The sequence below is a fragment of the Methanimicrococcus stummii genome (genome assembly GCF_032594435.1).
Classification (GTDB): domain Archaea; phylum Halobacteriota; class Methanosarcinia; order Methanosarcinales; family Methanosarcinaceae; genus Methanimicrococcus; species Methanimicrococcus stummii.
This window is the reverse complement of record NZ_CP131062.1, coordinates 403,701-461,371: the sequence shown is the minus strand read 5'-3', so window position 1 is coordinate 461,371 and position 57,671 is coordinate 403,701. Positions and strand designations below refer to the sequence as shown.

47 protein-coding genes (2 of these 47 cut by a window edge) are annotated in these 57,671 nt (G+C 43.7%); 24 read left to right on the top strand and 23 right to left on the bottom strand.

Annotated elements, in window-relative coordinates:
• Positions 1-250, bottom strand: the start of a protein-coding gene (locus MmiEs2_RS02190) for a heavy metal translocating P-type ATPase (protein WP_316559801.1). It extends 1,793 nt beyond the left edge of the window; only the first 250 of its 2,043 coding nucleotides appear in the window; the start codon lies at positions 248-250; its stop codon lies off the left edge, out of view.
• A 542-nt stretch (positions 251-792) separates the two neighbouring features.
• On the opposite strand from MmiEs2_RS02190, the gene argC reads away from it, so the two are divergent.
• Positions 793-1,815, top strand: coding sequence for an N-acetyl-gamma-glutamyl-phosphate reductase (argC, locus tag MmiEs2_RS02185; RefSeq protein WP_316559800.1), 1,023 nt, complete (start codon positions 793-795; stop codon positions 1,813-1,815).
• Between the two features lie 122 nt (positions 1,816-1,937).
• Complete coding sequence (argJ, locus tag MmiEs2_RS02180; RefSeq protein WP_316559799.1) at positions 1,938-3,158, top strand: bifunctional ornithine acetyltransferase/N-acetylglutamate synthase; 1,221 nt, start codon at positions 1,938-1,940, stop codon at positions 3,156-3,158.
• Positions 3,159-3,170: 12 nt separating this feature from the next.
• Here the strand turns inward: argJ and MmiEs2_RS02175 are convergent, their stop codons facing one another.
• The 10 genes from MmiEs2_RS02175 to MmiEs2_RS08345 all read right to left on the bottom strand — a co-directional run bounded on the left by MmiEs2_RS02175 (position 3,171) and on the right by MmiEs2_RS08345 (position 15,398).
• Positions 3,171-3,662, bottom strand: coding sequence for a DUF805 domain-containing protein (locus tag MmiEs2_RS02175; protein ID WP_316559798.1), 492 nt, complete (start codon positions 3,660-3,662; stop codon positions 3,171-3,173).
• Between the two features lie 272 nt (positions 3,663-3,934).
• Complete coding sequence (locus MmiEs2_RS02170; protein WP_316559797.1) at positions 3,935-4,699, bottom strand: sensor histidine kinase; 765 nt, start codon at positions 4,697-4,699, stop codon at positions 3,935-3,937.
• 259 nt (positions 4,700-4,958) lie between these two features.
• Positions 4,959-6,635 (bottom strand): molybdopterin-binding domain-containing protein, encoded by a 1,677-nt coding sequence (locus MmiEs2_RS02165; RefSeq protein WP_316559796.1) that lies wholly within the window; start codon positions 6,633-6,635, stop codon positions 4,959-4,961.
• Positions 6,635-7,912 carry a Coenzyme F420 hydrogenase/dehydrogenase, beta subunit C-terminal domain gene (locus MmiEs2_RS02160; RefSeq protein ID WP_316559795.1) on the bottom strand — a complete coding sequence of 426 codons (1,278 nt, stop codon included), beginning with the start codon at positions 7,910-7,912 and terminating at the stop codon, positions 6,635-6,637. The genes MmiEs2_RS02165 and MmiEs2_RS02160 overlap by 1 nt, the downstream gene beginning before the upstream one ends.
• Positions 7,913-8,377, bottom strand: coding sequence for a hydrogenase iron-sulfur subunit (locus MmiEs2_RS02155; protein ID WP_316559794.1), 465 nt, complete (start codon positions 8,375-8,377; stop codon positions 7,913-7,915).
• Positions 8,377-11,403, bottom strand: a complete 3,027-nt coding sequence (locus tag MmiEs2_RS02150) for an FAD-dependent oxidoreductase (RefSeq protein WP_316559793.1) — start codon at positions 11,401-11,403, stop codon at positions 8,377-8,379. Before MmiEs2_RS02150 ends, MmiEs2_RS02155 begins: the two co-directional genes overlap by 1 nt.
• Before the next feature lie 2 nt (positions 11,404-11,405).
• The gene (gene hdrB, locus MmiEs2_RS02145) at positions 11,406-12,347 is read right to left on the bottom strand and encodes a CoB--CoM heterodisulfide reductase subunit B (RefSeq protein WP_316559792.1); all 942 of its coding nucleotides are present in this window, start codon (positions 12,345-12,347) and stop codon (positions 11,406-11,408) included.
• A gap of 40 nt (positions 12,348-12,387) precedes the next feature.
• Positions 12,388-12,912 carry a CoB--CoM heterodisulfide reductase subunit C gene (hdrC, locus tag MmiEs2_RS02140; protein WP_316559791.1) on the bottom strand — a complete coding sequence of 175 codons (525 nt, stop codon included), beginning with the start codon at positions 12,910-12,912 and terminating at the stop codon, positions 12,388-12,390.
• 631 nt (positions 12,913-13,543) lie between these two features.
• Positions 13,544-15,202 (bottom strand): sodium:solute symporter family protein, encoded by a 1,659-nt coding sequence (locus MmiEs2_RS02135; RefSeq protein WP_316559790.1) that lies wholly within the window; start codon positions 15,200-15,202, stop codon positions 13,544-13,546.
• A gap of 85 nt (positions 15,203-15,287) precedes the next feature.
• Positions 15,288-15,398 (bottom strand): symporter small accessory protein, encoded by a 111-nt coding sequence (locus tag MmiEs2_RS08345; protein WP_338140864.1) that lies wholly within the window; start codon positions 15,396-15,398, stop codon positions 15,288-15,290.
• A gap of 172 nt (positions 15,399-15,570) precedes the next feature.
• Here MmiEs2_RS08345 and MmiEs2_RS02130 point away from each other — a divergent pair, with 172 nt between their 5' ends.
• The 6 genes from MmiEs2_RS02130 (at position 15,571) to MmiEs2_RS02105 (ending at position 20,060) form a co-directional block, all read left to right on the top strand.
• Positions 15,571-15,756: a hypothetical protein gene (locus MmiEs2_RS02130; protein WP_316559789.1), complete on the top strand. Its 186-nt coding sequence runs from the start codon at positions 15,571-15,573 to the stop codon at positions 15,754-15,756.
• A gap of 193 nt (positions 15,757-15,949) precedes the next feature.
• The gene (locus MmiEs2_RS02125) at positions 15,950-16,651 is read left to right on the top strand and encodes a CbiM family transporter (protein ID WP_316559788.1); all 702 of its coding nucleotides are present in this window, start codon (positions 15,950-15,952) and stop codon (positions 16,649-16,651) included.
• A gap of 285 nt (positions 16,652-16,936) precedes the next feature.
• Positions 16,937-17,653, top strand: a complete 717-nt coding sequence (locus MmiEs2_RS02120) for a CbiM family transporter (protein ID WP_316559787.1) — start codon at positions 16,937-16,939, stop codon at positions 17,651-17,653.
• Between the two features lie 29 nt (positions 17,654-17,682).
• Positions 17,683-18,180 carry a hypothetical protein gene (locus tag MmiEs2_RS02115; protein WP_316559786.1) on the top strand — a complete coding sequence of 166 codons (498 nt, stop codon included), beginning with the start codon at positions 17,683-17,685 and terminating at the stop codon, positions 18,178-18,180.
• Between the two features lie 92 nt (positions 18,181-18,272).
• A complete protein-coding gene (cbiQ, locus tag MmiEs2_RS02110) occupies positions 18,273-19,064 on the top strand; it encodes a cobalt ECF transporter T component CbiQ (protein ID WP_316559785.1) in 792 nt (263 codons plus the stop codon).
• Between the two features lie 24 nt (positions 19,065-19,088).
• Positions 19,089-20,060 (top strand): energy-coupling factor ABC transporter ATP-binding protein, encoded by a 972-nt coding sequence (locus tag MmiEs2_RS02105; RefSeq protein WP_316559784.1) that lies wholly within the window; start codon positions 19,089-19,091, stop codon positions 20,058-20,060.
• A 111-nt stretch (positions 20,061-20,171) separates the two neighbouring features.
• On the opposite strand, the gene MmiEs2_RS02100 is transcribed toward MmiEs2_RS02105, so the two are convergent.
• Positions 20,172-21,347 (bottom strand): Fic family protein, encoded by a 1,176-nt coding sequence (locus MmiEs2_RS02100; RefSeq protein WP_316559783.1) that lies wholly within the window; start codon positions 21,345-21,347, stop codon positions 20,172-20,174.
• A 137-nt stretch (positions 21,348-21,484) separates the two neighbouring features.
• Here MmiEs2_RS02100 and MmiEs2_RS02095 point away from each other — a divergent pair, with 137 nt between their 5' ends.
• Complete coding sequence (locus MmiEs2_RS02095) at positions 21,485-21,646, top strand: hypothetical protein (protein ID WP_316559782.1); 162 nt, start codon at positions 21,485-21,487, stop codon at positions 21,644-21,646.
• An 81-nt stretch (positions 21,647-21,727) separates the two neighbouring features.
• Here MmiEs2_RS02095 and gatD read toward each other — a convergent pair whose 3' ends face one another.
• The 3 genes from gatD to MmiEs2_RS02080 all read right to left on the bottom strand — a co-directional run bounded on the left by gatD (position 21,728) and on the right by MmiEs2_RS02080 (position 25,780).
• Positions 21,728-23,008 (bottom strand): Glu-tRNA(Gln) amidotransferase subunit GatD, encoded by a 1,281-nt coding sequence (gene gatD, locus MmiEs2_RS02090; RefSeq protein ID WP_316559781.1) that lies wholly within the window; start codon positions 23,006-23,008, stop codon positions 21,728-21,730.
• Positions 23,009-23,254: 246 nt separating this feature from the next.
• Positions 23,255-24,724, bottom strand: coding sequence for an argininosuccinate lyase (gene argH / locus MmiEs2_RS02085; protein ID WP_316559780.1), 1,470 nt, complete (start codon positions 24,722-24,724; stop codon positions 23,255-23,257).
• 843 nt (positions 24,725-25,567) lie between these two features.
• Entirely contained in the window at positions 25,568-25,780 is a 213-nt protein-coding gene (locus MmiEs2_RS02080; RefSeq protein ID WP_316559779.1) for a hypothetical protein, read from the bottom strand.
• 463 nt (positions 25,781-26,243) lie between these two features.
• Between MmiEs2_RS02080 and MmiEs2_RS02075 the strand changes: the two genes are divergently transcribed.
• Positions 26,244-32,153, top strand: coding sequence for a cobaltochelatase subunit CobN (locus MmiEs2_RS02075; RefSeq protein ID WP_316559778.1), 5,910 nt, complete (start codon positions 26,244-26,246; stop codon positions 32,151-32,153).
• 197 nt (positions 32,154-32,350) lie between these two features.
• On the opposite strand, the gene afpA is transcribed toward MmiEs2_RS02075, so the two are convergent.
• Positions 32,351-32,911, bottom strand: coding sequence for an archaeoflavoprotein AfpA (gene afpA, locus MmiEs2_RS02070; protein WP_316559777.1), 561 nt, complete (start codon positions 32,909-32,911; stop codon positions 32,351-32,353).
• 183 nt (positions 32,912-33,094) lie between these two features.
• Positions 33,095-34,360, bottom strand: a complete 1,266-nt coding sequence (larAH6, locus tag MmiEs2_RS02065) for a nickel-dependent malate racemase, LarAH6 family (RefSeq protein WP_316559776.1) — start codon at positions 34,358-34,360, stop codon at positions 33,095-33,097.
• Positions 34,361-34,627: 267 nt separating this feature from the next.
• Between larAH6 and MmiEs2_RS02060 the strand changes: the two genes are divergently transcribed.
• The 9 genes from MmiEs2_RS02060 (at position 34,628) to MmiEs2_RS02020 (ending at position 44,290) form a co-directional block, all read left to right on the top strand.
• Positions 34,628-35,122, top strand: coding sequence for a YqaA family protein (locus MmiEs2_RS02060; RefSeq protein WP_316559775.1), 495 nt, complete (start codon positions 34,628-34,630; stop codon positions 35,120-35,122).
• A 249-nt stretch (positions 35,123-35,371) separates the two neighbouring features.
• Positions 35,372-36,361, top strand: a complete 990-nt coding sequence (locus MmiEs2_RS02055) for a hypothetical protein (RefSeq protein WP_316559774.1) — start codon at positions 35,372-35,374, stop codon at positions 36,359-36,361.
• A 68-nt stretch (positions 36,362-36,429) separates the two neighbouring features.
• The gene (gene smc / locus MmiEs2_RS02050) at positions 36,430-39,966 is read left to right on the top strand and encodes a chromosome segregation protein SMC (RefSeq protein ID WP_316559773.1); all 3,537 of its coding nucleotides are present in this window, start codon (positions 36,430-36,432) and stop codon (positions 39,964-39,966) included.
• Positions 39,963-40,889, top strand: a complete 927-nt coding sequence (locus tag MmiEs2_RS02045; protein WP_316559772.1) for a segregation/condensation protein A — start codon at positions 39,963-39,965, stop codon at positions 40,887-40,889. The genes smc and MmiEs2_RS02045 overlap by 4 nt, the downstream gene beginning before the upstream one ends.
• Positions 40,890-40,917: 28 nt before the next feature.
• On the top strand, positions 40,918-42,123 hold the full coding sequence (scpB, locus tag MmiEs2_RS02040) for an SMC-Scp complex subunit ScpB (RefSeq protein WP_316559771.1): 1,206 nt from the start codon (positions 40,918-40,920) through the stop codon (positions 42,121-42,123).
• A 362-nt stretch (positions 42,124-42,485) separates the two neighbouring features.
• Positions 42,486-42,848 (top strand): hypothetical protein, encoded by a 363-nt coding sequence (locus MmiEs2_RS02035; RefSeq protein WP_316559770.1) that lies wholly within the window; start codon positions 42,486-42,488, stop codon positions 42,846-42,848.
• 66 nt (positions 42,849-42,914) lie between these two features.
• A complete protein-coding gene (locus MmiEs2_RS02030) occupies positions 42,915-43,151 on the top strand; it encodes a hypothetical protein (RefSeq protein ID WP_316559769.1) in 237 nt (78 codons plus the stop codon).
• Positions 43,152-43,284: 133 nt separating this feature from the next.
• A complete protein-coding gene (cyaB, locus tag MmiEs2_RS02025) occupies positions 43,285-43,830 on the top strand; it encodes a class IV adenylate cyclase (protein ID WP_316559768.1) in 546 nt (181 codons plus the stop codon).
• Positions 43,831-43,861: 31 nt separating this feature from the next.
• Entirely contained in the window at positions 43,862-44,290 is a 429-nt protein-coding gene (locus MmiEs2_RS02020) for a YbaY family lipoprotein (protein WP_316559767.1), read from the top strand.
• Positions 44,291-44,426: 136 nt separating this feature from the next.
• Here the strand turns inward: MmiEs2_RS02020 and MmiEs2_RS02015 are convergent, their stop codons facing one another.
• Positions 44,427-44,780 (bottom strand): hypothetical protein, encoded by a 354-nt coding sequence (locus MmiEs2_RS02015; RefSeq protein ID WP_316559766.1) that lies wholly within the window; start codon positions 44,778-44,780, stop codon positions 44,427-44,429.
• 241 nt (positions 44,781-45,021) lie between these two features.
• Between MmiEs2_RS02015 and MmiEs2_RS02010 the strand changes: the two genes are divergently transcribed.
• The 4 genes from MmiEs2_RS02010 (at position 45,022) to MmiEs2_RS01995 (ending at position 48,783) form a co-directional block, all read left to right on the top strand.
• On the top strand, positions 45,022-45,885 hold the full coding sequence (locus MmiEs2_RS02010; RefSeq protein WP_316559765.1) for a CBS domain-containing protein: 864 nt from the start codon (positions 45,022-45,024) through the stop codon (positions 45,883-45,885).
• Between the two features lie 106 nt (positions 45,886-45,991).
• A complete protein-coding gene (locus tag MmiEs2_RS02005) occupies positions 45,992-46,687 on the top strand; it encodes a 2,5-diamino-6-(ribosylamino)-4(3H)-pyrimidinone 5'-phosphate reductase (protein ID WP_316559764.1) in 696 nt (231 codons plus the stop codon).
• Between the two features lie 43 nt (positions 46,688-46,730).
• Entirely contained in the window at positions 46,731-47,540 is an 810-nt protein-coding gene (locus tag MmiEs2_RS02000; RefSeq protein WP_316559763.1) for a protease inhibitor I42 family protein, read from the top strand.
• A 109-nt stretch (positions 47,541-47,649) separates the two neighbouring features.
• Positions 47,650-48,783 carry a chymotrypsin family serine protease gene (locus MmiEs2_RS01995; RefSeq protein WP_316559762.1) on the top strand — a complete coding sequence of 378 codons (1,134 nt, stop codon included), beginning with the start codon at positions 47,650-47,652 and terminating at the stop codon, positions 48,781-48,783.
• Positions 48,784-49,332: 549 nt separating this feature from the next.
• On the opposite strand, the gene MmiEs2_RS01990 is transcribed toward MmiEs2_RS01995, so the two are convergent.
• From MmiEs2_RS01990 to MmiEs2_RS01980, 3 genes are all read right to left on the bottom strand, one after another.
• On the bottom strand, positions 49,333-50,082 hold the full coding sequence (locus MmiEs2_RS01990) for a precorrin-8X methylmutase (protein ID WP_316559761.1): 750 nt from the start codon (positions 50,080-50,082) through the stop codon (positions 49,333-49,335).
• A 141-nt stretch (positions 50,083-50,223) separates the two neighbouring features.
• Positions 50,224-50,679 carry a universal stress protein gene (locus tag MmiEs2_RS01985; protein WP_316559760.1) on the bottom strand — a complete coding sequence of 152 codons (456 nt, stop codon included), beginning with the start codon at positions 50,677-50,679 and terminating at the stop codon, positions 50,224-50,226.
• Between the two features lie 170 nt (positions 50,680-50,849).
• On the bottom strand, positions 50,850-52,130 hold the full coding sequence (locus tag MmiEs2_RS01980) for an amidohydrolase family protein (protein WP_316559759.1): 1,281 nt from the start codon (positions 52,128-52,130) through the stop codon (positions 50,850-50,852).
• Positions 52,131-52,616: 486 nt separating this feature from the next.
• Between MmiEs2_RS01980 and MmiEs2_RS01975 the strand changes: the two genes are divergently transcribed.
• Positions 52,617-53,399 carry a hypothetical protein gene (locus MmiEs2_RS01975; RefSeq protein WP_316559758.1) on the top strand — a complete coding sequence of 261 codons (783 nt, stop codon included), beginning with the start codon at positions 52,617-52,619 and terminating at the stop codon, positions 53,397-53,399.
• Between the two features lie 68 nt (positions 53,400-53,467).
• Here MmiEs2_RS01975 and MmiEs2_RS01970 read toward each other — a convergent pair whose 3' ends face one another.
• Complete coding sequence (locus MmiEs2_RS01970; RefSeq protein WP_316559757.1) at positions 53,468-56,158, bottom strand: hypothetical protein; 2,691 nt, start codon at positions 56,156-56,158, stop codon at positions 53,468-53,470.
• Positions 56,159-57,671 carry the 3' portion of a BatA domain-containing protein gene (locus MmiEs2_RS01965; protein ID WP_316559756.1) on the bottom strand. 395 nt of this gene lie beyond the right edge of the window, so 1,513 of the gene's 1,908 nt are visible here — the last part of the coding sequence; its start codon lies beyond the right edge, outside the window; the stop codon is at positions 56,159-56,161. It lies immediately after the preceding gene.

The following is a 57,671-nucleotide window of genomic DNA, read 5'->3' as shown; positions in this document are numbered from 1 at the left end:
TCAACAAAGCTGATGAAACCCAGCGCTGGTAAATGAGGCGCGTGAGCGCCAAATAAAGCATCGGATAACCGCAGATAATAACGGTAATCCAGCCGGGGTCGAGTGTGATTGTTTGATCAATCAAAGAGAAATAAAAACTCGGCGCCGACCCTGTTAAAAAGAAATAAAGACTCGGAATCAGGAAAACACCGCCGATTATTGTCATCGCGGTGCCGCTGAAAAAGTCAAACAGTTTTTTTGTAAACGACATGAAATATACTTCCTAAAACACAATAAACGATAGTTTAAAAGATAAAATAAAGTAAAACAGAGTTCATTTCAAAATTATATTAAGCTTACTGATTGCGATTTAATACAGAAATTCAAATTTGTAAGATTCAGTATAACAAAATTTTACAATATTACTAACAAAAACATCAAAAAATGAAAAACCGTAAAATCAAAAAACGATAAAACGAAAACAAGAGATGAAATTGAATGAAAAAACACGTCACACAAAACGAACAAAATCTCATAAAATCAAATGATGAACAAATGAGCAGAATACAATAATATATAATAAAACGAATAATTTTAAAAACAAATGAATTACAAAATTAAATGAATAGAAAATTAAAGGATTATAGAAAAAAACAAAAAAGAACAATCGAAAACAAAATTCAGAAAACAAATGATAAAAACAAACAAGAGTTTAAATCATTATAAAAGATTTATATATTCAAATTTCTTACTTCACATAAAATTGAAAACGGCAAACACGGATTGTTTTGCTGAAAGGAAACGGGAAAAAGAATGATTAAAGTCGGTATTGTCGGTGCTTCCGGTTACACGGGAGAAGAATTGCTGCGCCTCTTATCGGTTCATCCGTCAGCGGAAGTTGTTATCGCAACGGCTCGCGCGGCTGCCGGAAAGAAAGTTTCGTCGGTTCATGAAAATTTGAAAGGAATTTGTGATTTAACTTTTGAAGAGCCGGATTATGAAAAAATCAAAACGGAATGCGACATCGTTTTTATGGCGGTTCCTCACGGAACAGCAATGGATGCGGTTCCCGAGATATTAAAGGACAGCAAATGCAAAGTCATTGATTTGAGCGCGGACTACCGTCTCAAAACCGACGTTTTCGAAGAAGTTTACGCGATGAAACACAAAGCACCGATTGACGCGGTTTACGCGATTCCGGAAGTTCATCCGGAAGTCAATCATGATTTAAAAGACCGTCTCATCGCCAACCCCGGCTGCTTCCCGACAGGCGCAACGCTCGCCGCAGCGCCGCTTGCTGCCGCAGGACTTTTGAAATCCGTCATTTTCGATTCCAAAACGGGCGTGACAGGCGCCGGAAACACGCCGTCTGCGACATCGCATTACCCGAATTTGGCGGAAAATATCATTCCGTACAAATTAACGGCGCACCGCCACTTAGCGGAAATGGTTCAGGAAGTCTCCCGCCTCCAGCCGGGATTTGAAAACGTGTCTTTTACGCCGCACGTTATTCCCGTCGCGCGCGGCATTTTAACGACGGCGCACATTGAAACAACTGAAAAGCTGACAACCGCCGACGTTCGGAAAATTTATGAGGATTATTATGACGGCAAACCGTTCGTTCAATTCGCCGAAACCGTGCCGTCGCTTGCAAACGTTCGCGGTTCAAATTTCTGCCACATCGGAATGGAAGCGGACGCGCGCAATAACCGCGTCGTTGTTCTCTCCGCGATTGACAATTTGGTAAAAGGCGCATCGGGACAGGCGATTCAAAACATGAATTTGATTTGCGGCTTAAAGGAAACCGACGGACTTTGGTTTCCGGGATTGATTTAAACAGAATCCAATAGAAATAAACTGAAAAAAACAGAACAAAAACAACCAAAACAAAAACAAACAAAGCTATAAATGACAATCAAAATTAAAAAACAAAATAAAAAAACAAAGAGGGAAAAGAAATGATTCAGGAAATCAAAGGCGGCGTCTGCGCCGTTGACGGTGTCAAAGCTTTCGGCGTGAAAGAAAGCAAATACGGTCTTGCCGTTATTGTCGCCAAAGGAAATGCGGCCGGCGTTTATACAAAAAATAAAGTTGTCGCAGCGCCCGTTATTGTCACAAAAGAAAAGTTGGAGACAAACGGCGGCTATTTGGAAGCCGTTATTGCAAACAGCGGCAACGCCAATGCTTTTACCGGCGATGACGGTTTGAAAGACGCGAACGACATGGCGAACACGCTTGCCGAATGTTTGGATGTCGATCCGAAATACATCGCCGTTGCTTCAACCGGTGTCATCGGGCGCAAGCTTCACATTGACAAAATTAAAGACCAAATCGGCACCGTTTTTCCGAATTTGGATTCATCCGAGAAAGCAAATGCTGAAGCGATGAAAGCGATTATGACAACGGATTTGGTGCCGAAAGGCTTCGCCGTTGAAGCGCAGACGGCGAAAGGAAATTTCAGAGTCGGCGGCATCGCGAAAGGATCCGGCATGATTGAGCCGAATATGGGAACGATGCTTTCTTTCGTTTACACGGACGCGGAAATCAGCGCAAGTTTGCTTCAATCGGTTTTGGCGGAAGTCACCGACCGCACGTTTAACAGAATTGTCGTTGACGGCGACACCAGCACCAACGATATGTGTTTGGTGACGGCAACCGGAAAATCCGGCGTAAATGTGAATTTAAACGACGAAGCCGTTTATTCCGAATTTTTAAACGCTTTTGAAACCGTCATGAAAGAATTGGCGAAAATGATTGCCAAAGACGGCGAAGGCGCGACCAAGTTGATTGAATGCACTGTCACGGGCGCGTACTCCGAAGATGACGCGGTGTCGGCGGCAAAATCAATTGTCCGTTCACCGCTCGTCAAAACCGCGATTTTCGGAAACGACCCGAATTGGGGCAGAATTGTCGCCGCGGCCGGCTATTCCGGCGCGGATTTTGACCAGTCGGCGATTTCGCTTGACATTTCGGACGGCAGCAATCAAGTTTTCCTTGTGAAAGCCGGAAAAATTACCGAAAACGACAGCGGAACGCTTGAGAAATTAAAAGCGATCATGTCCGCCGAAACGATTTTCATTTCAATGGATCTCGGAACGGGATATTCGGAAACGGCAACGGCTTGGGGCTGCGATTTGACATACGATTACGTTAAGATTAATGCGGATTATACGACTTAAGAGATTGAAAAATTAATCTGTTTCAATCTCAATCTTTTTTTCAAATTCTTCTTCAAGAGAATTATCACCATATTTATTTGGTCCGATTTTCCCCGGTGTTAAAAGTAATATTATTTCAAATACAATCGGATAGATTAAACCGATTAAAGGAATCAAAACAAAAACGTATGATAAAAGCCACCAACCGGACATATTTAAATCATGAAGGCGGCGAATTTTTTGGCAAATATAAAAAACGAAAACGTAGATGAAAAAGACAACATATCCCATTACCAGCAAAACAATAAAAGACCATAAAATAAAAGATAAAATAGAACCGACGTTAATTTCAGCCAAATACTTTTCAAAAAACGGGTCAAAACCATAAACGACAACAAGCGGAAAAATAGACAATAACAATTGTAAAATGACTGCTTGAATGTATATTCCCCGATTTGCACGTCCTTTAGAAGTGTAATTTTCACCGAACCAGGAATAGAATTGAGTCATAATTTTTTCAGACATTAAAATAAATAAACAGAACACATTATAAAATAGTTTTGAGTTCATTTCATTTACATTTCTGCGTTCATTTACTCTTTCTTATCACATCCGTTCGCTTCGCGAACGTGGGGCCGCTACCTTACCGTTTCCGTTCTGCTGCTGCTGCCTTGCCGCTTGCCGCCGCTGCGCCGCGCGCGAGCCGCACCAATTTTTCAAAAAAGTAATCAAAAAACGACACGCGCTTTTCAAAAAAAATAATCGAAAAAACCTTTTTTTCAAAAAAAATAATAAAATTATGAAGACTGGGGCAAATCAATGCAGAAATATGTTCCGTTTTCTTTCGTGCTTTCGAACCGGACGGTGCCGCCTAAAATTTGTTCGCCGAGCAGGCGAACGCTGAACATGCCGATGCCGCGGTTTGCGCCTTTCGTTGAAAATTGCATATCAAAAAGTTGTTTTTGAATATCTTCGGAAATGAAAGCGTTGTTGTGAACCCAAAAACGAATCTTGTCGCCGTTCTTTTCCGCGCCGATTTTGACGGAACCGCCGTCATCGGTCGCTTCAATCGCGTTTTTGGTCATGTTGACTAAAATGCGAGATAAAAGAACTTTATCGGTGATGACGGTTTCATCGAGACCGTCAACGATTTCAATGTTTCGGCCTTTGGACGCGTTATGCATTTTTAATTTCAGCGCGGCGAGATTTAAAATTTCATGCGCCTTCGTCTCCTCCAAAACCGGATTGAACGTTTTGGTTTCCGCTCTTAAAAAGTCGCGGTGATACTCAATTTCTTCAATTAAAGAATGAGACAAAAAAAGCGCGTTTGCCGCGTATTTTTTTAATTTTTCGGGATCGTCGGACTCCGCCATCAATTCCAAAAAACCATGCAAGCCGCCGGCGGAATTTAAAATATCATGAAGAAAAACAAAAGCGTTTTGCTGCGTTTCATTAATGGAGCGAGACAGCTCGCAATAAGATGCAGCCGGCGCATCAAACAAATCATCCTCATTCGGCGTAAACGCGCGAGGAGCCGTACACTTTTTTGTATTCTGAGACATTCAACCCCGTCCGAAACAACAATAAATATTTTTAATTTCAACTAACAAAGGAAATGATATTATAAAAATATATCAAAAACGATTTACAAAAAAACAAATGCAATTGAAAAAAACAACATCGGTCAAAAAAATAAAAAACCGTTTAAAAATGATAAATAAAACTCAAAAAACAGAACTAAAACAAAATTCAATACAAAATTCAAATGAATAATTTCAAAACTTTAAAAATAGAAAAAAATAAAAAATGAATGTCCTCAAATTATTGAGGAACATCGCATTCTTTTGATTCCGAATCCGCCGGTTTTGTCGGCGTTTTGGCAATCTTAACATCCGTAATCGGCGCTCTTGCAAACGGCTGTTTTCTCATTGATAAAACATAACCGTCCGCCATCTGAGAAACTTTAAAGCGCGTCGTTTTTGTGACCTCGCCGCAGGCGCATGTCACGTCTGCCGTAAAGCCTTTCAAAAGCGCGGTTTCTTTAACCTGACAGCGGCTGATTTCAATATAATTATCGTTGTCCAAAACCCCATTCCAAAGGAACGGATTCGTCAGGTAAAGGTGTTTCACAGCGTTTGCGCCTTCCGTATCGGACGCAGAAACAAACGAATCCGGCTCGGAGAAGCTGCTGAATGTCGCCTTTAAATCCGGCAACTTGCCAGAAACTTTTTGAATTTCCGGCGCGGACTTCTTTTCGGGAACAGTAATCTTGTATTCGTCTTCTGTTGCGCCGAGCATTTCAACAACTTCAGCGTGAACGGTGTCGAAATCAAGCGCGGAGCCGCCGAGCGCTTCCAAAACAGAAGAGAGCGCGTTAAAGCCTGTCAGCGGCATGTCTCCGGCTGCGGCCGTAATCGGAATGAGGCGGCCTTCGACATTCATTACGGAACCTTTCTTTTTGTAAATCGGCTCGGTCGCAACAACGATGTCGGCAGCGCCGCAGGCAACCGTATCGCGTGATGAAATAACAATCGCGTGCTCCAAATTCTTGAACGTTTCTTTGATATTGTCATTGAAACAAATGTCAATCAAATCGGAATCCAAACAAACCAGCACTTTCAAGTCGCCGGTTTCCATTTTGGAAACGATGTCGTCAAACGATTGCTGTTTGGTGTGCTTTGACAAATATCCGGCACCGGTCGCGTTCATAAACGGACGCATGAAAAGGAAATCAGATTTGCCGCCCGCGATTTCAACGAGTTCCGCCAAACGCTTCGCATAAGTGTAAGGCGTCAAGTCGGAAATGATAACGGTGTCCGCATCAGGCGCAAATTCCTTTACATCGTAAAGACTCGTGTTCGGCTCGACCGCCACGTTTTGTGTCGCAATCGCCAACTCTTTCAAACCGAAAGAAACGATTTCAGCGCCCTTTTCTTTGGCGTGCACTAAACGTCTGATCAAAAGCGGATAAGAGACGTACGGGTCAACGAAAAGATAAATTTTCTTCGCGGATTCGACATCTTCATACGTTGTGCCGCGGCCCGTGTAAGCATGCAGCTTTCCGATTTCTTTGAAAAGGCCGGTCATTCCGGTGCTGACCGGAACGCCTAATTTTTCGCCGATTTTCATCAGCGCCAAATGCTCTTCGTTCGTCGTTCCGCCGACGGAAAGGAGCGCAATTTCGGAAGGCTTCGCGCCTTTCAGCGCTTCAGCAACCTTTGCAACCGCATCTTCCGTTGAAACCGGACTGCCTCTCACGCTTGAGACGGCGGGACAATAATTGTTCGCCAAATTCACGCCGAAGCGGCAGAGTTTTCCCTGATTGACGGGAGACGCTTTTCTGTAATCAATGTTTAAAATCGACGCGCCGCAAGAAGTTCCGGTTTGAACGGCTTTCGTTTCAAGTTCTCTCATGAAAACACCGCAACCGAAGCCGCAGCCGTAACAGACCGTCGAATAAACATTTTCCTTAAATTTCGGATCAATAATGTCAGTCATTACTGCACCTCCTCTAATTTGATTTCAAAGAAAGGCGGCGTTCTGTCGTCCATTCCGGTCACATAATTCAATTCGTCTTGCATGGGGTTTGCGAACTTTCTGTAAAGTCTTGCCAGCGGAATGTCAGCCGGGCAGACATCGGAACACTGACCGCATCCGACGCACGAATCCATCAAGTGCAAAAAGCGAACCATGTGGAACAATGAAATATCGTAATTGTCGACCGGATCATTGAAAGCCGTACATTTGGCTTCCGTTCCGCAAGCGCACGGCGGACAAACGGTTTGGCACGCGCCGCAGCCGATACAGTTGACAAGTTCTTTCTTGAAATCTTCAAGCGTTTGGCTGTGAAGCGGCACGAAAACTTCTTCTTTGGTTTTCGCGGACATTTTTAACATAATGCCGTTGACTTTTCCGCGCGCCTCAGCCGCGGGCTCACTTGCTTCTTTGACTTCGGCGTAGCCGCCGTCAACCGCGTTTCTTAAAAACTCGGCGCCTTTTTCAGTCATGACTTCAACGAAAGTGCCTTTACCGGCGTAATCGGGCATAACGCCCCAGTTGCCGCAAGCCAAATCGGAGTTGGTCGCAATCTTGACAACACAGTAGCGGCAGTTTTCACGGCGGCCGTTGTCTTCTTCTTCCAATTCGTCAATCGACTGCGCGTGGTGTTCGCCGTCAGTTGTTTCTAAAATCAGTTTACCTTTCTCGATTTCTTCGGCGCGGACATCGTCGGGATTTACGCCGTAGACTTCTTCGGTCACTTTTCGAATCTTGTACGGCATCATTGTGCCGCCGCAGTTGAGACCGATTGTGAAGATTTTATCCAAATCAATCATATTGCGTTTGTTTTGTTCGCGAATGCCGCGCATGTCGCATGGTTTGACGGCGAGCGCAATCGTCGCGTCATTTTGGAACTGGCGCAAGTATTTCGTCGGATTTGAAATCAGCATGTGCATGGAACCGGCCGATGCGTAAACATCTTCAACGTCGGACGTTAAAACCGGAACGGCTTCATACTGACTGGACTTTTTAAGAACAACAACGTGTTCGACCAATCCTTTTTCAAGCGCGCCGGCCAAAACGGATGTGACCAAACCGCCGGATCCGCCTTCCTTTCGAATTTCGTCGCGAACGGACCAGCCGATGTATTTTCCGCCGACAACGATATCGGATCCTTTCAAAAGATCGCCAACTGTTGACGGTGCCGGAGGCTTCTTTTCAGGCGGCTTGCCTGCCGGCGGCGCTCCTGCCGGTGCGGTGTTTTCGGGTGCCGACATTTAAGCCACCCCCTCTTTTCGAAGGGGACTCGGGCCTAAGGCCGCCACCTTCTCCACCATTTCATTCACAAATTCAGCGAACTGCTGACCTTCGGATGCTGAAATCCAGCGAAGGATCAGGCGTTCGTCTTCGAGGCCCATTTCATTGAGCATCTCTTTCACGAATTTGTATTTCACAAGCGTTTTGTCATTGCCGTTGACGTAGTGACAGTCGCCGATGTGGCAGCCTGTAATCAAAACGCCGTCGGCGCCTTCCAAAAAGGCGGTGTAAATGTGAACCGGATCCACACGACTGGAACACATCACACGAACGACACGGACATTTGTCGGCTGCTGGAAACGGGCGACACCCGCACCGTCGGCACCGGCGTAAGAACACCAGTTGCAGCAGAACATTACAATTTTGGGCGTAAATTCGCCGGAAGAGGCACAGCTGCTCTCGGCGGTTGTTTTAACCTCAGACATCAGTTCACCTCCTCTTCGAAATAGAACACACTCTTGACCTGGGAAAGCAATTGAACATTGTCAAAGTGTGACTGGTCAATCGCGCCTGTCGGACAGGACATCGCGCAGCAGCCGCATCCTTTGCAGGCTGCCGGATTAATCACGGAACGGATCGCTTTAAAGGACAATCCTTTTTGCGTCACCACTTTTTCTTCAAGCGTAATCGCGTGATACGGGCAGACATCTTTACAGGCGCCGCAGCCGACACAAACCGCTTCGTCAACGGAAGAGAGTTCGGCCGGAGACAAAAGCGCGTCTCTGGAAAGAATCGTGCAGGCACGAGATGCTGCCGCTTGCGCTTGGGACACAGATTCCTCGAACAATTTCGGGAACTGCGCGAGACCGCAAACGAAAACACCGTCCGTTCCGAAGTCAACCGGTCTGAGTTTCGGGTGAACTTCCATGAAGAAACCGTCTCTTGTGAGTGGAACTTTCATCATCGGACCGACGTCGCGGTTGCCTTCTTCGGCGACGGTTGCCGCGCTGATGACAACGCAATCGGCGTCCAGCTTGAAATGCAGATTGAGGGTGCGGTCGTGAACGGCGACCGTGTTTCCGGAAACTTCCGGCGGTTCGTCCTTGTCGTACATCATGAAATGAACGCCGAGTTCGCGGGCTTTGGTGTATTCTTCCTCGTACATGCCGTAGGTGCGGATGTCGCGGTAAAGAACATAAATTTCCGCGTCCGGATTCTGTTCCTTGTATTGAATCGCGTTTCTGACCGTGTTGGTACAGCAGATTCTGGAACAGTACGGGCGTTCATTGTTTCTGCTGCCGGCGCATTGAATGAAAACGACATTCTTAAAGCCGTTTTCTTTCTTGTCAATGGCTTCCTTGAATTCAAGCTGCGTCTTGACAATCGGATTTTCCTGATAACCGAAAAGTCCGGGCTGCTTCAATTCGTGCGCGCCTGTCGCGATAATGATGATACCGAAATCCAAAACTTTGTCTTCTTTGCCGTCGGTGATGATTTTGCCTTTGAAATTGCCGACAGAACCGCTGACGTCTTCCATCACCGAATTATAGTGAATGTGAATCTTGTCATTGGATTTCGCTTTTTCAACAATGGCTTCAAGCTTTGATTTGTAGCTTTCGAGATTTTTGAGATTGCCGCCGAGGTCGCCGGTTTTCTCAATCAAATCCACTTCATAGCCGTTTTCGGCAAGTTCGTTTGCGGCCGTGAGACCGGAAACGCCGCCGCCGAGGATGACCGCGTTGTGAACAAGCGGCAGGGACTGGCTGTAAAGCGGTGTGTAATACTTGACTTTGCCGATGGCCTGGCGCACCAAGTCTTTGGCTTTGTGCGTTGCTTTTTCCGGCTCGTCATGGTGAATCCAGGAGCAGTGTTCGCGAATGTTCGCAAATTCGAAAAGCCACGGGTTGAGACCGGCTTCCTGACAGGTTTGCTGGAAAAGCGGCTCGTGCGTTCTCGGCGTGCAGGCCGCGACGACGAAACGGTTGAGCTTGTGGTCCTGAATCATGTCAAAAATGCGGCTTTGCGTGTCGTCCGCGCAGGAATACATTTCTTCGACCGCAATGACGACATTGGGCAATGTTTTCGCGTACTCGACGACAGCCGGAACATCGACAACGCCGCCGATGTTTGTTCCGCAGCGGCAGACAATGACACCGATGCGCGGTTCATCGCCGATCGGATTTTCCGGCGGAATTTCAACAATCGTTTCCAGGCTCTTTCGAACTTCGTTCAAAAGCGCGCCGGCTTTAGATGCGGCGCCGCTGGCTTGCGCGACAGATTCCGGAATGTCTTTCGGACCCTGCGCAACGCCGGCCGTAAAGATGCCGGAGCGACTGGTTTCGGTCGGCGATTCGAGATCGGTTTTGACAAAACCGTATTTGTCAAGTTCGATTCCGAGTGTCTTGGCAAGCGCTGCCGAAGATTTCGGCGCTTCCAAACCGACGGAGAGAACGACCAAATCGAATTCTTCGTGAAGAACTTCGCTTTCGGGGCCTTCATATCTGAGAGAAAGCGCGCCGTCGTTTTTGACATCAACGCCGGACGGGCGGGAGTTAATGAAACGAACGCCGTCGTCCTGAGCGCGAAGCGCGAATTCTTCGTAGCCTTTGCCGAACGTTCTGAGATCGATGTTAAAGATGGCCACATCCACTTCGGGGTGGTGATCTTTAATCAAACGGGACTGCTTGACCGCATAGGTACAGCAGACGGAAGAGCAGTACGCTCTGTTAATTTCAGGGTTTCGTGATCCGACGCACTGAATGAAAGCAATCTTTTGCGGAAGCTCGCCTTTGGAAGTCTGAATGTGACCGGCGAACGGACCGGATGCGTTGGTGTATCTTTCAAACTGAAGCGCTGTCACGACATCGGGGTGGTCGAAGCGGTAGGCTTCCAAAATCGTCGGATTGAAAGCTTCAAATCCGGTTGCCATGATGACCGCGCCGACTTCGACGTCCTCGAATTCGTCGGCAAGCTCGTAGTTGATTGCGCCGCGCTGACAAACTTTCGCGCAGTTGCCGCACTTGCCGTTTTTGAGCATGAGACAGTTGTCGGGGTCAATCGTAACGACTTTCGGAATCGCCTGCGGGAATTGGAAATAAATAGCTTTTCTCTTCGCGAGGCCTTCTTCAAATTCGTCGTCAACTTTCTTCGGGCATTTTGCCAAACAATCACCGCAGCCGACGCATTTGTCAACGTCGATGAAGCGAGATTTCTTTTTAACGGTTAATGTAAAATTGCCGACATCACCGGAAAGCCCGGTGACTTCGGAATATGTCATTAATTTGATATCGGGGTGGCGGCTGGCTTCCACGAGTTTCGGAGACAGAATACAAGCGGAACAGTCCAATGTCGGGAATGTTTTGTCAAGCTGCGCCATAACGCCGCCGATAGACGGCTTGGATTCGATTAAATAAACACGGTAACCACTGTTCGCCAAGTCAAGGGCAGACTGAACGCCGGCAATACCGCCGCCGATAACGGCGACTGCGCCGACAGCATTTGTATTTGCCATATTTAAGCCTCCTTTGCTTTCTCTTGAAGCGCGATAATTTTCTCTTCAAAAGCAGGGTTGGTTGTCATGTTCATTTGAATGCCGAGTTCCTGGGGCGTGTAGCCGAAAGCAAGACCGAGCAGCTGTGAGTAGTGCAAAACCGGAATGTGATAATCTTTGCCGTCCTTGTTAAGCTGCACCTGACCGGAATCAAACTGCAAATGGCAGAACGGACAGGCATCGACAATGCAGTCGAATTCGTCTTTCTGAAGGACCGCTAATTTCTTCTCGGTCATTTTAAGCGTTGTATCCAGGAAAGCGGAACGTGCGCCGCCGCCTGCGCCGCAGCACATCATCTTCTCTTCGTAGTCAACGCTTTTTGCGCCGGTCGCGTCCACAAGCGCATCGAAGAAGCGCGGATTTTCGGCGCTGCCGAGTCCTTCTTTTTCCTTGGACGGGCGAATCAAGTGGCAGCCGTAGTGAACGGCAACTTTAATGCCGTCAAGCGGAACAGTGACTTTTTCTTTGATTGTTTCGGGTCCGACATCTTTTTCGAGGAATTCGATGATGTGGCGGACTTTTGCGTTTCCTTTATATTCCAAACCGACTTCGCCGAGTTTTTCATTGACTTTGGCTTTGTAATCGGGATCGTGCATCAGCGTGAGGTTCGCTTCGCCGAGTGAGCCGTAGCAGCCGTTGCAGATGGTTAATAAATCCATTCCCATCTGTTCGGAAAGAACCACATTGCGGCTGGCCATTGTGAGCCAGGTGGTTTTGTCAAATGACTTGAAAACGCCGGGTGCCGGACAGCAGGAAGCGCCTTCAAGTTCGTGAAGGTCAACGCCTAAATCTTTCATGACCTTGCGGCTGGCAAGCTCGATTCCCGGGTAGCGGTTTGGAGCAACGCAGCCGAGGAACAAAGAAAGGCTTTGAGTTTTTCCCTGTTTTTCAGATTCTGTAGACATTTCTTGATAACTCCTGATAAATTTCATGCGGTTTTTCCGCTTACTCCTTTTGCGTCAGCGTGTCAAATTCGCAGGCTTTCAAAAGCTTTCGGACTTGTTCGTACGCTTCGGGATACATGTGAACGGTCGGCGGAACTTCCGAAAGGCCGAGTTCGAGTCTTTTCTTTTTGTTGGAATCGTTAATCGGCACCGCGTGTCCTGTGTCAAGAACGAAATGCGCGACTTCGCGGTGGGGTTCTAACATAATTCCTTCGTGAACGGCCATTGTGCGCATGCGAAGAAGCGTATCGACATTCAAAACGCCTTCGGGGCATCTTTCCTGGCATTTGTAGCAGGTTGTGCAGTACCACAAGTATTCGTCTTTTAAAATGCGGTCTTTCATACCGAGCCCGGCCATGCGGATATATTTCTTAATGTCGAATTGTTTTTCAATATCCTTCATGGGACATCCGGTGGAACATCCGTTGCAGTTAAAGCACAACAGGATTTTGTCCATCCCTTTTTCTTGGGTAAGCTCTGAAAAGAAGCTCTTATCAATTTCAGATGAACTGACTGGATCTGTCATGAAATATTCCCTCTCATATTATTTTAGATAGAATTAATGGTTTAAACAATAAATCAAAAAAATCAAACCGAGGTCGAAAGCGATGCCGAAAAATGAATGATGAATGCGCTGACAGGCAAACATCAAAATACGGGCGCATAAGACGCGGCTTGAAAAAACTCCGCAAGAGACGTGCACGAAAATTGCGCGAGTTATGTAATGATAAATTATGAACATACACAAAAATATGAAATCCTATATAAAGTCTGCCGTTAAGCGTGAAAAGGTTTACAATTATAGCCTTTAATGTTCATTTTTGTTTTCGTTTTGACAAAAAAAGTTAGGTTTACAATGAGAAAACCTCAATAAAACGGACGAACGAATTTATCAAAAATTGAAAAAAAGCGACCGGATTTATTAAAATTAAAAAATAATCGGAGCGGCTCGCGCGCGGCGGCGCTGTGCCGGCCGGCTGCGGCAACCGCGGCATAAACGGCAAGGTAACGGAGCAACAGAAACTGCAAGGTAATCTGTGCCCACGTTCGCGAAGCGAACGGATGTGACAAGAAAGAGCAGATGCGCGCAGAAATACAACTGTGAGCATTACAGCAAAATGAAAATAAAAAAGAAAAAAAGAAAATTTAAAAAGAAATTAAGCCGCGTCAGCGACTTCAATTTCATCTTCATTTTCCGAGAATATATCTTCAACAAACTTTTCTTCCGGCGGCTGTGTCATTAAACTGACAAAGATTGCTGCAATAATCGAAAGCGGTGTCGCGATTAAAATCGGATCGACCAAAGTCCAAGTTCCTGTAAGCAGTGTCGGAACACCGAAAAGCGCTTCACAAACGCCGAACGGAACCGCTTCTTTGGCGTGAACGAACAGGTACCAAAAGACCGATGCGAATAAACCGATGCCGAAACTTGCAAATGCGCCTTGTTTTGTCATTTTCTTCCAGAACAAACCGCCCGCGTACATCGGCAGAAGCGCGGCGGTACAAATGCCCATGAAAACGGCAGTCGCGCGCGCGATAATTCCTCCGGGGAGAATAAATGCCAAGATGACTGCCGCGATAATCGTAATCACCATGCCGATTCTGGAAAAGAGAATCGTTTTAGAAGATTTGCCTTTGAAAATGCCGTTTCTGATCACGTCGTAGCCGACGGATGTGCCCATCGTATGAAACTGCGCGCCTGCTGTTGACATGGCTGCCGAAAGCAAGCTGAGCATGAAAATCATAATGAAAATTTCAGGCATCGCGCCGTTGATGTACGCCGGAATGATGGAGTCGATGTTTCCGCCGACCGCGTCAAGCGCAATTTGTCCGGTTTCATTGAAGAACCAAACATTACAGAGCGAGCCGACGATGTAAGCGACGCCTGCCATCATAAAGATGAACGGACCGCCTGCGAAAACCGCTCTTTTCAAGGTTTTGTTGTCTTTGACGGTCATGAAACGAACGGCAAGCTGCGGCTGCGCGATAATACCGATGCCGACGCCCAAAACAAGAGACGAGACAACCGTCCACCAAAGTTCCGAGCCGAGAACCGGCATGTATGTCCAGCCTTGGTGACCGATAGCCGCCAACGAGTCGGGCACAAGCGGCGCTAAGTTGGTCAGCGCGGTGTGCGCTTCGACAATGCCGCCAAGCTTAACGTATGTGAAGATCAGCAAAAACGCCATTCCGAAGAACATAATCATACCTTGGAAAGCGTCAGTGTACATGACAGACATGAGACCGCCGACGATGACGTAAATCGCGACAACGATTGTAAAGATAATCAATGCCGTCGAGTAGGTGATGCCGAAAGTTGTTTCAATGAAACGGGCCGCCCCGATGAGAACGCTTGACGCGTAAAGCGGCATTAAAACCGCGATGAACAACCCGATTCCGGTTTGAAGTCCGCGTGATTTAAAACGGCGGCCGATAAACTCGGGAAACGTTGACGCGCGAAGTTTCTTTCCCATCCGGCGCATTTTCGGGCCGAAGACGAGGAAAGCGATAATCACGCCGACAAGAATGTTTAAAAACGCCAGCCAAAGCAAACTCATACCGTAAGCGGCGGCTGTTCCGCCGAATCCGATAATGGCCGACGTGCTGATGAAAGTCGCGCCGTATGAAATCGCCATGACCAACGGATGTGTTTTGCGGCCGGCCAGCATATAATCCGACGCATCTTTTGTTTTTCGGTAACCGTACCAGGCCAATCCGAAAATAATGCCGAGATAAATCACCAACAAAGCAATAAACACCGGCAAATTAAAGCTGGAAACCGTGCCTGATAAAGATGAGAAAAACTCAAACGCCATAAAAACAAATCCTGTATTTATAATATATTTACAAATTTACTGCATTTTTCAAAATTCACGTTCAAATGTTCATTTGATCCGCTGATTAATCGGTGTCGTTCCAATGGCGCACGCCGTAGACAATGCACCAAACCGCGCCAAGGAAACATAATAAATATGCCGCCAAAATCATGGGATCCGGTATTCCGAGAATCATAATACAAACCTTTTAAATTATATTTTGATGGATAAAAACCATTCAATAGATGACATAATATTAAAATGATTCACTGCTTCGCTGTTTCAAATCTCACGAATCGTGTCAAATAATACCATGCTATTTGATAACATGATACACAATTGCATTATATAAAGATTATGGAAAAACGATGAAAAAACAAAACAAAACAAAACAAAACAAAACAAAACAAAACAAAACAAAACAAAACAAAACAAAACAAAACAAAACAAAACAAAACAAAACAAAACAAAACAAAACAAAACAAAACAAAACAAAACAAAAAAACAATTTTGGAAAATCAATCAAAGGCAATAAAAAGAATTTTGAAAAATGATGAAAAGAAAACATTTTTGAAAAATCAATTAAAAACAATAAAAATGAGAATAATAAAATTAACAAAATTTGAAGCAAATTGTAACAAAGAATAAATAAAATGTAATACTTTTTTAACAAAATTTCAATATATTACATAATAAAGCTGTTTTCCGCTAAAGAAAACAAGTCAAACAGGATTTGAGGAGAATTTTATGCATATATCAGAAGGCGTTTTGCCGGTATGGATTCTTGCCGCCGGCTGGGTTTTAACAATTATAATTATGGCAGCAAGCATCAAATGGAGCCGGAAAATTTACGGAAACATTTTTGAAAAGGTCCCCATGATTGCCGTAGTGACCGCCGCGTTTTTTGTCGCCTGTTTGTTTAAAATCGCCATTCCGCCGACATCGCTTCACTTAATTCTCAGCGGACTTGTCGGCATTTTACTCGGCCCGCTTGCTTTTGTCTGCATTTTCATCGGGCTTCTTCTCCAAGCGTTGCTGTTTCAAAACGGCGGCATTACCGTGCTCGGCGTCAACAGTTTTGTGATGGGCGCGCCTGCAATTCTCGCATGGCTCGTTTTCAGACAGCTTTCCAAAAAAACGAATACGGGAATATCAGCCGGTTTTGCGAGCGCGCTTTCCATATTTGTTTCATCGATTCTGCTGGCAGTTGTTTTGGTTGCGTCAGGCGTTACTTTCGGAAGCCTGACCGTTTTGAGCGAATATCTGACAGGGATTCCGATTTTATCTTCAATCGTTTCGGCATTGTCGGGAACGCCTTTCGGTCTGACATTCGCTTTAATCATTATTATGAATTTACCGCTGATGATAATTGAAGGAATTATTTGCGCGTTCATCGTTTCGTTCATTGAAAAAGTGAAACCGGAAATGATGGAACAAAATAACGAATAAGAATAAACAAAAAAATCTCGTCAAAATCTCATAAAAAACTTTAAAACTGTAACAAGAAAACCCGAAGAACAGAACCCAAAAAGATTACATATTTTACCGAAATGAGAATTATTATAAACCATCATAAAGTATATAGGAAACTCAAGTGGAAATGATTTCAAAAAATTATAAGTCATCTTCATTCGGATTTGAATATACAGAATTCAATCAAATGAGTTTGAGTAAAAATTCAAGCACAATTCATTGATTGAATCCGCTTTGTGTTTTATAGGAGTCAGATAATTTATGCACATTTCAGACGGCGTTCTTCCGACAAACGTTCTTGCGGCAGGATGGATACTTACAATCATATTGCTGGGCGTCAGTATCGTATGGGCGAAAAGACAAACAAGCGATTTAACGGAAAAAGTGCCGCAGATTGCCGTTGTAACGGCCGCGCTTTTTGTTGCCTGCATGTTTAAAATTCCAATGCCGCCGACATCATTGCATTTGATGCTGGCAGGCCTTGCCGGGGTTTTGCTCGGGCCAATCGCATTCGTTTGCGTTTTTATCAGTTTGCTGCTTCAAGCGATTTTGCTTCAGTTCGGCGGCGTTACCGTTCTCGGCGTCAACTCCCTTTTGATGGGCGTTCCGGCGCTTGCCGGCTACGTAATCTTCGCGCTGCTTTCCAAAGCAAAACTGCCGTCCTGGTTAAACGGCGCGGCGACGAGCTTTATCGCAGTCACAATCACGGCGATTCTTTTGGGAATCGTTTTCTACGTCTCAGGCGTTGACTTCGGCAGCTTAAACGCGATGCTTGCCAGAGTCGAAAACATTCCGGTTCTCTCAACGATTGCGGACACACTGCAAAGCACACCCGGACTCTTAACGTTCTTCATGATTTTCCTCATGAACATTCCGCTTATGATTGCAGAAGCCGTCATCAGCGCGTTTATCATTCCGTTTATCGAAAAAGTAAAGCCTGAAATGCTTGAACAATACAAAATAAACAAAGAAACTTAAAATACATAAAATTCGAATGGAGTTGGAAAATGTCATTTAAAAAATTGAAATATTTGGCCGCGTCGCTTTTGATTTTATCTTTATTCATCGCGCCGGCGGCAGCGCACGGCGTTTACATGAGCTGGACACAAACAGGAGATCAGGTTCAAATTCACGCTTATTATCAGGGAAATGATCCGATGGCAAACTGTGACCTCACTGTTGAAACGCTGGACGCTTCCGGAAAAGCAACCGCGTATATAACCGGCAAAACGGATGCGAACGGTGATTACACGTTTGACCTCAAATCAGGCGTTTCTTCATACCGCGTCAAAGTCGTTGAAGGCGAACACGCCGTTTCCAAAAAAATTGATGTCAATTCCGGCTCAAGCGGCAGCGGAACAGGCGGCGGCTCTTCGGGAGGCATTTTCGGAACGGAAGGTCCGTCCCTCTTTACAATCGGTGCCGGCCTCGGCTGGATTGTCGGTATTGCCGGAATTATCATGTACCTCCAGGCGCGCAAAGAATTGAAAAATAAGAATAAATAATGATTGAATGTAAGAACAAAACATAAAATTTTTAATTTGAATGTTTTTTATTTTTTATATTCATTTTTGACTAAAACACAGGAAATGACAAAATGGGATCCGGAATTGACTCGCAATTGTATGCAAAAACATCCGTCATTCACCGAATGAATCCGATGACGAAAGTGATTGCAATACTATTGCTTGTGATTTCCGTTGCGATTGTCAATGACATCCGCATGGCGTTTTTTGTACTGATCCTGTCTTTTTTAATGATTTTTGCGGCAAAACTTCCGATTTTGTTTGTCGCGCGCCGGATTTGGTCGCCCTTTTTATTTATATTACTGTTCGCGGCGGCGCTGCTTCTCAGCGGCGAAGGCGGTGAAGTTTTGTGGTCAATCGGGTTTTTAGACATTACAAAAGAAAGCGCGCTCAATGCCGCTCTGATTTTAATTCGGGCGACTGCCGCAATTCTCATGATTACTGTTCTTTTGGCGACGACGCGCTTTGATATGATTATCAAAGTGTTTTATGATTTGAAAATGCCGGTTTTCCTGCTTCAGATTTTAATGTTTTCCTACCGCTACATCTTCGTTTTTTCAGACGAATTGGAAAACATGAAAAACTCAATGGCGTCGAAGGGTTTTCGCCCGAAACTGTCCCTTCGGATGTTTTCATCAATTGCGAATATGCTCGGCATGTTGCTGATTAAAAGTTTCGAGCGCGGCGATGAGGTTTACCGCTCAATGGTTGCAAAAGGATACACGGGAAAACCGACAATCATTACGGAAAATAAAATGAGGGCGGCGGATTATGCAATTGTTTCAATATTTTTCATTCTTGCCGCCGCGATTCATGTGCCGGCAATTATTCAAAGCGGAATGCTGAGCGGAATATTGAATTAATATCGGATGAACGGAAGTGAAGAAATGACAGAAAATGAAATCGAAAAACAAAACACTGAAACCGCAATGACCGGCCAAAAACCCGTTCTTTCCGTGAGAGAATTGACATACCAATACCCGAGAAATAAAACGGCGCTCGAAGATGTTTCTTTTGACATTTATCCCGGCGAAAAAGTCGCCGTTGTCGGCCCGAACGGCGCCGGAAAAACGACCCTTTTCCTCCATATGAATTCAACAATCAAAAGCAGAGGACACGTTTTCATCGAAGGAATCGATGTCGCCGACATGAACCCGACACAGCGCGTCAAAGAAGTCGGCATTATGTTCGCCGACCCCGACAATCAACTTTTTATGCCGACCGTTTTTGATGACATCGCATTCGGCCCGCTCAACCTCGGCCTTTCCAAAGCGGAAGTCGAGCAGCGCGTTGAAGAAACGATGGCAATGACCGGCATCAGCGATTTAAAAGACCGCGTTCCGCATCATCTCAGCTTGGGTCAAAAGAAAAAAGTAGTTTTGGCATCCATCATTTCCATGAAGCCGAAGGTGCTTGTTTTGGATGAGCCGACAGCGAATCTGGACCCGAAAAGCAAGCGCGATGTTTTGGATATCGTGAACAGGCTCAACGCGGACGGCATGACAATCGTCATTTCAACGCATGACGTGAATCTGCTCTCGGAACTCGCCGACAAAGTTTACGTCCTCAACAGAAAAATTATTGAAACCGGAACGCCGAGAGATATTTTTTCCAACCCGAATCTGCTGGAAGAAAACAATTTGGAAGCGTCCGACATTTTCAAATTTTTCCGCCTTTTGTCAACGCTCGGCTTTGACTGTGAAGAACTGCCGCTCAGTTTTGATGAAGCTGTCAACGAAATTTTAAAACAGATGGAAGAAAGCGGCGGACATATCCATTTGCATACGCATGATTATTCGCATGAACATATTTTGAAATTGAGAGAGCAATTTCAATATCGGATTGAGAGGATTGATTAATTTCAAAATTTAATTTAATTTAATTTAATTTAATTTAATTTAATTTAATTCTTCATCGAATGAATGAATATTTTAAACAATTCATGAATTTTATTATTCATGATTTTGAAATCAGTCATGGATTCTGTATTTTGTCCGCGCTCCATACTTCTGTGATTTCAGTAATCCGAGTTCCTCAAATTTCAAAACAAATGTCCGAACGGTTGCATAAGCAACGTTTCTGAAATCTTTTTCCAAGTCTTTTGTTGAAAATTCCGCGCTGCCGTAATTGGAAAGAACGAAATAAAACAGATCTTTTTCTTTTTCCGTCACGCTGCCGCTTTCCAAAACGGCGCGGAATTCAGCGAGAATATCATCGTCGACATCATAATTTTCAAATTGTGAAAACACGTTTTGCGTGAAAAAATACAAAAACGGCGTCATGTCTGAAACTTTTGATTCTTCCGTGTTTTCGGCAATGAGTTTAAAGGATTTGTAGTAAACTGATTTTTTTTGATTGACAAAAAGTGAAAACGGAATAAACAACGCCGAAGTGTATCCTTTTTGTACCAAATACCAAAGCTGCAAGATTCGAGCGGTTCGCCCATTTCCATCAAAATACGGATGAAGATAAGCAAAATAATAATGAATCATTGCCGATTTCAAAACCTGATCAATTTCATCAGAATCGTTGTCAATAAATAAAATTAAATTATCGACGTAATCCGACAACTTTTCCGAATCCAACCCTTTGTGAACAGGCTGACCGAACGAATCAATAATGTAAACGGAATCGTTTCGATACAATTCGCCCGGCGGCAGTTTTGATTCAGGTTCCAAATAATCGTTAATCATCATTTGATAAAGTTTGTTTAAATTTTCAGCCGTGATTCGATTTGAAGGATCTGAAATAAAGTCAAGCGCCTTTTTTATTCCGTAAGCCTTTTCTTCGCTCGGTGAAACCGGCGCTTGTCCTTCCAAGATTCGGCGAACACTTTCTCGCTGCGTTTCAATTTTTTCAATAGAAAGCGTTGATACGATTTCATCTTCCATCGCCTTCATTCCGTATTTTTCACCGGAATAATCCTGCATCAGCCGTTTCAAGCTCTGCGAAATGATTTGAACCTGAGCCGGGGAATAAACAAAATGATTGCCGGAAAAGTCTTTCAGCGGAATTTTTCGATAAAAAAAATCCGACAACAAAGAATAATATTCGGAAAAATTATCCTTGCCGTACTTGTATTTTAATTTAGAAAAACTGAACGTATTTTTATCCGTCAGCATTTGAGTTAAAGTTTGAGGATCCATAAAAGGAAGATTGGAATAACTGATATAAATAAGTATCAAAAAGTATCAATTCAGAAATATCAATTTAAAGTATCAATTTGAAAATTTAAAAGTTTGAATATTTCAGCAAAAAATCAGCAAAAAGATTGAGACTCTGTTTGAAAAACCGAGCTCTTTTTTCAATTCGCCTTTTCAAAAATGACACGGCTTGCGCGCAGGCGAGCGGCTGCGCAGCAGCTGCCGGCTGCAGCAAACGCCACACTCCAATCGGAAACGAACACCTCACCCAATCGGAAAACAAACACCTGTTAACAGCTTAATGACCAAGAAAAATCAAAAAAAGAAACGGAACTAAAAAAATGATATGAGATGAGAATAAAATAAAAAAACGATTATTGAAATTAATCAATAATCATCGACGACATGTCGCCTTTCATTTCCGTCGCAATCAATTCTTTCACTTTTTCGTATTCCAAACCCTGCCCGAGCAACCACATTAATTTGACGAGAACGGATTCTGTCAATTGATCGACGGCTTCGACAACACCTGCTTCTCTCATGGCAAGTCCCGTTTCATAAGTGCCGAGTGCGGTGCTTCCGTAAACGCATTGAGAAGTAACGATGACCGGAATTTTTTTATCGGCGGCTTTTTGAATTGATGAAATCCAATTATCGGAAACATGACCGAGGCCAACGCCTTCTAAAACAATTCCTTTGTAACCGTTTTCAATATAATAATCGAGAATTGCGGGATCTGCGCCGGGGACGAATTTAATGATCGCGCACTTTTCTTCAAGCACCGGCGTGATTTTAAGTTCGTTTTCGCCGCGCTTCGCGTAATTGACATAATCGGAAAGGAAGGTGAGCTCGCCCGTGAAATAATCCATGTTCGCAATCGGGAACATGTTGACGGATTTGAACGTGTCACGGCGTGAGGTATGCATTTTGCGCGCTTTGACAGCGCGGTGAACGGCACAGTAGTCATCGGACATCGAGCCGTGCATCACAATCAAAACTTCCGCGATGTTACCGGCAGCGGCGCGCGCGGCGCACATCAAATTCATGTGATTGTCGCTGCTCGGGCGGTCAGGGCTGCGCTGGGAGCCGGTAAAGACGATCGGAACAGGCGTGTCAATCATGTAGGCGGCAGCGGCGGCGGAATAGGTCATGGTATCCGTTCCGTGTGTCACAATAATGCCGTCGGCGCCGGCTTTGATTTCATCATAAATGACTTGCGCCAATTCTTTCCAGTTTTCGGGTTTCATATTTTCGGAAAGAAGACTGAAAACATCGCGGATTTTAAAATCGGCGAAACCCTCAAGCTCCGGCACTTCCAAAAGCAAATCTTCGCCCGTAAAAGTCGGCGCGACCGTTCTTGTTTCATGATTGACGTAGGCCGCAATCGTTCCGCCGGTTGTGATGACGGTGATTTTTTTGCCGGTGGGCTCGGCTTTGATGCCGGCGCCTTTGGCAGTGTTTCTGACCACTTGTTTCGGCGGCTCGGGCGGCGTTTCAACAGGAGGCAAAAGCGTGACGGAAACTTCGTTTTCCAAAAATCCGGCGACATATCCGCCGCCGACCATTTTAAGCGTGATGTAGCCGGCATCACCCGGAATCACGTGACCTTCATAAAAAACGCCGTCTTTTTCAACTTTGACAAAATCTCCTGTTTTAAACGCCATGAATTTTCCTCATAATGATTTTAAAGTTTAAAAATTGAAATAAATTTGATTTGAAATTATTACTATTATACATATTGCTTTCGACAGCCTGATTCTTAAACTTTTTCAATAACCAATTATAATGACAATTTAAAATAAAAACGGGATTCGTTTTTGCATTATTTTCAAAATGTGTGCAACTCGCGCGCGGCGACTGCGGCAGCAAACGCAAACAAAAAAATAAGAAAAAGAAAGAAAAAGAAAAAATCAAATCGCTTTTTTGACTTCTTCTTCTAAATTGTCAAGCGCTCTTTCAATCGCCAAATCCATGTCCCAGATTTGTTTTTGAAGCGCGGAAAGTCTTCTTTTCTTTTCCGTCAAATCATCACGCATTTGAATCGGCGCGGGACCGCCGACAACCAAACGGCGTTCGACATTACTCATCGGATCAAGCGCGCCTGAAACGGCGGCTTCCGTGAGTCCTTTATCTGACAATTTAAAACCGAGAATTTCGGACGAAACCGAATCGATTTCTTGAAGTGTCGGCGTTGTCGTTGTCCGGCTGAGCGTTCCGACGATTTGATGTGCCGTTCTAAACGGAATTCCGGCATCGCGAACCATTGTGTCGGCCAGCTCCGTTGCGGTCGTGAACCCGGCAACAGATTGCGCATCCATGATGCCGGTGTTGACGGCAAGCGTGTCCATGATGCCGGTCATCATACGGACAGATGCGTCCGTGACGTGCGCGCTTTTGATGATGTGCGGCGTTGCTTCCTGCAAATCGCGATTGTAGCTGAGCGGAAGACCTTTGCAAATTGTAATCAATGCGGCAAACGCGCCGACAACGGTTCCGGATTTGCCGCGCATAAGTTCGGCAGTATCCGGATTTTTCTTTTGCGGCATGATGGAAGAAGTTGACGCGTAAGTGTCGTCCAATTCGACAAAATTGAACTCTTGGCTTGACCAAAGAATGAGCTCTTCAGCCATCCGGCTGAGGTTAATCATAGTATTTGAAAAAGCGGCGGCGCATTCGATCAAAAAATCGCGGCTGCTGACGGCATCCATTGAATTTGTCATCGCGCCGGAAAACCCGAGACGTTCGGCCGTTACATATCTGTTAATCGGAAAGCCGGTGGACGCAAACGCGGCCGATCCGAGCGGGCAGATGTTGACGCGCCCGTAAGCGGAAATGAGACGGGAAATGTCGCGCTCAAGCGCGTCAGCGTGCGCCATCAGGTGGTGCGCAAACGTTGTCGGCTGTGCATGCTGCAAATGCGTAAATCCGGGCATGAGCGTGTGAATGTGCTCAGACGCCAGCGTTGTCAGCGTCGTATCCAACTTCATCAAATCTTCAAGAAGCGATAAAAGCTCGCCGCGAAGCGCGAATCGGATGCAGGTTGCGACTTCGTCGTTTCGAGAGCGGCCCGAATGCATTCTGCCGCCGGCTTCTTCGCCGATTAAGTCAATCAAACGGGATTCCAATGAAATGTGAATGTCTTCATAACTGAAATCCAGCATGTCCATGCCTTCTTCTTTGATTTGAAGCAATCCGAAAAGAATTTTAGAGCAATCCTCGGCGGAAATGATTTCCTGTTCGGAAAGCATGAGCGTGTGCGCCATGTCGACGTAAACATCCGCTTCAAAAATCCATTTGTCCGCCTCCATTGAAGAGGTGTAGGCCCGCATTTCTTCGCCGGGGTTTTTGCTCAATCTCCCGCGTCGTAAAATATCACTCATTTTGTCTTGTCCTTAATTTTAATAATAATAGAAATTGTAAAATTGTATAGTGCTTTTGGGCGTTCAAATATTAAAATAATCCCGAACACCAATGAAAAAGGCGAATTTGTTTGAAATACAAAAATAGATTTGAAAAATAAAAATATATTAAAAAACAATTTTTGACAAAATTTTATATAGTAGTATGATATTATAAGATATTGCAGGTTGGTAAATTAAAAACGTTTGACAAACCGACTTGAACAAAGGGAATAACCATCCCGAAATTCAATATGATAAGGCCGGCAAAGAATTTGATAACATCAAAAGATATTAAAAAATTCTTTGACAGCCTGTAACTCAAATCCCTTGTAAAACACACAAAAACGAAAAAACACAAAACTCCCTACAAAAAACGGTCAAAAACGAACCACAAGTTAAACGTAAAAAAGCCTTCAACGGCAAAAACGTTCCTCATAGACACATGTAAAACCCGAATCCGCGCGTTTTGATTGATAAAACGTGCGGATTCAAGCCTCCGTCAAATTCAAAAAAGTTGATCTGCTTTCAAGTTTTTTTGGATTCTTTTATTTTTTATTTTTTATTTTTATTATTGAAATTTTCTTCCGAATAACTTTGTTTTTTGATATTATTTATTGAAAAAAAAACCGCATTCTTTTTCATGTTTCATTTTTTCAAAAACGCGGCAGTTCGCGCGGCGGCGTTGATATGCTTTACCGGCGAAATATTTCAAAAAATAAAAAAAGGAAATGAAAATGAAATACAAAAAAAATAAACAAAAAAGAAAAATGCAAATGATAAACCGTTTTTTTGGAAAAATACAATCAGAAATTGTAATACAAATCAAGCGGAAAACGCGCCGATGTCGGTTTGAACGACGGAATATGTAATTTTTGTTTTCCGGTCTTCAAACTGCTCGTAAAAACGGGCTCTTTGAACGATTCCTTTAAAGAATTCGTCTTCTTCAAAAGAAACGTTTTCTTGAATTTTGTTTCCGAGTGTTTTGTTCAAAATGATGTTTTCGTTAAAGTTGTTGGTTTCGATTGTGGCGTTCATAATTTTTGACTCCTCTTTGATTGAAATTTTATTTTGAATCTTATTTTTAAACAAGACAGTAAATCCTAGAAGTCTTTGAGGGGTATTAAAGGCGAAGGAAGCGGAGTGAAAGTATTGAAACCGGAGAAAAACATTAGGAACAGCCATTGAAAAATAATTTAAAATAAAATATTTTAACTTTTTTGAAAACAGAATTGAGTAAATTAAACGATTTTCAATCCGCCCCAAGACATATCCCAAAAAGATAACAAATATTATCAAAAAAATTACGTTTATATTCATTCTCAAACTAGTATATGGAACTATAATCTGATAATTATGCCACCGTGTATCAATAAAATCAGCATTATTTTGTAAATTTTGCTTTTGAAATTTAAACAGAACCCATAGAACAGTAATACAGGAGAGGGTGAATATTAAACCGAAAACAAGCATTTTTGTTTTATTAATTTTATTTTTAACATTGTCAGCAATTGCACCGATTGCGCTTGCCGACCCGACAGAATATAATTTTGATGGTTACGCTTTAACCGCGGCAACAACAACACAAAATAAAGACAACGGCGTTGCCGGTTATTTTGAATTTGACAATATTCCGGCCGGGGAATATTTCATATTAGCGACATACAGCGGCAGAAATGGCGACATACCGTATGTAAAACTTGATTCGATTGTTGTCGGTCCGGAAACAGCCGACAATAAAAAAGTCGATTTGGAAGATGTCATTGTAACAAAATGTGAAATCGAAGACGACATTTCAAACAAAGAAACAATCATTCAATCCCGAAATCAAGCTTATGATTTATACCACGAAATTAAAAATTCCGGAAAAACCGCAAGTTCAAGCGGTGAATATACCGTTTCCGGAACATTGAAATCACCGGGAATGAGCGCAGGAACATATTCCGTGCGCCCGGATTCAGAAATATATTTACTCAAAAAACCGGCGATGTCCGACATTTCAATTGACATCGGCACAGATGAAATCACAATCGGAATTTCCGCATTCGGCGCGGAAAAAACCGTTTTGAATTACACAGACAAAACAAAAACGCAAAAAAGTTTGGAATTAACGCCGCTTGAAAAAGAAGATGATACGCCGGCCGAATACAAAATTTATGAAAACTATTTTGAAATCACGCTTGATAAATCAAATCTTGCCGCCGGTAAAACGAAAATTGAAATTTCAACGGTTCAGGATTCAACCGAATATGTCCGATCAGGATATTTACCGCTGGCCGGAGAATATGATTTAATCGCGGCAACGGTTTCAGAAAACAAAGATGACGGCGTTACCGGCCGTTTTGAATTTGAAAACATTCCCGAAGGCGACTATTTCATATTGGCGACATACGGCGGTCGAAATAACGACACGCCTTACGTTGTCATGGAACCTGTCAAAATCAGCCCGGAAAGCACAACGGCTAATGTGTATTCAACCGGAAACATCGTGACGACAAAAGCGGATGTCGGAACGACAGGCATCGCGGCAAAACAAAGCGAAATCAAAAAACAGGCTTACGACCTTTATTTTAAGATAAGAGACGATGGAAACGAACCGGAATCGGACGGCACTTATACGATAACAGGAACATTAAAATCGCCCGGAATGTCCGCAGGCAGTTACTCCGACAGACCCGACGTAACGATGTATCTCATAAAAGCGCCTGTCATTTTGGGAATTTCAGAAACGGAAGAAAACAACAAAAAAACAATCACCGTTTCAACAATTGATGCGGACGGTATTGAAGCCGAGTATAAGGATGCCGATAAAAACGTCATCGACATCGACCAAATTCAAAACGCCGCTGAAAAAATAGAAATGACCGGCACGGATTCAAATTTCCCCGACGTTCACGTGTTTACTTTTGAAATTGACAAAACCGATTTACAGATTGGTTACACAGACTTGACAGTCACCGCGAAAAAAGGAGATGACGAATGCCTTCAAAAGAAACAGATTTTAAATTCCGACCCTGCGATGCTGAACAAACCCAGAAAAGTCGTCATCATCTGCGGTCATGAAACTCATGTCAATCCGATTAACGAATTGGCTCAAAAATACATTGACGAAGACCAAAATGTGGATTTGAGGCTGGTCAGAGCAAGCGATTTGAAAGAAGGCAGAAATGAAGAAGAAATCAAAGCCGCCGTCGAAGACGCGGATGTCGTTCTTTTGTTCATGATTTCAACATCACCGACTTGGGCAAACTTAAACAACATCATACCGCTTTCAGCCGAATGGACAAGCAATCCGGAACTTGTGATTTTCGATGACAGCGACGCGCGCCCGAGAACATCTGACGCGTACAAAAATTACAACATTCCGCAAGTCCCCGGAAAAACCGATACGGACGCAAATTACAACACTTATGCCGAAAAAGTAAAACAATACTGGTCAAACGGTGCTTATCACAATCCGAATTTGGAAAACATGGTCAACATGATTTTGATTGACTTCTATCAGCGTTACGATTTAAACGTTGAAGAGCCGGTCATGCTTCCGGTAAAAGCAATCTATCACCCGCACAACGCGGACAATGCCGGATTCGTTATTGATTATGAAGAATACATTGACTGGTACACTGACCGAGAAGACGGAACCGTATGGGACGGCGAAACTTCCGCTTACAAATACGACCCCACAAATCCGACTGTCGGAATTGCCTTTTTCAAAGCGTATTATCCGTCCAAAATGGAACCGATTGACACGCTGATTGAAGAAATGGAAAAAAGAGGCATCAATGTCATTGCCTCCTACGTTGAAGCGCCCGCATCGTTTGATACGGACGGAAGCGGAAGCGTCGCGTATTTCCGCGCCGGAGAAATGAATGCCGTGATGAGTTTCCGTTATGTCGGCGACCCGCGTTTTTCAGCGGAAACCTTGGGCGTTCCGGTCTTTAATATATTGGTTGTCGATTCGTTGGAAGAATGGCAGGACAAATCCAATCCGTACAACAGCAGTTCCAGTAGCTCGACGATGAAATTCGTCGCGCAGGAAATGAACGGCTCTATTGATCCGATCGCCATCATTTCAACCGAAGAGGACGGCGCGTACACGCAATCCATTCCCGAACAAATCAACTGGATGCTCAGCCGCGTCGAAGGTCAGCTGAATCTTCAAACCAAAGAAAACGAACACAAAAACATCGCCGTTATTTATTACAACCACGGCGGCGGAAAATCAAACATCGGCGCGTCTTATTTAGATGTCTCGGCGAGTATTCTCTCCCTCTTAGACGGCATGAAACACGACGGATACAACGTGAACACGACTTTGGTTCCGACAAAAGAAGACCTTGAAAAAACAATGATTGAACAAGGCATTAACGTCGGAAGCTGGGCGCCGGGAGAATTGAAAAAAATGATCGGCGATGTCGATACATCTGACAATAAGGAATATTATGACACCGGAAAAGCTGTTTTGGTTTCAAAAGAATTGTATTTGGAATGGTTCGAAGATGCTTTCTTAGGCGACTGGTTTGAAAATATGATTCAAAACTTAGAAGAAGAACAGCAAAACGAAAAGAGAGCGGCTCAAAGAGAAATCTATGAAGAGAAATTAAAAGAAGTGACGGACACCTGGGGCGAAGCGCCGGGAGACGTGATGGTTTACAACGATTATATCGTGATTCCGTACATCAACGTGACAAAAGAAGATGATATGGGCCGCGTCATTTTAACGCCGCAGCCGTCCAGATCAAAAGAGTCCGACATTGAACTCATGTATCACGACACGAATATTCCGCCGACGCACCAGTACATCGCGTTTTACTTGTGGCTTCAGCAAAGCAACTATGCCGATCCCGAAAACTATCCGGGATTTGACACGGACGCAATTATCAACATGGGAAGACACGGCACACAAGAATGGCTGCCCGGAAAAGAGACAGCGCTTTCCAGATACGACTGGCCCGCATTGATGTCCGGGGACATTCCGATTGTTTACCCGTACATTGTTGACGGTGTCGGCGAAGGCATGGTCGCAAAAAGACGCGGAAACGCGGTTATTATCGATCACATGACACCGGCAGTCGTTTACGCTGAATTGTACGGCGATTACGCTTTCCTGAATGAAAAGATTTTATCATATAACGAAGCGGAAGGCGAAAATAAAGAAGAATATCGTGAATCAATCATTAATTACATTATAAGCATCGGAATTGACGACCGATTAGGCGTTACCGAAAGCGAAATTGAAGAAATGGATTCAGCCGAGTTTGAAGAACTCTTAGAAGAAGTCGAACATTTGTTAGAAGACCTGAAATATGAGTTTATGCCGCTCGGCCTCCATGTTCTCGGGAAGAATTTAGACGATGACGCGTTAGCGGAAATGGTTTATTCGATGCTCGGCGCAAAATACATTCAAAGAGTCAAAGCGACAGGCGCATCCGACACTGATGCGTTTGACATTTTGAAACTTGTTTTGGACGGAGAAACGCCGGCAAATGCGATGGGAACGGTCGCGTCCGTAAACGCTGCCGGAAGCGATGAGAAGAACGCAATTGCCGCGGATTTGGCGAATGCGGTTTCTTACAAGTCCGCTTTAGGGGAAACGACACGCGAAATCGACCAGATTTTAAAAGCGCTTGACGGCAAGTTTATCGAAGCCGGTCCCGGCGGAGATCCGGTTTTAAAGCCGCATATTTTGCCGACAGGCATTAATTTCTACACCGTTGACCAGAGAACACTTCCGACACAAGAAGCTTGGAATAAGGCGGTTAAGCTGACAGATCAACTCTTGGAAGAATATTACAAGGAACACGGAACATGGCCGGAAAGTATCGGTTATGTTCTTTGGGCCGGTGAAACAATGCGAACGGACGGCGTGATGGAAGCGCAGATTATGTATTTGCTCGGCATTAAGCCGGTTTGGAACGGCGCAAGCGTTTCTCCGGACACGTTTGAGGTCATGCACGGAAATGATTTCATCATTGAAGTGGACGGCAAAGAAGTCGTTCGCCCGCGCATTGACGTTGTCGTTGAAATTTCCGGAACGTACCGCGACACTTTCTTTGAAAAAGTTCTGATGCTTGACCGCGCGATACGCCTTGCTTATGAACAGCCTGACGAAATCGTAACAATCGGCAGCAAGGATTATACTGTCGGAAACAAAATCAGAGACAACACCGATGCTATCATTGACGCGAGCAGCGGCGAATATTCGAAAGACGAAGCGCTTTCCCGCATTTTCGGCCCGGCTTCGGATTCATACGGTGCAGGCATGTCCGAATTAATCGGCTCAACAGATGCTTGGGACAACATTGATGATTTGGCGAAACACTACATTGCAAGAATGGGATTTGTTTACAACAGTCTCGGAGACTGGGGTCAGACGAACAATCAAGATTTGTATATGAAGCAATTGTCCAATGTCGATGTGACGGTTCACAGCCGCTCTTCAACGCTTTACGGCGCGGTTGATATTGATGACTTTTATCAATATTTGGGCGGTTTGAACGCGGCGGTTCAGTATTCCAGAGAAGACGGCAAAAAACCGGATTCCTTTGTCATGAATTTGAGAACAGAAGGCGGAAAAGTCGAAAGTCTCGGCAATTTTATTGAAAATGAAATGTATGCGCGCTATTTGAATCAAAAATGGGTGGACGCCATGAAAGATCACGGTTATGCCGGCGCGCGCGAAATCGCAAAACTCATTGAAAACATCTGGGGCTGGCAGGCGTTGGATCCGGATTTGATTTCGGATAAAATGATGAATGATTTGTACGAACATCTGTTAACAGGAGAAAACGGCGAGTGGCTCAAAGAAGACACCTACAATTATCAGTCAACGGTTGCCCGATTGATTCAGATTGCGGAAAAAGACGACGGAAAATACTGGAACGCAAGCAGCGAAATCATGAATCAGATGGTTAAAGATTACGTTGAAGCCGTTGTTGAATCCGGCGTCGCTTGCTGCCACCACACTTGCGGAAATCCGTTTTTTGACAGATACGTTGCCGGCATGATGGCTGTTGCCGGCGTGAATCCGGAAGATCAGGAGGAATTCATAAAGATCGTTGAAAAAGCGACTGAAAGACCGATTCCGGTTGACTTGAAATCCGGCAGCACCAGCAGTTCCGGCTACGGCCAGGCGGTTGTTGCATCCGTTGCGGCGGCGGCATCTGCCGAACAACAAGCTGAGCAGAACGAAGATGAAGGCGAAAACGGCGGCGGTTACGGAACAGATGCCGGGCAAACACCCGGCGAAGTTTCCGGTTACCAAATGACGGAATCCGTTCTTCAAAATTCGATCTCAAGCATTCGGGATTTCATGGAAAATCCGACATTTTCCGCGTCCAGCATGATTGCAATCGCGATGGTCATTTTGGTTGTCGGCGCAGTTTTCTACGGCTCGAGAAGAAAATATTAAATTAAAACCTTAAAATAAATGAAAAAACAACGAAATTAAAGCGAAAGAATCCGATTCTTTTGCTTTCTTATTTTTTAAACTTTCAGCTGTTTTGAAAAACGAAACAAAAACAAACAAACAAAACAAACAAACAAACAAAACAAACAAACAAACAAAAAAAAAAGAGTAAAAAAAGAAAAATCAAACGAAACGTTTGATTAAAGTTTAAAATATCTCTTCAATTTCTCGGGCGATTTCACGACTTTGATATTTTCCATTTTCTTGAGCTTTTTGGAATTTTCAACATCAATGTCGCGCATTTTTAAAGTAAATTGGCGGCCGTTCGGGGCTTCTGTTTTGATTTTGCCTTTCTTTTGATCGACAGGATAAATATAAATCGGGATGTCGGTTTTCGCGGTTTGCGAAACGGCGTTTGTTAAAAGTGTGTCAGCGACGCCACAGACGATTTTCGCGACCGTGTTCGCAGTTGCCGGAGAAATGATTAAAGCATCGTATTTGCCGGTTTGAAGATCGCCGAGAATAAACGGCGCGTTCGGGCTTGATTCGACCGTGCAGGAATCAAAAACGTTATTCACTTCTTCAAACTGCTTGTACCACTTCAAAACGGTTTCACCCTCGGAAGAAACAAAAACATCAATGATGTAATTTCTTTCTTTGATTTGTTTCATGACTTCAACAGTTTCCGTTAATTTGTCGCCGGCGCCGGTTATTCCCCAAGCCAGCATTCTTGTTTTTTGACGAGATTTCTTTTTGGACATTAAATCACCAATTTAATTATAAAAAATAAAAGATAGAATAAAAAAACGTTCTTCTTATTTAAAGGATATGAAAATTCGAAAAACATGCAAAGTCCGCCGCCGCGCGCGAACCGTCCGTTTTAAAAAAAGAATCAAACTCGACTCACATTTTTCAAAAAAAGAAATAAAAAGAAAATAAAAAAATTAAGATTTCATAACGGGAAGCGTTTGTCCGCCGTAAGGAATGACATGAAACTTCGCGTCCGGATTTTTCGACAAAACCTTTGAAATCGCCTCTTCGACCGTTGTCGCCGGAATGAAAAACGCTTCTTCTGCCGCCTCGTCGGAGAGTCCCGAAACCAAATGCAAATCAAACCGCTGAGACGCCGCTGCCGTTGTCGCCGCTTTGTGTCCGCCGAATTCAAACTCCTCAGCGAAGCGCGCAATCGCGTCAGCCGCCGTTTTGCATTCTTGGTTCCATTTGCAGTAGACTTCGTTTCCGATGCCGTCGCGGCACTCCGAGACGACGATGATTGCGCCGCCTTCTTTGACGGCTTGCGTTGCGTTGTCAAGCGCCTTGTTCGTTTGGTACAGATTGATGTCTTTCGGGTAGCCGCCGCAGGAAACAATCACCGCGTCTGCCGGCTCGACACTGATTTTATACATCGCGTCAACGACTTTAACGCATTCACGATGCGCGTCAATATAATTTCCGGAAGCTGCGGCAACCACTTTTTTATGGCTGTCCAAAACAACATTTAAAATGAAATCCAAACCGATGATGCCGGCGGCTTCTTCCAAATCTTGGCGAACGGGGCTGTCAACGCGCCCGGAAACCGCGTTTTTCTCAATCATCATTTTGTGATTCGTGATGACGGAATCTTTGGAGCTGACGCCGGGGAGAAGCGATTTCGCGCCGCCGCTGTAGCCGGCGTAATAGTGAAAGCCGACTTCGCCGATGCCGACGATTAAATCGTTTTCGGGAATATCGCTGTAAATTTCAATCGGCGTTCCGCGCGAGGTTTTCCCGAATGCCGTTGTCGGGAAAGTGCCGACTTCGTGCTGAACAAATTTAAAGCGGTTGTAAATGTCGCTCCCGAGAAGCTTTTGAATTTCGTCGTCAGTGTGCGCGCGGTGAAGCCCGAGCGCGAAATAAAACGTAATATTTTCATCGGGAACACCGGCTGCCGCCAACTCTTCCAAAACGAAAGGAATCAAATAAGCCGACGGTGTCGGGCGCGTGATGTCGTTGACGATGACCGCGATTTTTTGATTCGGCACCGCGATTTCGGATAAGCGTTTGGAGCCGATCGGATTTTTCAAAGCGTTTCGAATCAGCGCATCGGAATCAATTTCGGATTCGGATTCGCCTTCGTTGGCCGGCAAAACCAAGCCCAAAAACGCGGATTCGGGAATTTCAAAAGAAAGCGCGCCGCTGCCGTAAGGAACAGATAAATTTTGATTTGTCATTTTGAATGCACTTTAAGATTTTATTTTAAAAATTAAAAATTAAAAATTTAAAAAATTAAAAATAAATTTTCAATATCAATATCGCTTAAATATTTTTGATTTCAAGAGATTTCAATAAATACATTTATAACTTGTTATCCGTTTAAAATATGTTTGAGGTTGTTTGCGGCAAAAGCAAACGATTTGTTTATCGTTTGTAAAATTCCTGCAATTGTTTGTTTGAATGTAAATTTCATTTTTGGTTTGACAATCTGAAAGGAGAAAAAAATGTTTGAAACCGTTTGGCTGATAATTCAGGATTTCCTGTACAATTACGGCTACCTCAGTTTGTTTACCAGCGCCTTTTTGGCCGCCTCCCTCATTCCGCTCAGCCCCGAAGTTTTGATTGCGATGATGTGTAAAACGCACAGCTTTTGGACAATCGCGATTGTCGCGACAGTCGGCAGCTACCTCGGATCCGTCACAACTTACGTCCTCGGCTATTGGGGGCTTCAGAAAATATCGAACCGGTTCGAAATCATCAGTCCCGAAAAATACGAAAAAGGATTGAAATTGTTTGAAAAATACGGCGCGTGGATATTGCTTTTCACGTCGGTCCCGATTATCGGCGACGCTTTTGTATTTGTTGCGGGCGCCGTTCGTTACGATTTTAAGAAATTCAGCGTTTTGACAATCATCGGCAAATTTATTCGATTTATTTTGGTTTTAGTGCTGTGCCATGCCGGATATGACATCACGGCAAGCTTGACCGATATGATATAATGAAAAACAAAAACAAGGATAAAAGTATAACAAAAACGAAGAAGAAAAAATAAAACAAAATAAAATAAGACAGATAAAACACGATTGTCCAAACTCTTGAAGAAGCGACAGGCGCGTTTGAAAAGAAAAGACGGGATACAGAATCGTATGTAAGCTATATATAGAATATAAACATAACAATTTATAAATCAACACCTTTTTTATCACACATTAACGCCACATTATTACAATTCAAAGAGTCGAGGGACAATGTTGAACGGCAAAATCAAATACAGCGGAACAGAAAAGATCGAAAGGAAGATCTATGACGAATTGGATGAGAAAATCGAAGCGCGCTTAAACGCGATTGCGAACGAAACGCGTGATTCCATCATTGAAGAAATTCGGGAAGAACTTCAGCCGGAAACCGTTCCTTATGACAGACTCAGATTAATCGAGCAGCGCATTCATGAAATCGCGACGACGCAAGACGGCATTGTTCGGGAAATCGTTGATATTAAAACAACGTTAGCCGCGATGTCAAAAGAACTTGACAAAATGCGCTCAAATGATTTTGAAATGCCGAAAGCCATTCCGACTTCTTACGATTCTCAAAATGCTTACGATTCATTGATTTCCGAGCCGTCCGGCTATGAACCGGCGAAAAACACGGAATCGCCTTTTTCATCTTACACGCCGTATCCGTCGGCAGCGCCCGCTGAGACACGACGCGCGATGCAGCCCCCCGGATTCGGAAACGAGCCGCCCGGCCCGGCAACGCCGATCACGCCCGTGACGTTTAACACAAGAAAAGCGGACGGCTGGGAATATCAGGAATTTGTTCCGGTCAAAAAGAACAATGCTGAGCCCGAAAAATTCGTCCCGGCAAAGACAATTCCTTCCGGAAACGATCCGTTTTATTTCGCGGACTCCGCTGAAGAAATCTTGGATGTCTCACCGCTGAGAGAACCCGAGCCGCCGAAGCAGTCACCGTTTGAAAATATTCCGCTGACGATTCAAAAAATCAAAACGGAAGAACAGGAACTTCCTGACAGAAGCGAATACATTATCGGAAGCAATCAGGCGCCGCGTCCTGCTGAAAAGGAAGACGATCAAAACAACTGCGAATACATCATCGCGGAGAAGGATATCGGAAGCCGAAAATTCGCAAGTCGCCGCGGCGGCAAGCCGACAGCGGAATTAAAAGAAAAAATCATTACAAGTGATGAAGAAGATACGGAAATCATTACGTATGAATGAAAATGATTATACGAATTATTAAAAAAAGATAGAGCGCGTTTGAAAAATCACCTGCGGGAGATAAATAAGTGTTTATAAAAGAAATGGAATTTGTCAATTTTAAATCATTCGGAAAACGAGTCAAGATTCCGTTTTACGAAGGATTTACGGCAATCTCGGGCCCGAACGGCAGCGGAAAATCCAACATCATTGATGGGATTCTCTTCACGCTCGGCCTGTCCGGTTCCAAAACCATGCGCGCCGAAAAATTGACGGATTTGATTTTCAACGACGCCAAATCCAAACAGCCTGAATTCGCTCAGGTGACAATTACTTTTGACAACACGGACAGAAAAGCGCCGGTCGAAGCCGACGAGTTTGAGATTTCAAGAAAGATCAAACAAACCAAATCGGGCTATTACAGTTATTACTATTTTAACGGCAAAGCGGCGAGTTTAACGGAAGTTCACGAGTTGCTCAGCAAAGCCGGCATCACGCCCGAAGGCTATAACGTTGTCATGCAGGGTGACATTTCTCAAATTACGGCGAAGATGAGCCCGACGGAACGCCGTAAAATCATCGATGAAATCGCGGGCGTTTCCGAGTTTGATGAAAAGAAACAAAAATCGCTCGCGGAACTTGATATTGTCAAAGAGCAGATTGAAAAGATTGACATTATTATCGAAGAAGTCAAGGCGCAATTGGAACGCCTGTCATCGGAAAGAGAGCATGCGATGAAATACAGAACGCTTCGCGAACAGAAGCAGAAGTATGAAGGCTATTTGATTTTATCCAAATTAAAAGACGCGAAAACGGAACTCTCAAACGTTGAATCAGAAATTTTAAAATACGATGCGCTTGCTGCCGAAACCGAAGAAAAAATTAAAGAGCGCGAAGCCGAGCAGGCGGAAGCCGAAGCCGAATTAAACGCGCTCAACACCGAAATCCGTCAGAAAGGCGAAGATGAACAAATTCGGATTAAGACGGAAATCGAAGAAATCAAAGGACAGATTTCAAGGGCGAGAGAAAGTATCGGCGTTTTAGAGCGTGAAGAAAGCAGTTTTGAATCCAAACGCCGCGATCTGTTTGTGAAAATCGACGGGCGCAAAAAGGAAATCGAAGAGCATGAAAGAACGCTTGCCGATGAAAAGCGAAAGGAAGACGCTGTTTTAAAAGAGCAGTCTGACCGGAACACGGAAAAAGTAATTGTGGCGACAAAGATTGCCGCAATTGACAAGAAATTCGCGGAGCAGACTTCCGTTTCCAACAAAAAGAGAGAAGAATTGGAAACGCTCAAAAATGAAAAGAATCAATTGATTCGCGATGAAGACCGTTTAACCGACGCGCTTCGCCGCAAAGCTTCGGAAATCAAAGACATCGAAGATGAAATCATCGAAGCGAAAAACAACGCGAAAAACGCGGAAAGCGACACGAAAGTTGCGGAATATGAAATTTCAAAATTACAGGAAGAATCCGACAAACTCAAAAGAGACGTCGATGACTTGGAATCCGCGCACAAACGCATAACGGATGACAAAAAGAAATTGGAAGCCGAGATTTCCGAAAAAGAGCGCGAATACGGAATTATCGAAGCGCGCGTCCGCGCAACGGAAGTCGGCAGCACTTATTCTCACGGTGTTGAAGAGATTTTAAAAGCGGCAAAGCGCGAAGACCTTTACGGCATCGTCGGCGCCGTCGCGAACTTGGGCCGCGCCGATCAGACGTATTCTAAAGCACTTGAAATTGCGGCCGGCGGAAAAATGCAGGCGATTGTCGTTGAAACAGATGCCGACGCGCAGCATGCGATTAATTATTTGAAGCGCAAAAATCTCGGGCGCGCGACGTTTTTGCCGTTAAATAAAATGGAGCGCCGCAGAAATCTTCAGGATTTGAGCGGCAGCGTTCCCGGTTTTGTCGGCTACGCCGTTGATTTGATTGATTATGATCCCGAATACGAACCGGCATTTTGGTACGTTTTCCGCGACACGGTGATTGTGGACACGCTTGAAAACGCGCGCCTGTCGCTTGGCCGGTACAGAATGGTGACGCTTGACGGCGACACGCTTGAGAAAAGCGGCGCGATGGTCGGCGGTTCGATGGCGCAGAAGTCTCGCATTTCGTTTGCGGCATCTGAGCGCGACAGATTGGATTCGCTCGGTGTTGAAATCCGCGGTATGTACAACAAGCGCGGCGAATGGATTTTGAAAGTTGAAGATTTGGATTCCAAAATCAGCGCGGCGAACAAAAGAATCACCGTTATTTCAAATGATATTTCCAAAATGGAAATGCGCATTGAAGAAATTAAAGATCGTGAGAACCGTCTTTCAGAAATTTTAGGCTCCAAGCAAAGCAGTTTGGACGCGCTCGGCGAAGAGCGCGAGCAGCTGAAAAACGAAATGAACGATGTCATTGAAAAGCGTTTGGCAAAAGAAGAAATTCAAAAAGAGCTTGAAGCGGAGATTCAGGAAATCGAAGCCGAGCTCAACAATCCGGAATTGGAAGAATTCCGCAGAAAAGCACAGCGCATTGACGATGAAATCCAGCGTTTGAAAGAGCGTCTCAGCGACATTAAATCGGATATGAACGCCGTTGAGCTTGCCAAGCAGCACGCCGAAGAAATCATCAACGAAACGAAAGCGGAAATCGAAGAGCTTGAAGAAAAGAAGCGCACCGGAAAAGACAATATCGCGGCGCTTCAGGCGGAAATTGACGGCTATGAAGAGAATAAGAGACAAAACGAAGTGCGCGAACTTGAAATCGTAACCGAGCTCAAAGAATTGCGCGACAAGAGAGAGTCTTTGGAACAAAGAGCGGAAGACGCGCGCAAAAAGTCTGAAAAGATCAGATTCTCCTACGAAGAAGTCAAGCGCCACAAAGATGCCTGCTTCCTCACGAAACAAACGCTTGAAAAGCAATATATTGATTTGTCCAGAGAAGTCAAAGAACGCGGCTTGGAAGAAGCCGCCGAGGACGAAGACATTCCATCTTATCAAACCGTTTACATTACAATCGAATCTTTAGAAAATGAAATGGCCGCGCTTGAGCCGGTCAACATGCGCGCGATTGACGAGTACGACGCGGTCAATGACCGCCAGGAAGAACTCATCGGCCGCCGCGACACGCTGTTTAACGAACGCGAAGAATTGCTGACGCGCATCGACCAGTACGAACAATTGAAGCGCGAAACGTTTATGGAAGCGTACAACGGCATCAACGAAAACTTCACGCAGGTCTTTTACGAACTTGCCGACGGTCACGGCGAGTTGATTTTGGAAAATCCGAATGATCCGTTCGCCGGCGGCATGACGCTTCACGCACAGCCCAAGGGCAAGAATATTCTTCGATTGGAAGCGATGTCCGGCGGCGAAAAAAGTTTGACCGCCCTTGCGTTTATTATTGCGATTCAAGGATACAGGCCGGCGCCGTTTTATGTTTTTGACGAAGTCGATCAGAACCTGGACGGCTGGAACGTGGAAAGAGTCGCCGAGCGTGTTGAAAAATCCGCGAAAGTCGCGCAGTTTATTGTGATTTCCCTCAGAAAGCCGATGCTTGAGCAGTCCGACAGAATTATCGGTGTCACGCAGCTTGAAGGAACGACCAGTATTACGGGAGTGAAATCCATATGAGTTCCGAAATCGACGCGGTTTCGATGAACGATGACGGGTCAGACGCATTCGATGACCCTCATAAAAATGAAAATGCAAAATCCTATTTTATTGACTCGCTCGGCGACAGTTTAGCCGAAAGCGGCATTGATGTGGATTTGTTGGATTTTTCATCGTTTATCGGAAACGAGCCGATTGAAATTCTCGTCGAGCTTGCCAAGAATGACAAAATCGACCCGTGGAATATCGATATTGTTCAGGTGACAGACACTTTCTTAAACAAAGTCGAAGAGCTTCAGCAAATGGATCTTCGAATTTCGGGCCGAACGCTTTTGTATTCCTGCGTTCTCCTCCGCATGAAATCAACAGGACTTTTCCGCGAAGAGGAAGAGATTTTGGAAGACTTTTACGAGGAAGACGATTATGAAGAAGAATTTGACATCAATGAATTCAATATGCCGCTTCTGCCGGTCAGAAGATCCGCACGCCGCCCGGTCACGCTCAAAGAATTGATTGACGAATTAAAAAAGGCGGAAAAAGACGTTGTCAAACGCCGCGAACATCTCAAAGCCGAGCCCAACCGCCGTTACATTGACGTCGAGCTGACGACGGAAGAAATCATGGACATCGCGCACGACGAAGCGATTTTAACGCGAACGGGAACGCTGATGGACGTTTTAAGGCAATTTTTCAAAACGCAGGAATATGTGACGCTGGATGAGATTTATCAGCTTGACGACGCGGACAGAATTATGGATTACATTACGCTGCTCTTCCTTGCGGCGATGAAAGAAATCATGCTTTATCAAAAGGAAATTTACGGAACACTTTACATTTATCCGTTTGACGCGATTTTTGCCGACCAAACCGCGGCGGACACAGCGGAATCTGCGTCGGAGCCTGTGGAAATCTCCGACCCGGAAGAAGCGGAATTCAGCGAATAAAAAATGACGAACAGAATCACTGAGTATTATGACAGAGGAAAACACTGCAAAACAAATTATCGAAGCCGCTTTATTTGCTGCCGGCAGCACGGTGACAGCTGAAACTCTGATGAAGATTTCAGGCCTTTCCAAGAAGGAAATCGCCCGCATTGTCGCGGAATTAAAAGAGGACTACGCGGCGCGCGGATCCGGCATTGAAATCGCCGATTTGGCAGGACGGTTCGTCATGCAAATCAAGCCGGAATTCGCGGAAAAAGTTAAAGACGTCGCGCCGAAAGAGCTGACGTCGCCACAGTTAAAAACGCTCTCGATTATTGCTTATCACCAGCCGATTACAAAAGCGGAAGTCGTTGAAATGCGCGGCGGAAACGCGTATGAACATGTCAATGAACTTCACGAACGCGGTTTAATCGACCTTAAACCGCACGGCCGCACAAAAATGATGACGACGACCAAATTGTTCGCGGAATATTTCGGAATCGCGTCAAACGATTCGGCTGATGTCAGAAACAAAATGGTTGAAATTTACCGCGCGCAGGGCGGTCAAAGCGACATTTCAAGCTTTGCCGTCAGAAAGAGACTGGCCGTCACCGAAATGTATGAATCGGTGATGCGTATGTGCGGCATTACGAATTATAAAGTTGTCAATCCGTATCAGCCGAATGAAACGGACTTGCAGATTCTGGAAGAGACTGACATTTTGGTGATGGCAAAAGGCTATGCCGAAAAGCTCGGCGAATTGAATCCCCCCTACGGCGGCGCGGTTTTGGAAATGTCTTCAACGACTTTCGGCGATTTGATTGATGACATCAAACTGATTGAAAGAGAACTCGGCGAAGACTTCACACGCTTCGGGAAATTGTCCAAAAAAGAAGAAAATTTGACCGATTTGAAAGAGCTTCAGGAAATTTATCGAAACAAGGCGCTGATGGTCAAATCCAGAGCCAGTCCGGCAACAGAAATGTCCGCGAAGATTTTGGGAGAACTCGGAATCGGTTTGGCGGTTGACGGCATTTTGGTGTCGCCGGATTACGGAACATCCGGCAGCGGCAAAAAAATCAAAGCCGAAGGCGTTGTTTTCCCGACACATAAAAGCCAATCCGGCAATTTGATTAAGCGCGTTTGCGAAAAATACGATGCGGTGATTGGCGGTCTTCGCGAAATTGACAAAGCCGAACGCGCCGGCAAAAAAGAAAAGAAACAAGATGAAACGCAAAAAGAAGAAGAATCCTAATTTGGATCTTCTTTTTGGATCAAATCATTCGTTTCACTTTTACTGTTTTTAGGATTTTGTTTAATTTATCGGATACGGGAAGTCATGTTTCGATGAAAAGTATTTGAAAAAGACATCAACAAAGATATATAATGAATAATAAAGTAGAACTTCATTCAATTCTGCTCTTTTAACAAAATAAATCAGCCGGACTATAATAAATTTTAAGATATAATTTGTAAAGAATCTAAAAAAAGATAACTTAAAGTTATAGAATAAACAGCACCTATACAGGTTTTTCATGAGAAATATTGTTTATTGAGTTTAAGATATATAGGGGAGCCGCGAATAGGAAATTGATGGACTGAACAGGGAGGTACATCATGATATTCGTTGGAAAAAACAATCGGCAGATAGTTTATACAATACTCCTGCTGACATTAATCGTTGCTTTTTTATTCGCCGGTTCTGCCGACGCGAGTGAAATCAACAGCGATTTGAACGCGCTTGAAAATGAATATAACGACGTGGGGGTTGCGTCAGAAAACGGAGAACAAGAAAAAAAATCGGATGAAAACGAAATCAATCAAGATGAAAATATCGGGTCGTATCATACGCAAAATGTGTATTTTACGGAAGATGCGCAGCGGTATGTTGTTGTTTATTCGAATAACACATATGTTTCGCTGGTTCGAAATGAAAATGCTGAAAACAAATCGGAAGATGTGGTTTGTCAATTTTTATAGTCAGACTCGACAGATGAGAACATTTACATCCCGGAGGAATACGTTTGCGTCAACTACGCCGCGGATTTGACGGCGGCGGCTGAGAAGAACGGAATCAAATGCGGGTTTTTGCTGCTGACATTCGGAAAAGGAACGGTGAGTCATACGCTGAACGTTTTTGAATTGGAAGACGGGCGGACGATGTATGTTGACATGACCGGCTCGGCAAACAATTCGGGTGCGGATCGCACCTTTTTCGAACTTGAACTCGGAAATGAGTATGAGAATATGGGAAAAATTTACAATATGTATGAATATTGGTAAAAAGAAATAATTAAGGAAAGTAAAGCCGGTTTAAATTGAATTTAAATGCGGCAGATGAATTCAGCCGGATTGATTTGCCGCTTTAACTTTTTTTGCAATAATTTATTTAATCTGTGAATGCCTTTTTTGAAACATGTATGAAATTGAAGTCAAAATAAAAGTGTCGCATGCCGAAATTAAAAAAGATATCATCGGAGAAGGCGCGGTTTTTTCGGGAACGGAAGAACAAAAAGACACTTATTTTAATTCGCCGGTTCGCGATTTCGCGCAAACGGACGAGGCGCTTCGAATCCGTTCCGTGAACGGCGAAGGCGAAATCACTTACAAAGGGAAGAAGATTGATACAATTTCGAAGACGCGGCCGGAATACAACAGCCCGGTGGACGCGGACGAGATGAAAGAAATTCTTCTCGCGCTCGGATATTTCGTATCGGGCGCGGTCAATAAACGCCGCGAAGTTTACGAATGGAACAATTTCGCAATCGGATTCGATGAGGTTGAAGGTCTCGGTGAGTTCATCGAAGTGGAAAGTAATTTAAGAGACGCGGCGGACAAAGCGGAAATTCAGAAAGAAATCGGCCGCATTTTTGAGTTTTTAGGAAAATATAATTTATCTGAAAAGGATTCCATTACAACGTCTTATTTGGAAATGGTTTTGGAAAAACAAAAGGACCAGTAAAATAAAAAAGCAATAATTTGGAGAGCGTAAAATGAAAGGAAAAGCAAACGCGTTTAAAATTTTGTCCTGTCTGTTTTTGTGTTTGATTTTGGCGGCGTCCGCCTTGGGATGTTTGGGGTCGAGGGAATATGTCGTTGAAGGAAAAATTATGACGGAAAGCGGGACTCAGCCGTTTGACAACTCGAAAATTTACATTGAGCTTGTCGACATCACGGATTCTGAAAAGAATGTTGTTTTGGAGCAAATGGTTTTGGAAAACGGTTCTAAAAACAATTACAAATACACGCTGACGCATGAAAACAAATTGAACCCGAAAGGCATCTACACGGTGACGGCGCATATCGACATGGACGGGGACGGAAAAATCAGCAGAGGAGATTACATGTCAAAACCGATGTTCCGCTTGGAAGCGAACATGATTGAGCAGCCGTTTGACATTTATGTTTATTTGAATGAATAATTCAAATAAACCAAAATAAGATTTAAATTGAAATTTTTAAAAAATCGGAATCAAGATGAATTAAATCTTAAAAAAATAAATTGAATCTGATTTAAAAATGAATTAAAAGAATTAAAAATAGAGACTTCAAAAAAAATCATTTTTCTTTGAATTCGTCTTCTTCTTTTTTGCTGCCGGCGTTCGTTTCGGCGGCTTTGGCTGTTTCGTTTTGAATCGCGTGCTGAAGGATTTTAACGCTCGGGATGAGCGCGATTATAAAACCGATCATGGACGCGATTTTAGAAATCGCGTAAATCCGCTCCTGTTTGTGAAGTTCTTCAATCGGCAGGTCGTCGGCTTTTAAATTTTGTTTTGCAGGGTACGCAAAAAGCGTGCCTGCAGCAAAAATAATTAAACCGATTGCAACGATTGCATAGAATTTCTTCGCGGAAAAATTTGAAAATGAATTTTCTGACATCGAAATGTAATCATTTTTGAAGATTATAAACATTTGCAAAACTTCAATTGAATTTGTTTTTTGAAAGTTCGGCGCATCGGATTTGTTTGTTGTTTTTGGAAAAGCGGATTTTTATTTCAAGAATACCTGATAGCAGACAACAATTATTTATCCCATTACCGTATTATGGTGACCTGATTAATATTAATTATCTAATATTAATAATATAATATTTATTAGATATAACTACAATACAAACCGAAAATTAATAAAAACCTTTACGGCGCGTGTAAAAATGGCTTCAAATATTCCGAATGTTGAAGATATCATGGTCAAAAATGTGGCCAGTGCAACGCTTCCCGGATCCAGAGACGAAGTTTTGAGTATCCTCAAAGACAAAAAAGTCTCAGGCGTCCCGGTATTGAAAGATAACAAAGTTGTCGGTATCGTTTCAAGAACAAACATTCTCAAAAATCCTGAAGAAGAACAGCTGGCTTTATTGATGTCCAGAAATCCGATTACGATTCAAGTCGGCGCATCATTAAAGGAAGCGGCTCGCCTCCTTTATGAAAAAAATATCCGCCGTCTTCCGGTCGTTGACGAACACGGTCATTTGGAAGGTTTAATCACAACTGCCGACGTGATCGGCGCAATTGCTGATTTTGACATTGAAACCCCTGTCGGGGACTTTTTGTCTTCCAACGTTTACGTTCTTTGGGACGAAACGCCGCTTCCGGTTGTTTCCGTTTTAATGGATCTCGCCGATGTGAAAGCGTGTCCGGTCATTGATGCCGCATTGAACTTGGTGGGCATCATTTCCGACAGAGACGTTGTCGGCTCAAGCATTATCGAAGACCGCGTTGAAAAATCCGACATGTCCGCCGGCGACGACGACGACAGCTGGACTTGGGAATCCATGCGCGACACGATGAGCATTTATTACAGTGTTTCCAGCGTGAAGCTCCCGAACGACAAATTCGCGAAAGACATCATGGTTTCGGATTTGATTTCCGCGACAAAGATTTCAAGCGTCAGCTCCTGCGCCCGTAAAATGAAACGTGCCAGAATCGATCAGATTCCGGTTGTCGGCGCGGACGGAACATTGGAAGGCATGCTGCTTGACCGCGATCTTTTGCTTCCGCTGATTCAGATGGAATAAAAATTGTAAAGACTTAACATGCTTTTGAAGTTATGATAAAAATCATAACTTTCTTTTCTTTTTCTGATTTTTAATTCGATTTTATCTTGATTTTTGGAGAAAATTCATGATCCCGCAATCCGATCGTCCTTACATTTTTATCAATTCCGCGGTGTCTGCCGACGGCAAACTGTCAACGTTTGAGCGAAAGCAGGTGAAGATTTCCGGCAAAGCTGATTTTGACCGCGTCGATGAACTTCGCGCCGAAACGGACGCGATTATGGTTGGAATCGGCACGGTTTTGGCCGACGATCCGAGTCTGACGGTCAAGTCGGAAGAAAGGCGGCAAGCGCGTGCAGCGGCCGGAAGAGACGAAAATCCGATTCGGATTATTGTTGACAGTAAAGCCCGAACGCCGACAGACGCTGACATTTTTAAGAAAGGAAAAGGCCGAAAAATCATCGTTGTTTCGGAATCGGCGCCGAAAGATAAAATCGACGCGCTTTCAAAAATGCCGGAGACGAAAGTCATCGTTGCCGGATCAGACCGCGTAAATCTTGAAGAAATGGCGGCGCAGCTCAAAAACGAAGGCATAAACCGATTGATGGTCGAAGGCGGCGCAACGCTCAATTACGGGCTGATTTCGGCCGGATTAGTCGATGAATTGAAAATCTTTGTCGGCAATTTGATTATCGGCGGAAAAACCGCGCCGACATTTGCGGACGGCGAGGGTTTTTCTGAGGATTTGATTAAAAAATTAGTATTGGAAGATGTTGAAAGAATTGAAGACGGGGTTTTGCTAACTTGGAAAGTCAAATATTAAGTATAGGAAAAACTATGAATAATAATAACAATAGTAGTGATTTATGAAAATTTGTTTTATCATTTATTTCACAACAATTTCAATGTTGGTAATACTTTCGGGATGTCTGACAAACACGGATGATTCAAATGAATTAGAGGAATCACCATCGTTTCAAAAATCATTTAGACTTGCTCAATTTATGGGGGATAGTATTTTAAGATTTAGTTTTAGTGAAAATATTACAACAGAATATTGGGTTGTTGAAGAAAATCCAGAAGGAATAGTAAACTTTGAAAATTGGGGCACCACTGTACCGGAAACACCTGTGGAATCAAAATGGGAAGGATCAATGGATGGAACTCATGTATGGGAATTCTATCCCAATGAAACAGGAACAGTTAAATTGAACTTTAATTTAATTGATTCTTCTTCTAATAATGTTCAAGAAAGTATCACTTACACGTTAACTATAGACAATAAAACCATGAAACTCATCTTAATTCAACAATTAAAAACCTCAAAAACCCTTCTCGAAAAAAAATTAGAGATCGAAGAAAATCAAACTCTCAATATTTCGTTTCAAGAATATTCTCATTCAAATAAAAGGTGGAATTTGGAAATATTTGAAGACAGCAATAACACATTGGAAAAAATTAATGATGAGGTTATAATCTCAGAAACACAAGATGAATTGAATGTTCACCGATGGATATTCGAAGGAAAAACGTCAGGTTACATACAACTGAAATTCACAATGATGAGTGATGATTACATTGCAGAAGAGATTGTTTATGATATCCATGTTAGTGAAAATAAAACAATTAATGTAATTAATTCAAACTATTATATTTTTGAAAAAAATATTATTTAATTATAGTTCAATTAATATCTTGGAGTTATTATATCTGATAATAGGATGTAGTTAAAAGAAGCATTCAAAATATAAATTGAATGACTATAATAATTGGAGTGTAAATTAAATGAAGAAAAAAATATTAATAATTTTTTTTATTTTATTAAGTTTTTCAGGAATTGCATTGGGAACCGAATATTTGGATGAAAATCCATTTACGGTTGATGAACAAATCGCAGAAATCATAAAAAATAATTATTCATTAAATCCGAAAATATTCGAAGATCTTAAAAAAAGTGAAAATACCATTGCAATTTATGGAGAGATACCCGATAAAAAATCAGGTATGGAATCATACAAATGGTGGGTTTCAATATGCAATATATCAGAATCGATGGCTATTGATGGTGCATTAAAAGAATATTCTTTAATAAATAACGGTCCAGTTTTTGGATTTGGACCTGAAAATTCGGGGTATATTCTTGTTTACATTGACGTAGATTACGAAAAAAAGATATCTGACAAAGAATTATTGTCAATTAGAAAAACTATAGAGAAGTATGCATTAAACGAAAATATAGCCGAGATACCAATTGTTATTAGCTATGAAGAAATGCCTGAATTAGAATATGAACGTAAACATAGACCATTGGTGGGCGGTGTTAAAATAAATAATCAAACACAATGGATTGGAACATCAGGATATTCTGTAAAAAAAGGTAACATAAACGGATTTGTGACGGCTGCACATTGTGTAGATTATACAAATATGACAGTGTATCAACCCTCCTTTTCTTCAAACAACAGTGTTGGTACTTCTACAATAACATATGAATATATTGATGCGACTTTTGTTCCATACAACAATGTAAATGCATCAATATACTTCGAAAATGATTCATACCCAAATGGCACAAATCTTTCTGTTGGTGGTTATTATAGTATTAAGAGTGTAAATGACACCGTTTGGAAATCAGGAACCACAACAGGACTTACACAAGGAAATTTGACCGGCTATTTATATGGATATCAAACATCAGGAGATGGACCTGAAGTATTTATCATGGGGAAAATAGTTCCACATATTTCTGATGGAGGAGACAGCGGTTCACCAATATTTGTAATAAGAGGTGATGGAAAAGCCTATTTAGTGGGTGTATTACATGGTGGAATTGGTGAATTTAACGTAGATGGCCATACATATTTTACACCAACGGGAGAAATTAATGAAAGACTTGGAGTAGTTCCATTAATGAGATAAATAAGTTATTATTTCAGTTTAATAACACTAGTTTTATTAAAACCACTATAAAGATAAATGCCCTCTTTATTCATATAAAATAAAAAAAGAGGGTAATTGACTTTTTTAATAGTTTTTTTCTTTTTTTGAAAAAGTGTGATCCTGATTTCCAATCAGTTTTTATGAGTGACTCACGATTTAATGCAAACAGATTAGATCTATTTGTTTTATGTTTTTGAATCTGTTATTTTTATTTCTTTGAATATTCTTATTACAAAATTCTCTCCAAATTTCGTATTCCGCCTGTTACTGCGTGTCATCCGAAATCCAAAATTTGTAGTCGGGTTTGACATATATTTCAACAAAACCGAAGCATCGTTTTTTTCAAATTTTCGGCAAATCCGAACTCCCTTTTTCATTAATTGAAAGAAATGAAAAGCGGAGTTCGTTTTTCATAAATTGAAGAAAAACGATGTTTCATTTTTTGAAATCAAAAAATCAAAAAAAATCGAAGAAATCAATAACGAAGAAATGACAAAAAAGAAAAAGATAAAAAAATTAAAAGAAGAATCACAATCCTTCTTCATAAATCTTCATTAACTCAACCAAACAGGACGCTGCCGTTTCAACGCCGCCTTTCGTTTGAGACATTGTAATCAGCGGCAATTCGATTTGAATATCCGCCAAATACTCTTTAGATGTCATCTGCGTGTTGATTCCTGCCGGGAATCCGAGAACCAGATACGGAAGGCTGCCGCGCTCGGCCATTCGGCAAACGCTGAGAAGAGCAGGATCGTCTTTTCCGATGATGACGATTGATTTTTGAATTTCATCTTTTAAAATCATGAAGCCGGCCATTGATTTGGAAACGTTGTATTTTTTGGAGAACTCTTCCGCTTTCGGATGATCGGCAACGCAAATGATTTCCGGAATTCTGAGAATGACTTTTTTAGCCGGTTTGTCGGAATCAAATCCGCCGCGCGGTTTTTCAATCATTGTTTTTTCATTTTCTTCTGAAATTCTCGAAAGAATCGCGGCGCGCATCAGCGGCGTGTCGGCGTAAATGACGGAATCATTTTTAAAAGCCTTCAAAGCCGCGGCAACCGGATGCACTTTAAAAACAAGCAAACGTTTGTAATCAATATCGCCGGACACTTCCGTGCAGACTTTCCGGATTCTGTTTTCATTCACATCGTCATGAAGGTCATTGAATTCTTCCGGTTTTTTTTCTTTTTTCGGCGTCGGCATCGGGACGTGCTGAAGCTGATCATAAATTTCACTGATACTGATTTCGATATCTTTTTGATCTTCGCCGGACATTTTTGAACACCTTTAATACGTTTTAAGACTGAATAAATAGTAAATCGTAAATAACCGCCCAATTATTAAAACTATTCCAAAAACCGGCAATTTTATGAAAAAATGAAAAATAAAAATAAAAAATGAGAATCGGAATCGCGATTACTCGCTGAATTCCGTGCCGTCGCTTCTGACGACCAAAACCTGCTGTTTGGCGTTTCGGATAACTTTTTCGGAAACGCTTCCGAGAATCAATCTCTCAATCGCTTTTTTGCCGGTCGCGCCGACGACGATCAAATCCGCGTCGACTTGGTTGGCGTATTGCACGATTTCCTGGGCGGCCGCGCCTGACAGGCTGACGGTGTCAAAGTCAACATTTTCCGCGCCGGCACGATCCCGAACAAATTCAAAGGCGGCGTCCGCTTCAAGTTTGATATTTTCGGCAACCATTTCCCATTCGACGCTGGTCGGCGTAATGTTGGAAACGTCGGAAACGTAAACGGCATAAAGTTTCGCGCCGGTCAGCTTCGCCAATTCGACAGCCGTGTTAATGGCTTTTTTCGCGTATTCTGTTCCGTCTGTTCCGACAACGATTGTGTTATAAAGATTTCCTGTCATAAACCGGCTCCTGTAAATTTGTGAATGATTTGAGTTTACCGCAACCGGTAAACCGTTTCAAGAAGAATAAAATAAAAACTTACCAATAATAATCAAGGGAGACATGGAATATAAAAGTGATTCCCAAAAATGGATGAAACAAGAAAACAAAAACAAAAACAACCAAACAATTAAACGATTCCCAAAATATCATCGGCGCGCGCCCGTCTGACAAAACCGGCCAGCGGGTCTTTAATGTGTTTCAGATTCAAAGATTTGGAATTTAAAACCATCATATCCGCTTTTTTACCGACTTCGATTGACCCTGTAAACCGGCAGCCGAGCGCGTCCGCGCCGTTTGAAGTCGCCATTTTAAAAAGCATCGCGTCGGTGATTCCGTAGATTTTAGACAGGAAATGAAGTTCTTCAAACATATCCGGCGCGTTTAACATCACGTTGTCCGTTCCGACGCAAACCGAAATGCCTTCATCAAGCATGCTCAAAACCGGCGGCAAACCGACACCGGTCACCAAGTTGGAGCGAACGCAGACTGCAATCGGAATCCCGGCGTCGGCGACAGCTTCCAAGTCTGTTTTTTCGGCGTTCGTCATATGAATTAACAAATCCGGATCCAATGAAAGAGCCGGCTCAATGTCGCTGCGATCTTTTTCGCCGGCGTGAATCGCCAACCGTTTTCTCTTCGACTGCGTTTTCGCGGCGATTTTCGCCAGCACATATTCGTCCAAATCATTCGCGCCGCTGACACCGATACCGTCGCAGATTTCCAGCAGATCCCGGAATTCGTCTAAGAATGAATTTGAAGATGTCAAGGCTGAACCTGAAACGGAAGACTCGGGGCTTGTCAGAGTCGGACGGCCGAAGAGAATCGGATGAATATCCCGTCCGGCGTTTTTGGACGCTTCGAGAAGCGCTGCCGCGCCATCAATGCCGCCTTCTCGAAAATCAGCGAAAACGGAAATGCCGTTTTGATACATTTCCCAAATCGCGGATTCCATTGAACAAACGGCGGAATCGGCATCCAGTTCGGTCAAGAACCTGTGTTTGAGACCGTTTGGCGGACGAACCAGGGAATCCAAATCCCGGCGGTAAGCGTACGGCGTGATTTCGGACCCGAGAGGCGGATCTTTAAGAAGCGTGTCGCCGATATGCGTGTGCGCGTTGACAAAGCGCGGCACGATCCAATTTTTGGATTTCATTTCCGATTCGCGCAGCTCTTCAATTTCTTGAATGATGCCGTCTTGAATGTAAACGTTGCCGTAAATCAAATCCGGCTCGGTTCCGGCAAAAATCAAACCCGAAACGACACGGTCATAATCGCCGGCGTAGTCGCCGTAACCGTCTTTAAACGTGGATTTGGGGAAATTGCCGGCGGTTTCACTCTTCCTTTCCTTTTCGGTTCGGTCAACAATTTCAAGAAGCCGAATAAAATCAGAATCGTCAAAGCCGGACATGTGTCACCAATAAAATTTGAAATAAATAATGAATCGAATAATGAATTGAGATGAATGAATAATGAATGAAATGATTTAAATTAAAACGAATAAAAAATTAATAAAAATATAATTTAAATTTATGAAACAAAATCAAAAACGTCAAACAAATTATTTATCCTTTGCCCGTCTTTTGGGTTTGTCGCATTGTATAGGTCCCGGCATGAGAATCCGGAGAACTCGGTCAGTGATTGTTCGGACAACCCCAATGCGGTACAATAATCCGTGCGAAAATGCCCTTTGCGAGGGAAAACGAAGAAGATTGAGGATTACCGGAAAAGATGATTCTTGGTTGTTAGTAGAGGGCGACAGCACACTCATTTTATGAATAAATAAATTTGTATCGGCTTTTTCATCTGTTTTTCGCTTAAATACTTTTGCTTTTTGAAAAAATCAAATGCTTTATTGATTTTGAGAAAAATTCACCTTTAACAAAGAGGTGAAAAATTGACAAAAACAAAATCAATCAAAACCGCAAAAAAATCAAAAACTGCACGCCCTCAAAATCTGCAAATACTGACGATCGTGTTTATAACACTCATTTTAACATCGGCCGCGATGAACACCGCGATTGCAGATCCTGCCGAAAAAACAAATCTTGTCATCAGCGATTCGATTGCGCCGATGAAATTGGAAATTTCAAACCCGAATGAAATCGAAACAAAAATGATAACATTAGTGAATACGGGTGAAACCGCAACCGAATATATTTGTTATATCGAACGGGCGAACGGAAAAGAAATTGATTCTGGTTTTCAACTATCTGAAACGGAAATGACGATTCAGCCGGGAAAATCTCAATCGATTGAAGTTTCGATTCCGGCAAAAATTAATGTCGAAGAATACAAAATCAAAATTGTTCGAAATCCCGATACACAAACGCCGGTTGGGTATATTATTCCGATTTTGTTTTCCGAACCGAACAGTGCTGAAAATAATAAAACCGGCGGCTCATCGGGGTCATCGGGATTGTCAGCCGCCGTTTTGAATAAAACCGATCAAAATGAAAATCAAGTAAATCAAACGAATCAAACAAACCAATCGGGAAATCAAAAAACAGAAAATCAAAATCTGAATCAAACAGATGATTCGGACAAAACAATCAAAAAAGAAAACGGCTTGGCAGATTTAATAAATTCAAAAGCGTTAAGATTGTCAATCGGAATTTTGCTGCCGATCATTTTAATTGCGGCGCTTGCAGCATTTTGGATTCAAAAAAAGAAGAAATAAGAAAGAATTAAAAAGAAAATATTTAAAAAAAAAAAAAAAAAAAAAAAAACAAGGAAAGGCTAGGCCTTTCACTTATTCTTTTTATTTGCTTTATCAGCTTTTTTCGTTTTATCTTTCATTTTCGCCAAAAACTTTTGAGCATCACCCTTGGCATCCGCAACCATATCATTTTGGCGGCGGAACTGCGACATATCCGGCCGCGGCGGCATTGATCCCGGCGATTCTTTTTCGCGGCGGTCGTATTCTTCGTGAAGCTGCTTCAGCTCTCTGATTTCAACAACGCGGCGGTAAATCACTTCGGCTAAGAAAATAATCAAAGCCAAGAGCAACAAGTAAACATTGAAACTGACGGCTTCGCGCGTCTGGTAAGTCGTTTTGTCGCCGTTGTTTTTGATGTAAAGCGCCTTTGCCTGCTCAACCGTGTAGATGTTTCCGCCGGTGGATTCGACAAGCTTTCTGAGATCCGGATAAACACCGATGTCACGGAATTCGACAGGATAATTAACAGTCACCGGATAGCCTGAAATGTTGTATGTGCCGGTTTGATTGAACATCAATTCCGTCACATAAACGCCTTCAGACTCCATTGTCAAAAGCAATTTCTGACCGTCAAGCGTCAGCACGGGAACGCCTTCGTCATACATGTGAACGCGAAGCGTTACCGGCAACCCGACATAAGTGTCGGGACAATCAATCACGAGACCGCTTTCCTTATTCGGATCCGCCATCACCCAATTCGTCGTCGCCGAGATGAGTTTTGAGCCGGGCGCCGTGTAAAGCTCCGATGCCCAGTAGTTGCCGTTTCCGACACCATTGTCCGTCGTCAGCGCGGCAACGCGCCCGAGACCGTAGCGCCAAACCGTTAAGACCGGCGATCCGTCGCTGGCAATCACCAGCTTGTCCGAGCCGGCTTTCGGCGTCACACCGTTGTAGCCGCTGACATTTGTTCCGCTGAGATTGAGTCCCTGAATAATGAAATGCTTCGGGTTGGAAACATAAAGACTTGCCGTCGTCACATTTTCATTCGGATTTTCAGACTCGCCGAGCATTTGGGAGAAATTCGGGAAAATCGGAAGACCGCTGTTGGATTCAATATAAACGCCGTCACCTTTGTAATTTCTCATCAAAGATTTCGCGTAAATGTTGCCGCGGGAATCGTTAAACTGATTCGGGCGTTTGGATCCGTTCGTGTAAGTGTTCATGAACAGCATTGTTGCGCCGTATTTGTCGGCTTGGTTTGCCGCGCGCAGCAATTCGTTGTAAGTTCTCTGATTCAATAAATTGCCGTCTGAAATGATGATGACAAGCGGCTGCCCGGAACGGTTTTCCATAATCGGCATTGCGTTGTCAAACGTATGAACCAAATCTGTTTGGCCGTCACCGGTTTTCAAATCTTCAAGTTCTTTTTTAAGCGTTTCAGCTTCGCGCGGATTTCCGACGAAATAAAACTCGCCGGTATCGTTACGAGACTGGTCGCCGATTGTGAAATAAGTGACATTCGCTTCTTTGAAATAATCACTTTCAATGATATTGACTGCGGTTTTCTTGATGTTTGAAAGAATCGTTTCGTTGTTTGAACCCCAAGCGCTGGCGCTGTCAGAAACATCAAGGAAAAGATAAACATCCTGAATACCTTCCCAATCGGAAGGAACGGAAACAACCGGCAGCAGTTTTTCAAATGACGAATCGACATAGGAATGTCCGACCGGATAATCAAACGACGTTTTGCCGCCGACAACCATTAAGCCGCCGCCTTCTGACACATATTCTTTCAAAAGCGCGACATCTTCTTCGGTCATGTTGCCGATGTAAACATCGTCCAAAATAACAGTCTTTGTCACCGCCAAAGCACTGCCGAGATTGCCGCCGAAATCGGAAAGATTTCCGACGACGGTTACGTTGTAAAGAGATCCGGCAACCTGCGTCAAAGAGGCGCCGGGCTCATCCGTAATAACAATCACATTCGGCTTTTCAATCGCGTAAACAGATTTTTTATAAACATTATTGATCGCGTCGGTATCCGCCGTAGACGTTAAAGTCGCTTCAAGCGTGTGCGCGCCGAGATACATGAAACGCGTTTGGAAATAAGTCGTCTTTTCCTGTTCGCCCTCTTCCATCGTAATCGTTTCATTCAGAATCGTGTTGTTGTTCTGTTTAATCACGTAAGTGTAAGTGACAGCGCTTGTTCCGGCCTGACGAACGGTCACGCCGAATTCCTGAACATTGCTGTAGATAACGGATTTGTCACCGATTAATTCGATGCTTAAATCATTGCGCTCTCTCGTCGGAACGACGGCTGAGACGGTTGTGTTCGTCTGAACGGCGACATCAATTCCTTCTTCCAGCGTTTTTCCGTAATTGCTGTTGCCGTCAGAAACCAATATGATTTGGTTTTTGCCGTCCGCATATTGCGCGACTTTTTCGCCAAGCGCGGTCGTGTTTCCGGCAAGCGTGTCATATTTGATTTGGAATTTGTCGGAGAAATAATCGTAAAGCGATTGTCCCACGCCGGATGAGAAATAGCTCATGCTTGATGTGTTGTCGGCAATCAAAATCAAATCCGGATTCACATCCGTTCGCGTCACCGTCATAAATGAAATCGGATTTGCCAACGCGATAATCAGAATCACGGCAATAATCGCGCGCGAGCTGACCAGAAGTTTTTGTTTCCGGCCGATCGCTTTTCTGAAGAAATAAATTCCGATTAAAACGGCGGGAATCAATAAAATCAAAATGTAAGGCATGTCAAAATGAACCATTTAAATATCCCCCCGTTTTCTGAGCAAATAAAGTTCCAGAATCATAAATATCGCCGCAAGGATTGCGAAAATGTAGAACAAATTGTTCTTGATTTCATATTGTGTCGGCAGTTCACCGCCGCCGTTCGCATTTTCAAGACCGTCGATGCGCGGCGTTAATGTATTGGACTCTTTGTCGTTATACATATTCACGGCAACTTTCTTTTGGCCGATTGTATAAACGCCGACCGTGTCATACAAAACACGGTTTGTTGTGATTTTACCGTCCGGCGTGATGACTTCCGTATCGCCGTGAAGCGTCAGAATTGTTCCGGCTTTCACGTTGTATTCGGAAATGTCTCCGATGCCTGCGAAATAATCGGCGATTCGAATCCAAAAGACCGGGAACGCCGGGAAACTTGCGAAATTGTTCCACGCGTCGTCGCCCGAATGGTCATCCAAGCCGAAATAGAAAACCGTGCCGTTGCTGTACGGACCGTAAGCGATAATCGGAACGCCCTCCATCGTCATAACCGGATAAGCGGTTGCCGTCAGGTTGCGCGTTTCCGCGTCCAAATACGTTTTCATGTAAACGCTGTTCAAATCCAAACCGCTTGTAAAGTCGCTGCCGATCGCGTAAATCTGCGTGCCGTCAATGCTTGACGCGGTCGCGTTAATGCGGACCGGAAGCATTTTTGACAAATTAACGGTTTGGTTTGCCGCTTCCAAATACGCGCCCGCGACGAAAACCAAGTCACCGCCGCCTGAAACGTAAGCGTGAAGCGAATCCACTTCCGCGCTTGTCAAAACACGATCACCCATGTTCACGACAACGAAACTGTAATTCAGCGATAAGTTTTCGGGAACTTCGTCAACGTTTTTCACGGAAAGTTCCGGAATTAAGCCGAGCGCGATTTGAGACGGAAGTCTGTTCGCATCCGAAATGTAAAGAACTTCGGCGGATTGTGTTCCGGGAATCGAAACGTAAGCGTAATTGTCCGATTCAATCGCGTCGTTTGTCACCAAACGGATTTCGGTTGTTCCGCGGCTGACATTTTTGAAAACGAATGTTTCTGCGCTGTCGCCCGGAACGGCAACGGTCAGCGGTGAATAAACCAGCCGCGTGCCGTTTGGAAGCGTCGTTGTCACGTTCGCGTAAACGGATTTCACGCCCGTATCGTAATTGCGGACCATGAAATGATAATTGTAAGTGCCGTTGGATTTCTCCAAATAACCGTTAATGATTGCCATGTTGTTGCTCGTTTCCGTTCCGTACGGAACGAAAGTCACGTTCAGACCGCCGCCGAGAAGGTTTTTCGCTTCAATCGGGTTCAAACCGTCCCAGGAGGTAAAGTCTGACAAAACGTAAACGGAACCGCCTTTCGCGGAAAGAATGTTTGCGGCGGACGCCATCGCCGAGCCGACATCGGCCGTTACGGCTTTCGCGGAAAGGCTTTGGATGGCGCGCTCGGCCTCGGCCGCGCTGACATTTTCGGCAATGATAACCGGAATGGACTCGGCCAAAATGACAGTA

Bases quoted from the DNA above. Each gene is read 5' to 3' on its own strand.
- argC (WP_316559800.1), top strand. From the start codon at position 793: ATGATTAAAGTCGGTATTGTCGGTGCTTCCGGTTACACGGGAGAAGAA.
- argH (WP_316559780.1), bottom strand. From the start codon at position 24,724: ATGAGTGATATTTTACGACGCGGGAGATTGAGCAAAAACCCCGGCGAA.
- MmiEs2_RS02105 (WP_316559784.1), top strand. From the start codon at position 19,089: ATGACAGAAAATGAAATCGAAAAACAAAACACTGAAACCGCAATGACC.
- MmiEs2_RS01980 (WP_316559759.1), bottom strand. From the start codon at position 52,130: ATGTCCGGCTTTGACGATTCTGATTTTATTCGGCTTCTTGAAATTGTT.
- MmiEs2_RS02035 (WP_316559770.1), top strand. From the start codon at position 42,486: ATGATATTCGTTGGAAAAAACAATCGGCAGATAGTTTATACAATACTC.
- MmiEs2_RS02000 (WP_316559763.1), top strand. From the start codon at position 46,731: ATGAAAATTTGTTTTATCATTTATTTCACAACAATTTCAATGTTGGTA.
- MmiEs2_RS02120 (WP_316559787.1), top strand. From the start codon at position 16,937: ATGCACATTTCAGACGGCGTTCTTCCGACAAACGTTCTTGCGGCAGGA.
- MmiEs2_RS02165 (WP_316559796.1), bottom strand. From the start codon at position 6,635: ATGACTGACATTATTGATCCGAAATTTAAGGAAAATGTTTATTCGACG.
- MmiEs2_RS02100 (WP_316559783.1), bottom strand. From the start codon at position 21,347: ATGGATCCTCAAACTTTAACTCAAATGCTGACGGATAAAAATACGTTC.
- hdrC (WP_316559791.1), bottom strand. From the start codon at position 12,912: ATGACAGATCCAGTCAGTTCATCTGAAATTGATAAGAGCTTCTTTTCA.
- MmiEs2_RS02175 (WP_316559798.1), bottom strand. From the start codon at position 3,662: ATGTCTGAAAAAATTATGACTCAATTCTATTCCTGGTTCGGTGAAAAT.
- afpA (WP_316559777.1), bottom strand. From the start codon at position 32,911: ATGTCCAAAAAGAAATCTCGTCAAAAAACAAGAATGCTGGCTTGGGGA.
- MmiEs2_RS01995 (WP_316559762.1), top strand. From the start codon at position 47,650: ATGAAGAAAAAAATATTAATAATTTTTTTTATTTTATTAAGTTTTTCA.
- argJ (WP_316559799.1), top strand. From the start codon at position 1,938: ATGATTCAGGAAATCAAAGGCGGCGTCTGCGCCGTTGACGGTGTCAAA.
- hdrB (WP_316559792.1), bottom strand. From the start codon at position 12,347: ATGTCTACAGAATCTGAAAAACAGGGAAAAACTCAAAGCCTTTCTTTG.
- MmiEs2_RS02115 (WP_316559786.1), top strand. From the start codon at position 17,683: ATGTCATTTAAAAAATTGAAATATTTGGCCGCGTCGCTTTTGATTTTA.
- MmiEs2_RS02060 (WP_316559775.1), top strand. From the start codon at position 34,628: ATGTTTGAAACCGTTTGGCTGATAATTCAGGATTTCCTGTACAATTAC.
- MmiEs2_RS02015 (WP_316559766.1), bottom strand. From the start codon at position 44,780: ATGTTTATAATCTTCAAAAATGATTACATTTCGATGTCAGAAAATTCA.
- MmiEs2_RS02130 (WP_316559789.1), top strand. From the start codon at position 15,571: ATGAAAAAACAAAACAAAACAAAACAAAACAAAACAAAACAAAACAAA.
- MmiEs2_RS02080 (WP_316559779.1), bottom strand. From the start codon at position 25,780: ATGAACGCCACAATCGAAACCAACAACTTTAACGAAAACATCATTTTG.
- MmiEs2_RS08345 (WP_338140864.1), bottom strand. From the start codon at position 15,398: ATGATTCTCGGAATACCGGATCCCATGATTTTGGCGGCATATTTATTA.
- cyaB (WP_316559768.1), top strand. From the start codon at position 43,285: ATGTATGAAATTGAAGTCAAAATAAAAGTGTCGCATGCCGAAATTAAA.
- MmiEs2_RS01990 (WP_316559761.1), bottom strand. From the start codon at position 50,082: ATGTCCGGCGAAGATCAAAAAGATATCGAAATCAGTATCAGTGAAATT.
- MmiEs2_RS02160 (WP_316559795.1), bottom strand. From the start codon at position 7,912: ATGTCGGCACCCGAAAACACCGCACCGGCAGGAGCGCCGCCGGCAGGC.
- MmiEs2_RS02045 (WP_316559772.1), top strand. From the start codon at position 39,963: ATGAGTTCCGAAATCGACGCGGTTTCGATGAACGATGACGGGTCAGAC.
- MmiEs2_RS02155 (WP_316559794.1), bottom strand. From the start codon at position 8,377: ATGTCTGAGGTTAAAACAACCGCCGAGAGCAGCTGTGCCTCTTCCGGC.
- scpB (WP_316559771.1), top strand. From the start codon at position 40,918: ATGACAGAGGAAAACACTGCAAAACAAATTATCGAAGCCGCTTTATTT.
- MmiEs2_RS01985 (WP_316559760.1), bottom strand. From the start codon at position 50,679: ATGACAGGAAATCTTTATAACACAATCGTTGTCGGAACAGACGGAACA.
- larAH6 (WP_316559776.1), bottom strand. From the start codon at position 34,360: ATGACAAATCAAAATTTATCTGTTCCTTACGGCAGCGGCGCGCTTTCT.
- MmiEs2_RS02170 (WP_316559797.1), bottom strand. From the start codon at position 4,699: ATGTCTCAGAATACAAAAAAGTGTACGGCTCCTCGCGCGTTTACGCCG.
- MmiEs2_RS02020 (WP_316559767.1), top strand. From the start codon at position 43,862: ATGAAAGGAAAAGCAAACGCGTTTAAAATTTTGTCCTGTCTGTTTTTG.
- MmiEs2_RS02125 (WP_316559788.1), top strand. From the start codon at position 15,950: ATGCATATATCAGAAGGCGTTTTGCCGGTATGGATTCTTGCCGCCGGC.
- cbiQ (WP_316559785.1), top strand. From the start codon at position 18,273: ATGGGATCCGGAATTGACTCGCAATTGTATGCAAAAACATCCGTCATT.
- MmiEs2_RS02135 (WP_316559790.1), bottom strand. From the start codon at position 15,202: ATGGCGTTTGAGTTTTTCTCATCTTTATCAGGCACGGTTTCCAGCTTT.
- gatD (WP_316559781.1), bottom strand. From the start codon at position 23,008: ATGGCGTTTAAAACAGGAGATTTTGTCAAAGTTGAAAAAGACGGCGTT.
- MmiEs2_RS02005 (WP_316559764.1), top strand. From the start codon at position 45,992: ATGATCCCGCAATCCGATCGTCCTTACATTTTTATCAATTCCGCGGTG.
- MmiEs2_RS02150 (WP_316559793.1), bottom strand. From the start codon at position 11,403: ATGGCAAATACAAATGCTGTCGGCGCAGTCGCCGTTATCGGCGGCGGT.
- MmiEs2_RS02055 (WP_316559774.1), top strand. From the start codon at position 35,372: ATGTTGAACGGCAAAATCAAATACAGCGGAACAGAAAAGATCGAAAGG.
- MmiEs2_RS01970 (WP_316559757.1), bottom strand. From the start codon at position 56,158: ATGGTTCATTTTGACATGCCTTACATTTTGATTTTATTGATTCCCGCC.
- MmiEs2_RS02010 (WP_316559765.1), top strand. From the start codon at position 45,022: ATGGCTTCAAATATTCCGAATGTTGAAGATATCATGGTCAAAAATGTG.